Source organism: Arthrobacter sp. TJ-270 (assembly GCF_058269075.1).
In genome coordinates this window covers 115344-173014 of record NZ_JBZCNB010000007.1, presented here as the reverse complement: position 1 = coordinate 173014, position 57671 = coordinate 115344, and the positions used below count along the sequence as shown (strand labels likewise).

Below are 57671 nucleotides of genomic sequence, written 5' to 3'. Positions count from 1 at the left end.
GAGTCCTCAGCCGACTCGGTTATCTCGCCAGCGCCCCTGTAATGTCCTCAGCCGAGAGCCTGCGCTCGCCCACGTAGTAGAGAACTGAACCTGCGGGCAGCAACGTATCCCAACCGGGATTGATGACGGCCCCATTGTGCTGAACTGCGAGGACGGTAGTGGTGAACATCCGTCCCATAGCTTCCTGCACTGCTCCGAAACTCATGTTCGAGAGAGTTTCGGGCAGTGGCGTGCTATAGGTGTTCCTGCCGCCATGGCTCATCAGGTCGGCGTAGACAACCGCAATGCCCGGATCCTGCAGTTCTTCGATCGCAAGGCGCGGTGAATGCCACTGGACGCAGCGGACCCCGTCATCGACATAGGAGAAATTGTGGGCACGGTTCATGTCCCGCAGCGTGACGACGGTGTGGGCGGTGGGATTCACGTGCGTGGCGGCTACGGTCAGGGCGAGCGCTTCGTTGTCGTCACGGGCATCGATGAGGACACGTGACGCGCGGTGTATTCCGGCGCGTCTCAATACGCCTTCTTCTGCAAGGTCGCCGCGGACGAAACCCAGGTTGGGGTGCTCAGGCAGTGGATTCTCGGGAACGTCCTCCCACGCGCACAGGGCCACCGGAAGCGTGCTGTCGGCCATGATCTCATGCAGCAACCGCTCGGTGCGCGCAGGCGTATAGCCGACGATCACCAGGTGATCGGACATATTCAGGTCCACTTGGCCTTTCATGCGCCGTCCTTTTGTATTCTCGATCGCGGTAGCGATCCGGGTGAAGAGGGTAGTCAGCGTGACGATTCCGCCGACGATCACGTAGACGCCGACGAGGTGCCCACCGACGGTTGTCGGGAAGAAGTCTCCGTATCCCACAGTGGAGGCAGTGACCAGGAACCACCACCAGTAATTCTCGGGTGAAGTGATCGTGTTACTTGACGGTTCCGCCCACGCCATGAGTGGCCAGCTGGTGAGAAAGACCGTAAGTATGATGAGCGTCGGCGCGACCCACACACGGGCACGGCCAAGCCGGCGAATGAGGCGGGTGAGTACAAAGGGCAACCCGGCATTCCTTCGTGGTAGCGGGACGATACTGTTTGACCTTACGCTGTCGCTGAACGGGAGCCCTCCCTACCCGGGAGATTCGTTAAGCTCACTGGGCATGAGAAATTGGATGGGTGAATACAGTTCAGCAGAAGACGAAGCCTGCTCGCCCTCAATTTGTCTTCGACGTCCTGGCTACGTCATGGGTGACGCCGCACATGGTTCGCGTCACGCTGGGCGGACCGGCGTTCGATCAGTTCCAGCCGAAGGACGTAACCGACAATTACGTCAAGTTGCTTTTCGCCAAGCCGGAACTCGAACTCGAGCCGCCCTACGACCTCGCTGCGCTACGGGAGCACCTTCCGCCCGAGGATGTTCCGGTGACGCGCACCTACACCGTCCGGCGGATCAATTCCGCTGAGCGCACGATCGAGATCGATTTCGTCGTCCATGGCGACGAAGGACTGGCTGGCCCGTGGGCGGCTAACGCGCAGCCGGGGGACCGAATCGCCCTGATGGGTCCCAACGGCGCCTACTCTCCTGATCCGACCGCCGACTGGCATCTGTTCGCCGGTGATGAGTCGGCTCTGCCGGCCATCAGCGCCGCCCTCGAAGCCCTCCCGGCAGAAGCTCTCGGTGTTGCTTTCGTTGAATACGATGGCTCGGAAGATGTCATCGAGCTTGCGAAGCCATCCGGTGTTGACGTGGTGTGGGTTCGTCGGGAAGCGCGGGACGATACGACGAAGTCTCTGCTCGCCGCCGCCGTCGCAGCTTACCGCTGGCCGGGTGGTCGCGTGCAGGTATTCGCACACGGGGAGCGGGAGTCGATGAAGGCGCTGCGCGATGTTTTCCTGAAAGATCGCGGACTGACCAAGGGTCAGCTCTCCCTGTCGGGTTATTGGGCCGCAGGCCGGACCGAGGACAGGTTCCAGGCCGAGAAGCGTGAACCCATAGGGGTCGTCCTCCCAGCCTGACCAAACACTGCGGCGTGCCGCGCCGCGTGTGATTGTGGCCCTGAAGAGTATGTTGGACCCATGGCATCCGAGGCGACTGTTCTATCCGTTGATGGGCCGCACGGCACCCGGGAAGTTCGTATATCGAGTCCGAGCCGCGTCATGTGGCCTGCGCTCGGACTGACCAAGCTGGATCTGGCGAAGTACCTGATCGACGTGGGCGATGCCTTCATCGCAGCGAACGGTGACAGGCCTCTTGCACTGCAGCGCTTTGGTGACAACATCGACGGAGACCAGTTCTTCTCCAAGAATCCCCCGAAGGGTGCCCCGGAGTACATTCGCTCCGTGAAGGTCGAGTATCCGAGCGCGCGGTCCCATCCGCAGTTGGTGATCGACGAGCCGGCTGCAGCAGTGTGGGCGGCCCAGATGAACACGGTGGTTTTCCACCCCTGGCCATCACGTGCGGATAATTCGGACAACCCGGACCAGCTGCGGATAGACCTCGACCCTCAGCCCGGCACCGATTTCGACGACGCCATACCCGCTGCTATCGAGTTGCGGAAGGTGCTTGAGGAAGCTGGCCTTAATGCCTTCCTGAAGACTTCGGGCAACCGCGGCATCCATGTGTATGCACCGATTGAGCCGGTGCGCGAGTTCCTTGATGTGCGGCATGCCGTGATTGCTGCTGCGCGGGAGCTTGAGCGCCGCATGCCCGACAAGGTGACTACCTCCTGGTGGAAGGAGGAACGCGGGGAGCGGGTGTTTGTTGACTTCAACCAGGCGAATCGGGATCGAACGATTGCGGGTGCCTACAGTCCCAGGGCGTTGGCTCATGCGCCGGTTTCTTGTCCGATCACGTGGGAAGAGCTTGAGAAGGTCCAGCCGAAGGACTTCACGATCCTGACTGTGCCGGAGCGGCTCCGCACCGTGGGCGATCCTTGGGCCAACTTCCACGAGAAGCCCGGGACTATCGATACGTTGCTTGACTGGTGGCAGCGCGATCTGGATTCCGGTCTCGGGGAACTACCGTTCCCGCCCGACTATCCGAAGATGCCGGGGGAGCCGCCGAGGGTTCAGCCGAGCCGGGCGAAAAAGGATAAGTAGGGTTTACCTGCACCCCCAAGCATTCGGGTTATCGGTGCAGGTGCCGTCCACGAGCCGGTTGTCGGAACGCCAGATGCTGATGAGGTGCGGCTCTGACTGGACCGCGGCTTGTCCGGCGATAGGTATCCAAGGCCCGCTGTTGACGGAGTAGTCTCCGTTAAAGCGCGTGGTGAGGACTACGTTGTAGTCGCCGGTCGCAGCGTAGACGTGGCTGGTAGGAGTCTCCACCAGAAGCCAGTCACCCTCAGGGACGGCGTTTCCTGCGGTCTGTGTGGTCCTGGTGGTGCCGTCGCCGTAGTTCCAGTCGTACGCCACTGGCCAGGCCCGGATGCGTACCTCGTCCCCGAGGGTTTCGAAGGTGAACTCCTGCTCGGCGACGTCCGCCCAGAAGTTGTTGTGCCCGCCCAGGAGGCCGAAATTGTTCGGCTCCGACACTACGGTCGCGGCGACGATCGGCTGACTTTGGAAGTCCTCCAGCGTGATGACAACCGCGGGCTCCGCTGCTTCGCCGCCGTTCGGGGGTTCCGGCGCGGGCGAGCCAGGGTAGAGGCAGGACCTATCGCCTGTTGGTGTCTCAGTCGGCGGCGTGGTGGAACTGTCGATAGCGATCCACTCCACCATCTCGCCGTCTGGCTCAGCGTCGCAGGCCGCGTTGATACGAACGCAGTCCGCAGGATTCAGGAAGCTCCCCACTCCTTGCAGGCAAACGCGTTCGTAAGTGTATGAGAAAGAGGATGTCTCATTGGAGACGGTGCCCGCACTAGGAGGCGTCTTAACCGCATCTGGCTGTGCGGTAGAGCTTTCTGCGGGTCTCGGCTCCTTATTTATGATCTCTGCCCGGGAATCAACCAGAGATCCACCTGGTCCTTCGGCTGCCCAAACGGCGGTGGTGAATGTCGGAAGAAACAACATGAGACTGACTGCAACTGCTGCCTTGATCGGGGTGCGGTTCAAACGAATCACTCCGTCGTAAGAAGGCCAAAATAGAGCATCACCCAAGCGCCATCGGTCCACATAACAAACGTGCCGCTAGGTTCAGGGTCCGTGACTGCAGGTATCTCGTTGATCTCCTCACCCGCCGCGTTGTAGACCGTTATGGCTGTCTGCGTGTTGGTGACGTACGCGCTGATCGAGCCGGAAGTATTGACTTGAAACTCTGAACCAAATCCCTCTACGGCGACTTCGCCTCCGGCTTGCCATCCGCCTCCCGAGTAAACCTCCTGAATTGACGCCTCAATGTTGCTGCAGGTGACACAACCCCGGTCTGTGACTAACCACATGGGTTCGAAGTCGTTCGTAGCGATGCCATAGTTGACGAGTTGCACCCACCACTCCGTGAACGCCTCCAGCCCCTCTACGGTGTTCTCATCCGCCAGCGCGGGCTTCTCCGGGACGGGGATGTTCACCGCTGGTCCGGCCGCGGAAGCGGGGGACGGCGTCGGCGTAGGCGTAGGCGACGCAGAGGCGGAGTCCGATACCGACGGAGACTCCGACGGCGTCTGTGCCGAATCGGGGTCGCCGCCCTGGCACCCGGCAAGAACAAGAACAGAGAGGGCTGCACCAGCTAGGGTGCAAGCCACGCGAGACTGAGACATAGTTTCCCCGACGATGTGATTCCGTGTGAACTGCCAACCATCCTAACCAGAGTCAGTTACCAGCCCGGAGGTTATCCACAAGACGGGTGATGAACCTTAAGCCAGCACCTTGGTGAGATCGTAGGCCGCAGGAATCTCCAACTGCTCGAACGTGCAGGAGCGCGCCTCCCTGTCCGGCCGCCACCGCTCAAACTGCGCAGTGTGCCGGAACCGGTCACCCTCCATCTGGTCATAACGCACTTCGACCACCCGCCGGGGGTGCAGCCGGACATAGGATACGTCTTTGGCCGAAGCGAAACGGCTTCGATCCGTTTCGCCGCGAATGATCTCCCCGTCCTCGTCGCGCATCACATCAGGTTCCAGCTCATCGATCAGTTCCAGCCGCCGCTTGTCCGAGAACGCGGACGCACCGCCGACGTTCCGCAATTCACCGGCGTCATCGTAGAGGCCAAGAAGAAGTGAACCCACACCCTGGCCGCTCTTGTGTACCCGGTAACCGAGTACCACGGCGTCGGCGCTGCGGTGGTGCTTTACCTTGAGCATGCGCCGCTTGTTCGGCTCGTACGCTGCGGTCAGCGGCTTGGCCACCACGCCGTCCAGGCCGGCCCCCTCGAATTCAACCAGCCAGCGTCGGGCGAGTTCGTCGTCGTCCGTCACCTGCGAGAGATGCACCGGTTCCGAGAAAGATTCACCGATCCCCTCCAATGCCTTCCGCCGCTCCGCGAGGGGCACGTCGAGGAGGTTGTGGTCGTCGATCCCAAGTAAGTCAAAAGCGATGAACGACGCCGGTGTCTCCTTCGCGAGCAGGCGCACCCTGCTGTCGGCTGGGTGGATCCGCTGCGATAGCGCGTCCCAATCGAGGCGCTCAGCACCCGGTTCTCCGCGGCGGACCACAATCTCCCCGTCGATGACACACCGTTCCGGAAGGTTCTCAAGCAGCGCCTCGACGAGCTCCGGGAAGTAGCGGGTCAGCGTCTTCGACCCACGGCTCCCAATCTCGCACTTGCCGTCTTCAATATGGACGACGGCCCTGAAGCCGTCCCACTTGGGCTCATAGATCAGGCCGCCGGGAACACTGTCTGCGTCCGGCACTGCGTCCACGGCCTTGGCGAGCATGGGCTGAATCGGAAAGGGCAGGTCAGTCATAGGTCGATCCTGTCTTATGAGTACTTGAATTGCCATGGACGCCACGCGTATGAGGGGTCCTGTGGGCAGGTAATCGGCCGGGCGAGAAGGGTGACGCACCGCACGGACACTGTGCATATACTCGATCGTGAGGCCCCCGATCGAGAGAGAAGGGGCCGCCGCTTGTTCATCGCTTTCCAAGAATCAAATCCGTCCGGTGCCCACGAAAGGCCGACAATGAGCAACATTCCCGAAGACCTTTACTACACTGCCGAACACGAATGGGTCACCGCACCCGACAACAACGGAGTTGTCCGTGTCGGTATCACCGACTTCGCTCAGGACGCCCTTGGCGACGTTGTTTATGTCCAGATGCCCGAGGGCGGCTCCAAAGTGGGCGCTTCCGACGTGATCGGCGAAGTTGAATCCACCAAGAGCGTCAGCGATATTTATGCTCCGGTCAGCGGTGAGGTCACCAACCGTAACGAAGCGCTCGACGGCGACCCTGCCCTGATCAACTCAGATCCGTACGGCGATGGCTGGCTGCTGGAAATCAAGGTTGAGGACAGCTCGGTGGTTGAGGAGCTTCTCAGTTCGTCGGAATACTCGCAGCAGGTAGGCTAGAGTCACCGGCTGAGGCTAATAGTTTGTGGCCAGCCGGGAAACCGGTTGGCCACGTGTTTTGGGGAAGGATTTTTCAAATGGTAGGCGAGAACAACGCAGCCGGACAGGACGCTTCGGGATCGCATATGCCTTCGCCTGAGACAACCACCATCGGCTTGCCGCCCCAGTCGGCCGCGCCAACCGTTGAGCCGCGTCTGACCAATGAGGAACGAGCCGCGGTAGCAGCTCTTCCCGCCGGGTCGGCACTGCTCATCGCCCACACAGGCCCAAACGCCGGCGCGCGTTTCCTCCTGGATGAAGACGTCACTACCGCCGGGCGCCACCCGAACGCAGATATTTTCCTCGATGATGTGACGGTGTCCCGCAAGCATGCAGAGTTCCGTCGCGGACCTGAGGGCTTCCGCGTTGTCGATTCCCGGAGCCTCAACGGTACGTACGTGAATAATGATCGCGTTGACAGCGTTGTTCTGCGCAATGGTCATGAGGTACAGATCGGTAAGTTCCGCCTCACTTTCTACGCCGCCGGGAGCGTGCCGCAGTCTCAGGGTCAGGTCTAGGGACCTACATGCCCTCCTCCCAGCCGTCCCGGCGACCCGTGGGTATAGCCCCGGAGCGTGTCAGCGGGAACGTCCTGAATATCGGGGAGGTCCTCACCGAACTGGCCGGGGACTTCCCGCAGATCAGCGCCTCGAAGATCCGGTTCCTTGAAGAAAAAGGGCTCATTACCCCGCAACGCACCAGGGCGGGCTACCGGAAATACACTCCGGTCGACGTCGAACGCTTGCGGTTTGTTCTGGCCCTCCAGCGTGATCAGTACCTGCCGCTGAAAGTCATCAAGGATTATCTTGACGCGATCGATCGGGGAGAGCGGCCGGAGAACCTGCCCGGTGGCCTCACCCTTGCTCCGCGTATGGTCTCGGACCAGCTTGCACGTGAACTCGGATCCCACGCCCGCAGGCTCACCCGGGAGACACTCGCGGCCGAAGCCGGCGCCCGTCCCGAACTGATCCGCGACCTCATTGCTTTCGGCCTCATTGCGGAGGTTGACGGACGCTTCGACGAGCACGCCCTGAAGATCACCCGCTCTTGCGTACAGCTCGAAGCGCACGGGATCGAGCCTCGTCACCTGCGCCCCTTCCGTGCCGCGGCAGATCGTGAACTCGGTCTTGTTGAGAGCGTGGTTGCGCCGGTGGCCTCCCGGCGAGACGTCGCCTCCAAGGCCCGGGCGGCAGAAACCGCACGCGAGATCAGCGAGCTCTGCCTCAACCTCCACAGCGCCCTCGTCCAGGGGCAGATTGCACGGATGGAAAACTAGGAGGCAGACATGATCGAGATGGATGTAGTAGGTGTTCGTATCGAGCTACCGTCCAATCAGCCCCTTGTCCTTCTCAAGGAGGCGGCGGGCACCCGCCACATTCCCATCTGGATCGGCGCACCGGAAGCCAGCGCAATAGCGTTCGTCCAGCAAGGGATTGTGCCGCCGCGTCCCATGACCCATGATCTCCTCGTGAGTATCGTCGGGGCCCTCAACCACACAGTGACCGAGGTTCGGATTGTCCGGGTGGAGGACACCGTGTTCCACGCCGAGGTTGTGTTTGAGGACGGTACAACCGTCAACTCCCGGGCATCTGACGCCATCGCTATCGCTCTCCGCGTACCGTGTCCGATCTATTGCGCACCGCAGGTCATGGAGGACACGGGCGTGGAGATCGCAGAGGCGGATGATCAAGACAGCGACACCTCCTCCGCGGAAGGCCAGGCCAACGCCGAGCGTGAGTTGAAACAGTTCCGCGAGTTCCTGGCCGACGTCGAGCCTGAAGACTTTGAGAAGTAGCCACTGACGACACGCCCTGATCGTTATGTGCGGCATCTTTGACCTAGGGTATCCGGGGATCTAACGTCGAAGCATACAGTTCCCATTGCACTAGCTGTAAACTCAGGGCAGACATTCATTTAATCCCCCTGTGGACCTCGGCTTGTGCCACTTCCCCCCGGGAACCAGAACGAGGAGGCAACACGTGAGTCCGAAAGGCGACGCCGGTACGGGTTCCAACGCGGCCGCTACGGGTGCATCGATACCCGCCAGCGCGCAGGGCCTGCTCTTCACCGAAGACCTTCCTGTGCTTGATGAAGACGCGGGCTACCGCGGACCTACCGCCTGCAAAGCAGCGGGTATCACCTATCGTCAGCTCGACTACTGGGCGCGCACCGGCCTGGTCGAACCCGCAGTTCGCGGCGCCTCCGGGTCCGGCTCCCAGCGGCTCTACGGATTCCGGGACATCCTGGTGCTCAAGGTCGTCAAGCGGCTGCTCGACACCGGGGTTTCCCTTCAGCAGATCCGCAGCGCGGTGGAACACCTACGGGAACGCGGAGTCGAGGATCTCGCGCAGATCACCCTGATGAGCGATGGTGCCAGCGTCTACGAGTGCACCTCCGCTGATGAAGTAATCGACCTTGTCCAGGGCGGGCAGGGAGTCTTCGGTATCGCCGTTGGGCGCGTATGGCGGGAGGTCGAAGGAAGTCTTGCAGCGTTGCCGAGTGAGCACGCAGCCGATCAGGACTTTCCCGACGACGAACTGAGCAAGCGACGGGCAGCCCGCAAGATCAGCTGACCCCGGTACCATCATTGTGCCCCGCCAAGTGCGGGGCATTTTTGCGTTCGGTGGGCGCGCAGCGGCGTTAGCGGCGGGCGACGCGGTTGCGCATGCGCCCGGAGTCCAGCAGGGCGCGCAGCAGGTCGTCAAAGTACCCCGCTGCCTGCTTCGCTGATTCACCGGGCCAGTGGTGCACTGCATGCGCTGCACCCTGGATCTGCTGCCAGTTGGCCTGCTCCGTGATGGTGGGGCTGAGCAACAGATCACCGAACATCTGCTTCATTTCGCTCAGCCGGAAGGTGTGCTCGTTTGAACCGGTGCGTACCCGGTTCGCCACGATTCCGGCAGGCGCGAGATTCGGTGCGAACTCGTTCTTGAAAAGTTCAATGGCACGCATGGTGCGCTCTGTGCCGGCCACGGAGAACAGGCCGGGTTCGGCAACGAGCATGACCCTGTTGCTTGCAGTCCAGGCAATGCGGGTGAGCCCGTTCAGGGATGGGGGGCAGTCAATCAGCACAAGACGGTACCCCTCAACGCGACCCAGCAGCATGGAGAGCCGCCGCAGATCCCGCTTGCCGAGGTCGGGCCGGTCATAGATGCCCGAGTAGGCGGAACCCATCGCCACGTCGAGCACGGGCGTCACAGTGTTCGAGCTGCGCTTGAGAGCGTTATTGACCCAACCGCTCGGCACAACGTTGGCGGCGAGGTCCCCCCGACGGGCATTTTTCAGCAGGCGGCCGATATCAGTCTGCTCGTTTGCCTGAACCCCAAGACCGGTGGTGGCGTCCGCGTGCGGATCAAGGTCGACAACAAGTGTGGGAATCCCTGCGGACAATGCCGCGGATGCCAGTCCCAGGGTGACCGAGGTCTTGCCGACCCCACCTTTGAGGCTGCTGATGCTCACTACTTGCACTTGTTGAACCAATACCTAACGTTTGAGATGCTACAGATCGCAGGATCGTTCGTCCCCGCACACCTATTCATCATAGGTGGACCCATAGACCGCACGGACACGGCTCGGCGGACGGGCGCCAAGTCGAAGAATTACCGGCATATGACTACAAATTTCTGTGACCAGAAAGACCAAATGTAGGCTGGGCACGCTAAGTCGTCGTTCCATCGACCCGCAGGACGCAGGAGAGCAATGTTCTCGAAGATTTTGGTAGCTAACCGAGGCGAGATCGCCATTCGTGCGATGAGGGCGGGTTATGAAACCGGTGCCAAGACCGTCGCGGTATTTCCTCATGAGGACCGCAATTCGATTCACCGGCAGAAAGCGGACGAGGCCTACCTCATTGGGGAGGAAGGCCACCCGGTCCGTGCGTACCTTGATGTGGATGAGATCGTCCGGGTAGCCAAGGAAGCGGGGTGTGATGCCATTTATCCCGGCTACGGCTTCCTGTCCGAGAACCCGAATCTGGCACGCGCAGCCGCCGACGCCGGCATCACCTTCGTGGGCCCGCCGGCTGAGGTGCTGGAACTGGCCGGTAACAAGGTCCGCGCACTGGAAGCGGCGAAAAAGGCGGGCATCCCGGTCCTGAAGTCCTCCCAGCCGAGCTCGGATCTTGAGGAACTCGTTGCCGCAGCGGATGAGATCGGGTTCCCCATCTTCGCCAAGGCCGTAGCCGGAGGCGGTGGCCGGGGCATGCGCCGGGTAGACAACCGCAAAAACCTGCGTGAAGCCCTCGAGGCGGCCATGCGTGAGGCAGACTCCGCATTCGGCGATCCGACCATGTTCCTCGAACAGGCGGTGCTGCGTCCCCGTCACATCGAGGTTCAGATCCTCGCCGACGCCGAGGGCAATGTCATGCACCTCTTCGAGCGGGACTGCTCACTGCAGCGCCGCCACCAGAAGGTCATCGAGATCGCGCCGGCACCGAACCTGGACGAGGACATCCGGCAGGCCCTGTACCGTGACGCCGTCGCGTTCGCGAAGGCCCTGAACTACGTCAATGCCGGCACAGTCGAATTTCTCGTCGACACCGTCGGTGAGCGCGCAGGCCAGCATGTGTTCATCGAGATGAACCCGCGTATCCAGGTCGAGCACACCGTGACGGAAGAGGTCACCGACGTGGACCTGGTCCAGTCCCAGCTGCGCATCGCGGCGGGGGAGACGCTGGCGGACCTTGGCCTGTCGCAGGACTCCGTGCGGCTCAGGGGTGCTGCCCTGCAGTCGAGGATCACAACCGAGGACCCCGCCAATGGGTTCCGTCCCGACGTTGGCAAGATCACCGCGTACCGGTCCGCCGGCGGCGCGGGTGTTCGACTCGACGGCGGCACCGTGTATGCGGGCGCCGAGATCAGCCCCCACTTCGACTCCATGCTGGTCAAGCTCACCTGCCGTGGCCGGGATTATGAGTCCGCTGTGCGGCGTGCGCGCCGTGCGCTGGCGGAGTTCCGTGTGCGTGGCGTCTCCACCAACATCTCTTTCCTGCAGTCGGTCCTCGATGATCCGGCGTTCATTGCGGGGGACGTGGCAACGTCGTTCATTGACGAGCGGCCGGAGCTCCTGACCGCAAGGGTCCCGGCTGACCGTGGAACCAAGCTTTTGAACTGGCTCGCTGACGTCACGGTCAACAAGCCCAATGGTGAACTCACGGTTGAGCTTGATCCGGCGGAGAAGCTGCCCAAGGTCACTGGGACGGAGCTGCAGCCGGGATCGCGTCAGCGGCTTCAGGAGCTCGGTCCGGAGGGCTTCGCGGCCGAGCTGCGCGCCCAGACCGCGCTGGCGGTCACCGACACCACCTTCCGCGACGCGCACCAGTCCCTGCTGGCCACCCGTGTTCGCACCCGTGACCTCGTCGCGGCGGGCCGGGCGGTCTCAGTCAAGACCCCGGAACTGCTGTCAGTGGAAGCCTGGGGCGGGGCAACGTACGACGTCGCACTCCGCTTCCTGGGCGAGGACCCTTGGGAGCGTCTGGCTGCGCTGCGCCGGGAGATCCCGAATATCTGTCTGCAGATGCTGCTCCGCGGCCGCAACACCGTGGGCTACACACCGTACCCCGAGGCAGTCACCAAGGCATTCGTGGAGGAAGCAGCCGCCACGGGGATTGACATCTTCCGCATCTTCGATGCCCTCAATGATGTTTCGCAGATGGAGCCGGCCATCCGCGCTGTCCGTGACACGGGAACCGCCGTGGCTGAAGTGGTGCTGTGCTACACCTCGGACATGCTGGACCCCGAGGAAAAGCTTTACACCCTGGATTACTACCTTGACCTGGCACAGCGCATCGTTGACGCCGGAGCGCATATCCTTGCGATCAAGGACATGGCGGGCCTGCTGCGCCCGGCTGCGGCAGCGAAGCTTGTTACGGCCCTGCGCGAGCGGTTCGACCTCCCGGTCCACCTGCATACCCACGACACGGCCGGCGGCCAGCTGGCGACACTGCTGGCGGCCTCGAACGCAGGGGTCGACGCCGTCGACGTCGCCAGCGCCTCGCTCGCCGGTACCACCAGCCAGCCCTCCGCCTCGGCATTGGTCGCTGCTCTAGCTCACACCGAGCGCGACACCGGCATGTCGTTGGAGGATGTCAGCTCCCTCGAGCCGTATTGGGAAGCCGTGCGCCGAGTCTACGCACCGTTCGAGTCCGGCCTGCCGGGCCCCACGGGCCGCGTCTACCGGCACGAAATCCCCGGCGGCCAGCTCTCCAACCTCCGGCAGCAGGCCATCGCCCTCGGCTTGGGTGAGCGGTTCGAGGCCATCGAGGACATGTACACGGCTGCTGACCGGATGCTCGGCCGGCTCGTGAAGGTAACGCCGTCCTCGAAGGTCGTCGGCGACCTCGCCCTCCAGCTTGTCGGGTCCAACGTGGATCCTGCCTCGTTCGAGGAGAACCCGCAGAAGTACGACATTCCCGACTCCGTCATCGGCTTCCTCAGCGGTGAACTCGGGGACCCGCCCGGAGGCTGGCCGGAACCGTTCCGGACCAAAGCACTGGAGGGCCGCACCGTCAAGGTCCGCGACGCCGATCTGAGCGCCGAGGACCAGCAGGCGCTGGATGGGGACCCCGCAACCCGCCGCGCAACGCTGAACCGGCTCCTGTTCGCCGGGCCTACCAAGGACTTCCAGGCCACCCGCAACACCTTCGGTGACGTGTCGGTGCTGGACACCCGAGACTACCTGTACGGCCTGCAACAGGGTGGCGAGCACGTCATCCAGCTTGAAAAGGGCGTCCGTCTCATCGCCACGCTCGAAGCCGTCTCCGACGCCGACGAGAAGGGCATGCGCACCGTGATGTGCACGCTGAACGGGCAGATGCGTCCCGTCGTCGTGCGTGACCGCAGCATTCACACCGACGTCAAGGCCGCAGAGAAGGCTGATTCCACCCAGCCCGGCCATGTGGCCGCCCCGTTCGCCGGGGCTGTCAGCCTCGGCGTGGCTGAAGGGGACACCGTTCAGGCCGGTGACACAGTGGCAACCATCGAAGCAATGAAGATGGAAGCCGGTATCACCACCACCGTCGGCGGCACGGTCAAGCGGCTCGCGATCGGCGCCGTCGAACAGGTACAGGGCGGAGACCTTCTCCTGGTGATCGACCCCGCCTGAACCTGACTGCGTCCTCAGGGCGGAGCCTGCGCTAAGGTGATGCAGAATCCACCTGCAGCACCTGCTGCGGGCATTACCCGAGCGTGAGGAATCATGGCCAACGAGAAAGTGCCGGTAGGACAGTCCACGGAGCAGGGCACTGCTCCGCAGGAACCCGGCGAGACCGTGAATGACCAGGGCCACCCTGAAACCGGGACGGCCGGCGGTGAAGTGGAGACACAAGCCGACACGGAAGCGGCCGAGGAAGCCGCTGAGGAGTACACATTGAGCTCCGAGGACGACGACGCGGAGCCGGGTAGCGCTGGTACACCCGGTCCCGCTGTCCCTCAGGCTCCGGTACCGGACCGCTTGCCGCACATCGGAATCACTTCCGCCACGGAAGGGCAGTTCGAGGGACAGCACCCCACTGATCCTGCCGATCTCACCCTCGCCGACAGCGACATCAGGATTTCCGACGATGAGGAGGGGACCGGGTGGATGCCCTCGGGCGGGCCCGCCAACGAGGTGCCACCGGCACCCCAGGCGGTTACTCCGGCTGTTACTGATCGGAGCGCCCGCCGGGACAAGGGCGAAGGCCCTGAGCCGGCGTCGTCGCTGACCGCGGACCGGCTATTGACTTCACAGCGCCGCGCTCCTGTCGGTGGATGGCGTTTCTGGCTGTACAAAGCGACCTTCGGGTACCTGAACCTGGGCGACTCCGACGCAGTGCGGATCCGTCGTGCCCTCGAGCACCGGGTGAGCGTCCGGTTGGGGGAGCGGACCCGGTACGTTCCGGTACTCTCCCGCAAGGGCGGGGTCGGCAAGACCACTGTGACAACCCTCCTCGGGATGGCGTTGGCCGAGATCCGCGAGGACCGGATCATCGCCATGGATGCGAATCCCGACCGGGGAACGCTCTCGGACCGTTCGCCCGGCAAAGCGGAGTTCACCGCACGCCAGCTGGTGCAAAACCGGTTCATGGTGGATTCCTTCGCCCAACTGTCGAGCTATGTCGCCCGTGAGGGGTCTCGCCTGCACGTCCTCGCTTCCGATACTGATCCGACGGTTGCCCAGGCCTTCGACGACGCCGACTACCGCGCGGTCACCGACATCCTCGGCCGGTACTACTCCATCGTCCTTACTGACTCCGGCACCGGCATGGTCCACTCCGTGATGAAGGGCACCCTGGAGAAAGCCGACGCCGTCGTGCTCGTCTCCGGTGGGAGCGTTGACGAGGCGCGCCTGGCCTCCGAGACGCTTTCATGGCTCGAAGCGCATGGCCAGCATGAGCTGGTGGAGAAAGCGATCGTCGTGGTCAATATGTCGTCCGGGAACCGCACCGAAGTGAACGTCGAGGAGATCGAGGAACACTTCAGGTCCCGTGTCAGCACCGTGGTGCGCATTCCGTATGACCGACACCTCGCCGAAGGCTCCCGCGTGGAACTCTCCAAGCTGCAGCCCCGGACGCGGGACGCCGTGGTTGAGCTCGCAGCGCTCGTCGTGGATCAGCTGCACTGATTCGTGGTTCACTACGATCTGGCGATCATCGGTTCCGGCTCCGGAAACACGATCATCACGCCTGAGTGGGACAACAAGATGATAGCGGTCATTGAAGGCGGAACCTTCGGGGGAACCTGCCTGAACGTGGGATGCATCCCCACCAAGATGCTCGTCTACCCGGCGGACCTTGCGCGCGCCGCCGACGAGGCCGGCCGGCTTGGCGTCGACCTCCGGCACACCGCAACACGCTGGACAGACCTGCGGGACCGGATATTCACCCGCATCGACAGCATCTCCGAGGCTGGTCGGGTGTACAGGGCGGACGAACTGGACCACGTGGACCTCTTCGAGGAGGAAGTCCGTTTCACCGGTGAGCGCACTCTGGTCACCGGTTCCGGTGCGGTGATCACGGCCGATCAGGTGGTCATATCAGCCGGCTCCCGCCCGGTTGTACCGGGAATTCCGGGGCTTGACCTCCCGCAGGTCCACACCTCCGACACCGTCATGAGGCTGGCCGAACAGCCTGCGCGCATGCTCATCATCGGCGGCGGATACATCGCTGCCGAGTTCGCGCACATCTTCTCCTCCCTCGGTACCGAGGTGACCCTCGCCGTCCGGTCCGGCCGCATGCTGCGTTCCCTCGACGACACCCTCTCCGAACGTTTCACAGACCGTGCACGGTTGCAGTGGAATGTCCTGACCAGGCACCAGGTGAGTCGGGTGCACAGTAATGCCGACGGGTCGGTGACGGCTCTGCTGACCGATCCGGATGGCACGGAAGTGGCGGTGGAGGCCGACGTCGTACTGGTAGCGACCGGACGTACACCGAACAGCGACCGGGTGGGCGCTTCGGACGTCTGTTTCGATCGGACCGGTGACGGTCGGATCGCGGTTGATGCCTTCCAGCGGGTGCTGCGACGGGGCGAGCCCGTTCCTGGTGTGTGGGCGCTCGGAGACATCTCGAGCCCTTTCCAGCTCAAGCACGTAGCGAACCATGAGGCCCGTGTGGTCTCCCACAACCTGCTCCACCCGGACGCCCTGCACGCCAGCGACCACCGGTATGTCCCGGCAGCCGTGTTCACCCACCCGCAGATCGCAACGGTCGGTCTCACTGAGGAACAGGCACTGAAACGGGCGGAAAAGACCGGATCGCGCCTTGCGGTTGCAGTTCAGCAGTACGGATCAACGGCGTATGGCTGGGCAATGGAGGACGCGACCGGGATTGTGAAGGTCATTGCTGAGGAGGACACAGGCATCATCCTCGGAGCGCACATCATGGGCCATGAAGCCTCGAACCTCATCCAGCCGATTATCCAGGCGATGCACTTCGGCCTGGATGCGTTCACCATGGCCCGGGGCCAGTACTGGATACACCCGGCGCTGAGCGAGGTGGTGGAGAACGCCCTGCTTTCGCTGCGGGCGCCCTCCACCTGAGGTTGGTTATCCCGCCGGCTGCGTGCGGGGCTGCGAGTAGATCTCATCGACCACCGAGGAGTAGTCCTTGAGCACCTGCGCGCGCTTGATCTTCATCGAGGGCGTGAGGTGGCCGCTCGCCTCGGTGAAGTCCTGCTCAACGACACGGAAGACCTTGATGGCTTCCGCTTGCGAAACCGACTCGTTGGCGGAATCCACGAGAGCCTGAATTTCCGCCTCGACCGCGGGGTGACGGGCCGCTTCAGCCATGGTGGTTTCAGCCGGAAGGTCGTGCCGCTCGAGCCACCCGGGCAGAGCTTCCTCATCGAGGGTGATCAGCGCTGAGATGTATGGCCGCTGGTCTCCGACTACAACGCACTGGGACACGAGCGCGTTGGCACGGATTGTGTCCTCAAGCTGTGCCGGGATGACGTTTTTCCCGCCGGCGGTCACAATGATTTCCTTCTTGCGGCCGGTGATGCTCAGGAAACCGTCCTCATCGAGCTGCCCGATGTCGCCGGTGTGGAACCAACCGTCGGTGAAGGCTTCCTCCGTGAGGTCGGGCCGCTTGAAGTAGCCCTTCAGAACCGAGACTCCCTTGGCGAGAATTTCGCCGTCGTCCGCGATCTTGACCGCATTGCCGGGCAAGGGAGCGCCGACGCTGCCGATCTTGATCTTCTGCGGTGTGTTCACCGAAATCGGAGCGGTGGTCTCGGTCAGTCCGTAGCCCTCGAGCACCATCAGGCCAATGCCGTGGAAGAAGTGGCCCAGGCGGTCGCCCAGCGGTGCACCACCGGACACGGCGTGCTGCACCCTGCCGCCCATCGCGGTTCTGATCTTGCCGTAGAGCAGCTTGTCGAAGACGGCGTGCTTGATCTTCAGTCCGAGACCTACCTTGCCGGCCTGGTCCGCCTTGGACCAGGCGATCGCAACGTCGGCAGCGGCGTGGAAGATCTTGCCCTTGCCGCTGTCCTCGGCCTTGAGCATCGAGTTGTTGTAGACCTTCTCGAACACGCGCGGGACGGCCAGGATGAAGCTCGGCTTGTAGCTCTGCAGGTCGGGGAGCAGGTTCTTCACGTCAGGCGTGTGCGCAACCGTGGCGCCTGCTGCGACGCACAGTACGGAGATGAACCGGGCGAAGACGTGAGCCAGGGGGAGGAACATGATGGTCTGCGCGCCCTCGTGGGCGACCTCGGGCAGCGACGCGGCGGCGTTTTCGGACAGTTCCACAAAGTTGCCGTGCGTAAGTTCGCAACCCTTCGGCTTTCCGGTGGTCCCCGAGGTGTAGATGATGGTCGCGATATCGTCCAGGTCCGCGATCAGGCGGCGCTCCTCAAGCGCTGCATCGTCGATGCCGGTTCCTGCTGCCCGAAGAGTGTCCAACCCGCCGCCGTCGAACTGCCAGACCTCCCGGAAGGCATCCAGGTTCTCGGAAGCGACCGCCTGGCGGACGACGTTCTCGTGCCGGCCGGATTCAACGAAGGCGGCGAGGGCGCCCGAGTCACCGAGGATCCAGGCAACCTGCGACGGAGAGGAAGTTTCATACACAGGCACGGACACGGCGCCCGCGAACCAGATGGCGAAATCCACCAGCGCCCACTCGTACCGGGTGCGCGCCATGATGGCCACTCGATCGCCAGGTCCCACACCGTTCGCCATCAGACCTTTGGCGATTGCGCGAACATCGGAAAGGAATTCCGTGGCGCGGATATCGGACCATTGCCCGGAGGCATCCTTGGTGGCAAACAGGGCAGGATTACTGGCTTTCTCGGCCTGCTTCACCACCAGATGAGTGGTGTTACTGTCCCGAGGGACCTGCACTTTGACCGGAACGCTGATTTCGCGCACGGGAATCTCCTTTGATATTCGTCACATCCTGCGAGATTTTTCTAGCCTATAGCTTTTCCGGTCGCTCTTACTCTCCAGTAATGTACGAAACGGTAACGGTGAACCGTTGCATTCGGCGCGGCACAGTCCCAGAACGACGGCGGGAGGCCGGCATCCATGCAGATGGAACCAGATGAGGGCGCCACAGCGGGCGGATTCCGCCGCGGCGCCGGGAACCGTCGGCCACTCCGCGCGCCGCAAGCGGCGAGCTCCCGATACGCTGCCCGGCCCCTTCGTGCACGTGGCCTCGCGATCGGCATAGATATCGGCGGAACGAAGGTGGCGGCCGGCGTCGTCGACCCCGACGGTACGATCGTCGCCTCGGCCCGGCGGGAGACACCCGGCCAGAATGCGCGCGCAGTGGAATCGGTCATCGTTGACCTCGTGCGCGAGCTCGGGCGCGGTCGCCGTATCCGTTCGGTGGGAATCGGTGCGGCTGGATGGATGGACCTGGACAATGGGACCGTGCTGTTCAGCCCTCACCTCGCGTGGCGCAACGAACCCCTGAGGGCCAACCTCGAGCAAGCCCTGCGCCGGCGCGTTACCGTACTCAACGATGCCGACGCCGCTGCCTGGGCTGAATGGCGTTTCGGCGCAGGCCGCGGCGAGCCGCGGCTCGTGCTCATCACGCTGGGCACCGGAATAGGTGGCGCCATGATCATGGACGGCGTGCTCGAACGCGGACGCCATGGCGTGGCAGGGGAATTCGGTCACCAGATCATCGTCCCCAACGGGCATCGTTGCGAGTGCGGCAACCGCGGATGCTGGGAGCAGTACGCCTCAGGCAACGCGCTCGGACGTGAAGCCCGGGAGTTGGCCACAGCGAACTCGCCGGTTGCACAGACCCTGCTGCACGAAGTGGGCGGCGACGTTGACGCCATCACCGGCGCGGTGGTCACCCGGCTGGCTCTTGAGGGCGACCCGGTGTGCCGGGAACTGATTGACGACGTCGGGCAGTGGCTCGGACTCGGCCTCGCGAACCTTGGAGCCGCACTGGACCCCGGGACCTTCGTCATTGGTGGCGGACTCGGGGCGGCCGGACAACTCCTGATCGACCCGGCGCGGCGTGCCTTTGAACGGAACCTGACCGGGCGCGGCTTCCGACCCGCGGCGAAAATCACCTCGGCTGCCCTGGGCCCGGACGCAGGGCTCGTCGGCGCTGCGGACCTATCCCGCATCCGGTATCGACCGCTATTGGGCAGGCCGTACGGCACCCTGTCGTCAAGCCGCTTCAGCGAACGGCGCTGAGCCGCCGGCAGGTAGTCAGACTTCCGCGCCGTCGTCGTCGTAATCGCGTGTCTTCGGGAGACGGAAAATCAGGAAGGTCACGCTCGCAATGAAGATGGCGACGATGCCCAGCATCACCGTGGTGGACGCCGACCGCCAGAACATCGCGATCAGCAGCAGCGTAACGGGACCGCCCACCGCGCCCAGCCAGGCAAGCACCACGAGGGGATCACCCACCCCCAGCGGGGGAGGCTCGGGGGGCTGGTAGGAGCCGTCATCGTCCTCCTCGGGTGCGGAGTAATCCCGTGGGCCGGCGGGAACCTGTGCCGGTTGGCCCTCGAAGATCGCCCGCACACGTTCCTCGTCCGAGGATGCAGGGTCGGATGACTGCCGCTCGGGCAGTTCGCTGCTGGGCGTTTCCTCCAGACGTGCGACGAGGTCCTGCCAAACGGCGTCGTCAGTGGACTCGTTGGGGTCCTGTGCTCGGGGACTCATGCGGTAGTTCCTGCCGTCACATGCTCGATGAATGCTGCGGAGCGCTCGAAGATGAGCTCCTGGTCGTGGTCCATGGTGGCCACGTGATAACTGTTCTCCAACCGTATTATCTCCAAGTCTGCACTCCCTATGCGCCGCTGCAGAACTTCGAGGCTGCTCTCCGGGACAATCCGGTCGGTATTTGACCGGAACACCAGCGTGGGCGCCGTGACTTCGGGGAGACGGTCGGTGGTGTCACGGAAGAGCCGCACAAGCTGATGAACGGACGCAACCGGCGTGCGGGCATAGGCCCGCTCGTCCACGCCTTCCTTGCGGATGTCGTTGCCGATCGCCGGGACGGATTTGAGCAGATACTTCAATACGCCCACATAGCGTGCGCGCGGATCGGCCATGGTGAGGCCGGGATTGACGAGGACGACGCCGGCCACCGGTTCGAGCGCCGCCAGCCGAAGAGCAAGCGCACCGCCCATCGACAACCCCGCCACTACAACCGAGTCTGTCTCAACCGCGAGCTCCTGGTAAGCAGCTTCGACTCCCTTGTACCAGTGCTGCCACGGCGTTCTGGCGAGCTCCTGCCACGTGGTGCCGTGACCTGCAAGCAAGGGCAGCCGCACCGCGAAGCCCTGGTCCGCAAGGTACCGCGCCCATTCGATCATGCTCGCAGGCGAGCCGGTGAAGCCATGACTGAGAACCACGCCAACCCGTGCGCGGCTGCCCGAACCGTTGGAGGAGAACGCTGCAAGAGCGGGATCAGCCGTCATAGTTTCAATGGTGTCACCGCGGTCGGCACACTGCCAGTGAGATCCCGCACACCGTCCGCCCTTAGAGTAGTGTTCCAAGAAGCCCGTTAGCGGAACGCATGGTATTTGCCTGTTTCCAGATAATCGGAACATCCACGCAGGAAGGCTGGCAGAGTGTTCTACTGGATCATGAAGCGGATCTTTATCGGTCCCCTTGTGAATCTCTTGTTCAGGCCGTGGGTCAAGGGCCTGGACAACATTCCGGCAACGGGTGCAGCTGTGATCGTGAGCAACCACCTGTCCTTCTCGGATTCCATATTCCTCCCCCTCGCGGTGCCGCGTCCCGTGGTTTTCCTTGCCAAATCGGAGTACTTCACCGGTAAGGGCCTGAAGGGAAAACTGACCGCAACATTCTTCAGGCTCTCCAACCAGTTGCCGATGGACCGCTCCGGCGGTGCAGCATCGGCGACCTCGCTCTCCGCGGGTGAAGCGGTGCTGAACTCCGGTGGTGTGCTGGGCATCTACCCCGAGGGGACGCGAAGCCCGGACGGCCGGCTGTACCGCGGCAAAACCGGCGTGGCAAAACTGATTCTCGCAACCGGAGTGCCGGTCATACCGGTAGCCATGATCGGCACCGACAAGGTGCAGCCCATCGGCCGGCGGATCCCGAATATCCGACGCGTGGGCATCATCGTCGGTGAACCGATGGATTTCAGTCGCTACGCCGGAATGGCCGACGACCGCTTCGTCCAGCGTTCCGTTACCGACGAGATCATGTACGCGCTGATGAGGCTCTCCGGCCAGGAGTACGTTGATGTCTATGCCAGCAGCGTCAAGGAACGTCTGGCCGGTGCCAAGACGGCGGGCAAGAAGACCGGGAATAAGACCGAGCGGCCCGCTGATCCGACGCGTCAGGCTGCCGTTCGGCTGGAAGGCTCCAGGCCGGCGAACGCTGTGCCGCCGTCGTCGGACACCTCCCTGCCCCCAAGCGTTGACAGTCCCTTGCCGGGCGAAGTCCGCACGGTCGGGCGTGAGCCGGCCGAAGCCGACGACGATGGACATTCTCGTGCCCATCCTAAAAAGACCAGGGTAAAGCGTGACGGCGATCCCAGCAGCCGTGCTGTGTGACGCAACGGGCCGCTGAATGACAGCAGGGTCCGTCGTCGTCCTGTGGAGCCATTACGCTTAAGTAGTGACCGAAACAACCTTGACCTCCGCTCCCCATTCAGCAGTACCCGAACAGGGGCTGGACAATTGGCGGGAGTTGGCAATCTCGCAGCAGCCCAGCTGGCAGGATGCCGCGGTGCATCGGTCTGCCATGGCGGAGCTTTCGATGCTCCCGCCGTTGGTATTCGCGGGCGAGGTGGATGTGCTCCGCGAAAGGCTTGCTGCCGCTGCGCAGGGCAAAGCATTCCTCCTCCAGGGAGGCGACTGCGCGGAAACGTTCGACGGCGCCACTGCTGACAAGATCAGCGCCCGCGTGAAGACCATCCTGCAGATGGCGGTAGTGCTCACCTACGGTGCTTCCCTTCCCGTGATCAAGATGGGCCGCATGGCCGGCCAGTTCGCCAAGCCGCGTTCATCGAATGACGAAACCCGTGAAGGCGTGACGCTGCCCGCCTACCGCGGTGACATGGTGAACGGATATGAATTCACTCCGGAGAGCCGTGGACACGACGCATCCCGGATGGTGCGCGCCTATCACACCTCCGCATCCACGCTGAACCTCATCCGGGCGTTCACCCAGGGCGGCTTCGCGGATCTGCGCCTCGTTCATCACTGGAACAAGGGTTTCACGGCCAACCCGGCCCACTCGCGCTACGAATCGCTTGCACGCGAGATCGACCGCGCTGTCCGTTTCATGGAAGCGTGCGGAGCCGACTTCGACGCCCTGACGCGCGTCGAGTTCTTCGCCAGCCATGAGGCGCTGCTGCTCGAGTACGAGCGTGCGCTGACGCGCACTGACTCACGGACGGGCCTGCCTTATGACACCTCCGCCCACTTCCTGTGGATCGGCGAGCGTACCCGTGACATCGATGGCGCCCACATCGATTTTCTTTCACGCCTCCGGAACCCCATCGGCGTCAAGCTCGGTCCGGGCACCTCACCGGATGATGCGCTGGCCCTGATCGACAAGCTCGATCCCAACCGGGAGCCGGGGCGCCTGACGTTCATCACGCGCATGGGTGCCAAGAACATCCGTGAGAAGCTGCCAAACCTCGTATCGCGGGTGACCGACTCCGGTGCGCAGGTCCTCTGGGTGACCGACCCGATGCACGGAAACACCGTCACTTCCCCGAACGGGTACAAGACCCGCAATTTCGACGACGTCATGGACGAAGTGCGCGGATTCTTCGAGGTGCACAATGAGCTGGGCACGTTCCCCGGTGGGCTTCACGTCGAAATGACCGGTGACGACGTCGCCGAGTGTCTCGGCGGAGCAGACCCGATCGATCAGGAAGCCTTCCTCGACCGGTATGAGTCAGTATGTGACCCCCGTCTGAACCACATGCAGTCCCTGGAGATGGCCTTCCTCGTGGCAGGCGCGCTGTCGCGGCGCTGACCGTGACACCCACCGAAGGCGGACGAACCGGCCGCCTTCGGTGACTTTCAGGTCACCGTGATGGTGACCGTTGACCCCTCGGGATGTTCGCCTGTCAGGTCCTGTCCGGCGACCAGTCCCAGCACCGGACGCCCGAATGCGTAGTCCACTTCAACAGTGAATCCGGCCGCTTCCAGCTCGGCGATGGCCTCTGTTTCCGGATCGGAGAATACGTCCGGTACCGGAAGGATGCGGGGTCCGGCGGACAGTGTCAGCGTGACCGCCCCGCCGGGCCGCAGTTGCCCGTCCGCAGGGCTCTGCGCGAGGACGGACCCGGCTGGCACCTCGACGTCATTGACCGGCTCGGGAGCCGTAACGGCTGCGAGCCCGGCACGCTCCACAGCGCTGACAGCTTCATCCTCGGGAAGTCCTACGACCGAGGGCACAGCGACCGGCTCAGGACCCTGTGAAACCACCAAAACCACGGGTGTCCCTGCTGCGACCGGTTCACCCGCCGCAGGCGCAGTCGCGATGACTTCGCCTTCGGCGACAGAGTCGCTGAACTGGCGCGTCACCTCTTCCACGTCGAAACCGGCCGCAACGAGGGTGGCGGCCGCTGTTGCCTCGGCAAGCCCGGCAACCGCGGGCACCGGGGAAAGTTCAGGACCCAGGGAAACGAGCAATTGTATCTCCTCCCACGGCCGAACGGGAGTGGAGGCGTCCGGGTCACTGGCGATGACAAGTCCCTCTGCGACGGTATCGGAGTGAACCTGCTCTGCGCTCGACGCCAGTCCGACCTCCGTGAGCAGTGCTTCCGCCGAACTCACCGATCTGCTGGAGACATCCGGAACGGCCACGAGCGCACCGGGTCCGACACCGAAGAACCAGCCGGCTGCAGCGGCCAGAAGCGCAAGAAGGGACAGAAGGATGATGAGGAGAGCATTCCGGCGGCGCCCGCTGCCTGACCGCAGAGACTTCTCCGGCCGCTGGGCAGCCTTTGCCTGCTCTTTCCGGTAGGTCTTGAAATCCCGGGCCGCAAGCTTCTCGCGTGCGGCGGCGTCCATTTGCCGCTCGGGCATGGATCCGGCAACCGGGGTGGAGCGAAGAACTGCGGTGGGATTGGAGCCGATGCCGACCGCGGTTGTGGGGGAGCCATGGTCACCGATGACCTCGGTTGGGTGCGGGTGCGATCCCACCGCCTCAGTGTCAGGGAAGGGGACGGCAATCACTTCTGTGTGGCCGCCGTCGTCGTCGGATAAGTCTGACGGTGTATTGCGGGCAGTCGGGGCGAGCTGGTGTTCACTGCCGAAGTCGAGTTCGGCGTCACTCAGCGTTGTCCGGATATGGCGCACCTCACCGAGAAGGGCGTTCCCATCGATGGGGCGTTCCTCCGGATCGACGGCGGTGCACCAGAGCACCAGTTCATCGAGATCTTCCGCCAATCCCGGTACGAGGGTGGAGGGCGCCGGAACCCGGGAGTTCACGTGCTGGAACGCAATCTGTATGGGAGCGTCGCCGTGGTACGGCTGCTTACCCGTGAGGAGCTCGAACAGCATGATGCCGACCGAGTAGATATCGCTGCGGGCGTCCGCCGCATTACCCGTCACCAGTTCAGGGGGCAGATACGCGGCCGTACCCACCAGCGTGCCGGTGTTGGTACCCGCGGAGATTGCGCGCGCGAGCCCGAAATCGGCAATCTTGATACCGCCTCGTTCGGCGAGCAGCACATTTTCAGGCTTTACGTCCCGGTGGATAAGCCCCGCGTCATGCGCCGCACCCAATCCCTCAATCACCGGATCAAGCATGGCGAGTGCCTGACGCGGTGTCAGGCGCCCGCGTTCCCCCAGGAGATCCCGGAGTGTCCTGCCCGGTACATACTCCATGACCAGGTAGGCGACTCCGTGGTCGGGTCCGTCCTCGATGCCCTGATCCAACACTCCTACGACATGGGGGTGGGAGAGCCTTGCTGCGGACTTGGCCTCCCGCTCGAACCGTTCCAGGAAGTGCTGGTCCTCAGCAAGGTGCGGGTAGAGCACCTTGAGCGCCACATCCCGCTCGAGGCGCTGATCGGTTGCCAGATAGACGGTCGACATGCCGCCGCGCGCCAGCCGCGAACGAACGTGGTAACGCCCGTCCACGACGGTGTCCACCAGTGAGTCTTTCGGCCGCTCGCGCACCCTTCGATACTAAGTGAAACAGCGACCGACCCCCGCACCAACACAGGTTGGTGGGGCATCGGCCGCTGTTCGGGCGCAGCAGGAATTGTGTGTTTAACGGAAGTTCTTCTGGTGGGCTTTGATAGCTGCCACGTAGTTCTTGGTATCAGCGAACATGCCGTGCGTCTTCACCGAGTACTGACCCTGGTAGTAGGACGCGATGGCGGTGTCCAGGTTGGGGCTCGACTGGATGAGCGCCTTGATGATCGCGACCCCTGCTGTTGCATTGTCATAGGGGTCAAGCAGGTTCAGTTTCCGGCCCACGAGCTCGGAGGCCCACTGACCGGACATTGGAATGACCTGCATGGCTCCGATCGCATTGGCAGGCGAGACCGCCCGCTGGTTGAATCCCGACTCCTGGTAGGAGAACGCGAGCGCCAGGCTTGGGTCAACTCCCATCCTGCGCGCAGTGTCCGCGACGATCGCCTTCATCTGCGCCTGCGAGGGTGCCGGCAGGCTGTTCAGGGTGTGCTTGTTCTTGTTGGCTTCTGCCACCAATGCGTCCGGGTAGGTGTAGTGGAGGAAGGTCGATGGGACGAGGTCAGCGGGCTTCTTCTCCGACGTCGCCTTTGACCCGCCGGGAATGGTGAGCTTCTTGCCGGGATGGATGATCGTGCTTGCGGTGAGTTTGTTGGCGGAAAGCAGCGCATTGAGGCTGACGCCGTGCCTGGCCGCGATTGCGCCGAGGGTGTCGCCGGCCTTGATGGTGTACGTGCCGCCGACCGACGGTGTGGACGGCTTCGGCGCTGCGGGCTTTTGGACGGCTGTACTTGAGCCGCCGCTCAGCTTGAGCTTCTGGCCAGGGTAGATGACCGAGGTCATCGAGAGCCCGTTCGCCGAGAGGATGGACCCAAGACTTACCTTGTGGCGCGCAGCGATTGCGCCCAGGGTGTCGCCGGGCTTGACGACATACGCGGCCGCGGAGGACGAGGTGGATGGTTTGGGTGCTGCGGGCTTGGGAGCTGCGGCCTTCGGGGCCGGTGCTGCCGAGGAACCCGAGAGCTTGATCTTCTGGCCGGGATGGATGACGGAAGTCATCGATAGTCCGTTGGCCTTCAGCACTGCTGAGAGGCTGATTCCATGGCGGGCTGCGATCGCGCCGAGCGTGTCGCCGGACTTCACCGTGTACGTGGCGGACGGTTTCTGCTTCGCGGGAGCGGCCTGCTTGGCCGGCGCCGGGACGGACGCGGAACCGGAGAGCTTGATCTTCTGGCCGGGGTAAATGACCGTACTTGCCTTCAGACCATTCGCTTTCAGGACCGCCTGCATGGCCAGCCCGTGGCGTGCGGCGATGCCGCTGATGGTGTCACCTGCACGGACAACATATGTTGCGGGGGAGCTCTGCATGGGCACAACGCGGGGCACCTGGGTCGCAACCAGGGCGGCGGGGATGACGGTTGGGGTTGAAGCAGCGGCACCCGGGATGGTCTTCATAGGCTGGTAAGCGATGTGGCTTGAGGCCGGAGCTGCGGCGGCGGGAGATGCCAGGGCAACCGAAGAGAGTACGACGGCGGGGATTGCGGCAGAAGAAACCGCGATACCTATTCCGCGGTTCCTGAATGGGGCTATACGGGTGGCTGGCACGTTCAGCGGCGATGACGGGCGCTGGGCGGTCATTGTCTGTCCTCAATCTGTGTTGGCGGGCGTTCCCCGCATGGCAGGGCAAGGAGCGCAGCAGATGCCGCCGTTATCCCCGAGACCCATGGTGCAGTTGATACACAAGTTGTTAGTGTTACCTGTGTGACTCATGTGAATCTACACCATGAGTCGCTTACCATACAGTTCAGAAATGCTCAGTATTTGCGCAGTATTGGCGTGTCGAAGATGAGTAGGTTGGGACAGCCGCTGAGTGGAGTTGGGGCCGGTAGGCGTGGCACCCTTAAGGCGTGAATACACTGGAGAATCTCGTGGGCGATTGGCTCACCCTTCCCGACGTCGCGGAAGCGCTCGATCTGTCCATTACCAAGGTCCATGGGCTGATCAATGAGCGTTCGCTGGTGTCGGTGCGCGTAACCGATCGCGGGATCCGATCGGTGCCCGCCGAATTCATCACCGATGGTCACGTTCTCGAAAGCCTCAAAGGAACAGTTGCTGTCCTTGGTGACTCAGGTTTTTCGGATGAAGAGATCATCCGCTGGCTCTTCACTGAAGACGAGTCCCTTCCCGGCCGGCCCATTGACGCGCTGAAGGAAGGGCGCAAGACCGAGATCCGCCGTCGGGCCCAGGCTATGGCGTGGTAGCTGTTCCGTCAGGCAACCCGGGTGACCGCGGCATCGGCAAGGGAAGAGAGCGCGTCCCTGCAGTGTGAATCCAGGGGGAGCGTTTCCAGGGCTTCATAGCTTGCGCGGGCACGTTTCGCGATGAGGTCTTCGACTTCATCGCGCGCACCCGTTGCGTCGATGATGCTTCGCAGGTGCAGGACTTCGTCCTCGCTCAGTCCGGCACGACCGAGCCCCTCATTCAGGTTGCTTTTCTGGCTTGAAGTTCCGACCTCGAGAGCCTTCGCAATCAGAACTGTGCGTTTGCCCTCCCGTAGATCGTCACCGGCCGGCTTCCCCGTGAGCGCCGGATCACCGTAGACGCCCAGTAGATCGTCCCTCAGTTGGAAAGCTTCTCCCAGGGGAAGCGCGAAGGATGAATAGCCGGCAAGTATCGACGGCGAGGCCCCGGCGAGCGCGCCGCCGATGCACAGTGGATGCTCAGTGGAGTACTTGGCGGACTTGAACCGCACAATGCTGAGCGCGCGCTGCGCAGCATCACGGGGCGCGCGATCCGGCCCTACCGCTTCTTCCAGCAGGTCAAGATACTGGCCGGCCATGACTTCGGTGCGCATCCGATTGAAGATGGCTCGTGCGCTGCCGATCCTCTCCGCTCTCCCGGGAATGGAAGCAAATGCCTCTTCGCTGAGTGACAGGCACAGGTCACCGGCCAGAATCGCTGCGCCTGCCCCGAAGCGTTCCGCATCGAGATGCCAACTGCCTTCGTCATGGCGGCGCTCAAACTGTTTGTGCACGCTGGGGGCGCCGCGCCTGAGATCGGAGCGGTCAATGATGTCGTCATGCATCAGAGCGGCGGCCTGGAAGAGCTCCAGTGACATGCCGGCAGTCACGACGCCGGCATCGTCCGCTGCTCCGCCCGCTCCCCGCCAGCCCCAATAGCACAGCAGGGGGCGCATCTTTTTGCCCCCGGCTGCCAGTCGTTCTACTGCATCAACGAGCACTGCGCTGTCCGCGGACACGCTCTCTAGAACGGTGCGCTGAGCGGAAAGGAAGCTCCGGGTAGCCTCTGAGAGGGACTCACGGAAGCGGTCCTGCTCATCCTGTACGTGGGTGGAAGGAGCAGCGGTACCGTCAGTCATAGGCCCAGTCTAGGCGTTCGCAACCGGTCCCTTCCGGAGTCACGCTCTACAGGCCGGCCGCCGGTATTGACGGTGCCCGACGCTAGAATGAGGAACATGTCCGTCCGTTCCGACCTCGCGGGTATCGAGGATGCGGACTGCACAATTCTTCACGTGGACATGGACGCCTTCTATGTATCGGTGGAGTTGCTGTCCCGGCCGGACCTTCGCGGCAAAGCGGTAATCGCCGGGTCGCCGTCGGGCCGATCGGTTGTACTGTCGGCCTCCTACGAGGCACGGCGGTTTGGAGTCCGGTCCGCAATGCCCATGGCCACCGCTATGCGGCTCTGTCCCCACGCAGTGATCCTCGAACCGCATCATGACCGGTATGCCGAGGTGTCAGCCTCGGTCATGCAGATATTCGGCACGATCACCCCGCTGGTAGAACAGCTGAGCGTGGATGAAGCGTTCCTCGACGTCGCAGGGTCTCTGCGCCGACTTGGATCACCCAGGGCTATCGGCGAGCTGATTCGAACGACAATTCACCGAGAGCTCGGAATAACGGCCAGCGTGGGTATTGCCTCCACCAAATTCGTGGCCAAGATCGCCTCTACGCGCGCCAAACCGGACGGGCTGTTACTGATCCCGGCCGCACGAACTGTCGAGTACCTGCACACGCTCCCCGTTTCGGCACTGTGGGGAGTGGGTGCCAAGACCCAGGAAGTCCTCGCGCGGTTGGGTATACGGACCGTTGAGGATGTTGCCCGTACGCCCGTGACCGCGCTGCAGCGGACACTGGGTGCAAGCGGAGCCCACGTCCACCGGCTCGCCTGGGGAAAGGACCCCCGTCCGGTCACGGTGAACAGGCAGGAGAAGAGCATCGGTGCCGAGGAGACTTTCGCATCCGATATCGCTGACGACGACACACTTCACGCGGAGCTGCTACGCCTCGCGCACCGAACGGCATTCCGACTGCGGTCAGGGCAACTGCGCGCCGCTGGGGTATCGCTGAAGCTTCGCTACGCGGACTTCTCCACGCTGACACGCTCGCGCCGTCTGCCGGAGCCGGCTGACAGCGCCCATGCGCTGTACACTGCGGCGTGCCAGCTCCTCGAATCGGTCGGAGAGCGCCCGCTCAGCGTGCGCCTCATCGGAATCCGCGCGGAGCGGCTTGAGGGCGCGGCAGGCAGTTCCCATCAACTGACGATCGACCGTCAGGACGACAACTGGCGCCTGGCGGAGCAGGCCCTCGATCAGGTGAACGTCAAATTTGGAGCGTCAATGGTCATGCCTGCCCGGTTGCTGAAACCCCCGTCCGCCACGAGGGACGGACACCAGCCGGATCACGCGGCGGAGGAGTGATTTGGTGTGCGTGGCGGCGGCTTCGTTGCCTTACTGTGGCTTTCCCTCGGACTCAATGCAAACTATCCTTATTAGTAGGGATTCGACCATGTGTTGACCCGCCCAAATCAGCAAGCTGCAGCGAATCCGCGGCGGCGGCAGCCGGGAACTTGTTCCCGGCTGAGTTCGTTGTTGGATTTACGGGATTCGGTATCAGTAGCAAGGAGGCAGTGATGGCACTCTCGGAGCACGAGCAGCGACTGCTTGATCAATTGGAACAGCAACTTCATGCCGACGATCCCAAGTTTGCACACTCTATGGCGTCGAGCAGCAACCGCTCAATGTCCACGCGTCGCATTGTGATCGGATCGCTCGTAACTATTGCGGGTCTCGCGGTACTGCTTTTGGGAATCTGGAACCAGTTCATTCCTCTTGGAGTTCTGGGCTTCCTCGTCATGGGCGCCGGTGTGTACTACGCCACCAGCAAAACAAAGCTTGAAGGATCGACGCCGGGTTCAGGTAAAGCGACCAAGGCGTCCAGTCCTCCGCGCGGTGGTTTCCTCAGCACTCTCGAAGAAAAGTGGGACGAGCGTAAACGGGGTCAACCCTAGCCCCCAACTTCCTCCACTTTCTCCCACGGGGCCCGCCGAAAGGCGGGCCCCGTGACATTTAACGAGCGCCCTCGCGCTCGTCGAGCTGCCGGCGGTTCCGGAGTGTTGAATATCGCTCCACTTCCCTCCACGCTCCTCATTCCGCATCAGTGAGCCACTCCCGGCTGAGAAAAAGGGAGCGACGGGGGCGGTAGTGCATTGACGGGGGAGGATTGTGGAGTAAAGTGGGGGACATAAGAGCGTGGTGGTTGCGCTTGGCCCTCCCGGACGGACAGGCGGTGGCAGATGTTCCTCGGAACACACTCGCCACGGCTGGATGAGAAGGGGCGGTTGATCCTTCCCGCTAAGTTCCGCGACGAGCTGAGTGAGGGTTTGGTTCTGACCAGGGGGCAGGAGCGCTGCATCTACGTTTTTAGTCAGCGGGAGTTCGAGAAGGTCCATGAGCAGATGCGTGAGGCGCCAATCTCATCGCGTCAGGCGCGGGACTACATTCGCGTTTTCCTGTCCGGCGCTTCAGATGAGGTGCCGGACAAGCAGGGAAGGGTGACCATTCCGCCGGCGCTGCGCACCTACGCGGGGCTGGACCGGGAGCTCGCAGTAATCGGAGCGGGAAGCCGCGCTGAGATCTGGGACGCGACCGCCTGGAATGACTATCTCGAAGAGAAGGAAACTGCCTTCTCCGAAACTGACGAGGACGCATTGCCGGGAATCATCTGACAGTGATTGCCAGCCACGAACTACAACACAGCGTTACTGAGTTGCCGGAGGATCTTGGATGAGACCTCCAGCCGCCCAGCGGACGGCTACCTGACTCACCTTCCCCGGAGTCAGGCAGACGGAGGCCAGGTGCGGATGGGGATCTGATCGAAGAACCAACACAACGTTCACACACAGGTGCAGCCTGAACGAGTCAGCAGGAAGGAGCGGGCGTATGGGGGAGGAGCGTCCCACCCAGGAACGGCACGTTCCCGTTCTGCTGGGTCGGTGCATCAACCTCCTCGCTCCCGCCGTCGAAGCTGCCGGCGAGGATGCCGTCGTCGTCGATGCCACCCTGGGCATGGGCGGGCATTCCGAAGCGCTGCTGCAACGGTTCAGTGGACTGCACCTCGTTGGGATAGACCGGGACCGGCAGGCGCTGCGACTCGCCGGCGAGCGACTCGCTCCATATCAAAGCCGCACAGACCTTGTGCACGCCGTCTACGACGAAATCCCCTCGGTGCTCGAGGACCTCGGCATCGACCGGGTGCACGGCGTGCTGTTCGACCTCGGCGTTTCCTCTATGCAGCTTGATGAGCGTGAGCGCGGCTTCGCATATTCCTACGATGCGCCCCTCGACATGAGGATGGACACCAGCACGGGGCAGAGCGCCGCGGATGTCGTGAACACCTATTCCGAGGACGAGCTCCGACGGATTATCCGGACCTGGGGCGAGGAGAAGTTCGCAGGACGTATCGCGTCAGCAGTCTTCGCGGCGCGGCAGGACAAACCGTTCACTACCACCGGCGAACTCGTCGACGTGATTCGCTCGGTAGTCCCCGCTGGTGCCGCCAGAACGGGGGGACACCCGGCAAAGCGCACTTTTCAGGCGCTCCGTATCGAGGTCAACGAGGAACTGTCCGTACTTACCCGCGCAATCCCGGCCGCAATCGACGCGATCGGCGTTCACGGGAGAGTGGTCGTGATGTCCTACCACTCACTCGAGGACAAGATTGTGAAAGCGGCCTTTACGGCTGGAACTCGATCATCTGCACCGGTCGGATTCCCGGTGGAGCTCGAAGAGCACAAGCCGTATCTCAAGACCCTCACCAAGGGCACCGAAGCTCCCACCGATCAGGAGATTGCCGACAACCCACGGGCCGCGTCGGCCAAGCTCAGGGCCGTGGAACGTACTAGAACCAGCACGACAGACAGGAACGCAAGATGAGCCAATCAGTGCAGCAGAGGCCATCTGTGCATCACAGCGCTTCCGCAGCGGGGGGCGCAGTAGCCGGAAATACGGCTCGGGCCCTTCAGCATCCGGCAGTGTCGCATCCTGTCGTGCAGCCAGGGCGGGAGCGACGCCGCACCCCCCTCTCTGTGGTTCCCGCTGCGCCCACGCGCGGCCGGGTCCCTTTCGCCGTGTTCTCGATGGCTGCTTTGATTGCCGCGCTGATCGTTGTCCTCATGCTCAACATCTCGGTATCGAGCAGCCAGTACAAGCTGGTTTCGATGCGCGGAGAGGAAGTAGCCCTCGCTGAGAAGAATCAGGCCCTGACGCAAAAGCTTGAGAACCTCAGGGCGCCGCAAAACCTCGCGGCGGCGGCGCATGAACTCGACATGGTTGCATCCCCGACTTTCGGGACCATTGATGTAGATTCGTTGGCAGTCACCGGAAGCCCGGAACCAGCCAAGGAGTCCGATGCACCGCCAGTTCTTGTACCGGCACCCGCTGTGAACGTGCCGAGCCAAGCTGCTGCCCCTGCCGCCCCGGAGCCGGTAGAGTCCGCCGCGGAATCCGCGGCTGACCTGCCTGAAGCCGCCGCAGCGCCTGCACCTGCAGAGCTCCCGGACGGCGGAACAATTCCGGCACCCACGCAAGCCGCTCCCGGACAGTAAGAGACCCGCACCAAACCGACCCAGCAAGGAACCACGGTGGCACCAGCCGACAACCCCCAGCAGGAAACACGACGGGTCGCGCTCGGGACCGCCAGGCTCAGGGTCGGGCTGGCATTCGTACTGATTCTGCTGATGGTCCTTGGCGTCCGCCTTTTTCAGGTTCAGGGACTGGACTTTGACGGAATGGCCCAGGCGGGCCTGAACAAGCGCCTGGTGACCCAGCAGGTGCCGGCCCTGCGCGGGAGCATCCTGGATGACGAGGGCAATGAGCTGGCGCATACGGTGCAGCGCTTCGACATTGTGGTGGACCAGAGGCTCAGCGGCGGCGAAACCTTTGATCGCTACGATCCGGCGACGGACAAGCGGGTTCAGGACGTCCCTATCGAGCAAGGCTTCCAGGAGCTCTCGGCGATCCTGGGACAGGATGTTCAGGCGCTCAAATCTTCGATCCTGGGCGACGCGTCGTTCGCCTTCGTTGCACGCTCCGTGACTCCTGATGTCCGAAACCAGGTCCTTGCTGTGGGAATGCCCGGCGTATATGCGGATCCCACTACCCTGCGCACCTACCCCTCAGGAGCGGTCGCGGGCTCCATCCTCGGCTTCATGAGCGGTGACGGACGCGCTCTGGGCGGTATCGAGCTCACCCAGGACGAAAAGCTCACCGGAACGCCGGGCAGCCGTACCTTCGAGATCGGCGGCGACGGCATTCGGATACCGTACGCCACCAACGAAGACGTGCCGGCGCAGGACGGCCAGTCAGTGCGGCTCACCATCGATCAGGACCTGCAGTTCTTCGCGCAGCAGACCATTGCCGCGCAGGTGGAGGATTACAACGCGGAATGGGGCAACATTGTCGTTGTTGAGGCGCGCACCGGCGCCATCAAGGCGATGGCTGAATCCACTTCGCCGGATCCGAACGACTATGCCGCCACGGATCCCGTGTTCTGGAAACCACTCTCCGTTACGTCGTCCTTCGAACCTGGCTCGACGACGAAGCTGATCACCATGGCTGCGGGGCTGGAGGAGGGGATTATCGAACCGACCAGCAGGTTCAAGATCCCGCCCACCTACACGATCGACGGACAGACCTTCAAGGATGCGTTCGAGCATGGGACGGAAAAGCGGACAGCGGCGGGAGTCTTCGCCAAGTCGATGAACACCGGAACCGTTATGATCGGCGAGCAGCTGACCAAACAGCAGCGGTATGACTGGTTGCGCAAGTTCGGTATCGGTGAACCCCTCAACGTGGGGCTCAATGGAGAAACGGCAGGCATTCTGCCAACCCCGGACGTCTGGGACGAACGCCAGCAATACACCGTGCTTTTCGGCCAAGGACTGGCGCAGACCGCGCTGCACACGGCCATGGTGTACCAGGCGGTCGCCAACGACGGCGTCCGGCTGCAGCCGCGGCTCATTGATGCCTACATGGACGCGGACGGCACAGAACACAAGGTTCCCCAGGCTGAGGGCACACGGGTCGTTTCCGAGGACACCGCCAAGGAGCTCCACACCTTGCTGGAGACCGTCACGGTGGAAGGATCCGGCGCGTCCGGTGCCCTCGAGGAGTACCGTGTGGGATCGAAGACGGGTACAGCCGAAGCGCCCGGCGCGCAGGGCGGCTACGACGGATATACGTTGTCCTACGCCGGCATGGCGCCTATGGAGGACCCGCAGTACGTCGTGGTCGTGACACTGCAGCGGCCTCAGGGAGACCTGTACTATCTGGTTCCGGGGGAATCCTTCCAGAAGGTCATGAAGTACGTTCTGAACTCGAACAACGTCCCGCCCTCAACCGGTAAGCCCAAAACTTATCCGGTTGTGTACTGATCTCGCAGAGCAGGCCCCACGTGTCCACAAATGAACAGTCCGTTTCCGCTGCGCCCATGCGGCCGGACGTCGTCGTACCGCGAACCATGGATGAGGTTCTTGCCGCGCTCCCACAGGACCTCGCGCCTGTGGAGCGCGTAGCCACAGGGCACGACGACGCCACCCGCGCTACGATCACCGGCGTCACGATCGACTCACGCCAGGTCCGCCCCGGCGACCTGTACATCGCTGTCCCCGGCACGGGCCGGCATGGAGCCGACTTCACGGAACAGGCGGTAGTAGCCGGAGCAGCAGCGGTGCTCACTGACGACGCCGGCACGGCCGCCGCGACGTCGGCTCTGGGCGGTTCCGGGATTCCCCTGTACCGGGCAGCTCCGGTGCGCGACTACGTGGGTCCGCTTTCCGCGGTCGTCTTCGACAGCCAGCCCGCATCCGGCCGCCCTGTCCTCTATGGCGTGACCGGCACCAACGGAAAAACGACCACCACATACTTCCTGAATGCGCTCGGGTCGGCGCTGGGCAAGAGCACCGGCCTGATCGGGACGATTGAGATTCGGGCAGGCGAGACCGTCATTCCTTCTATCCTGACTACCCCGGAATCTCCCCAGGTTCACGGTCTGCTAGCGCTCATGCGCGAGCGCGGCATCGACGCCGCCGCCATGGAGGTCTCCTCGCACGCCATCGAGTACCGACGGGTTGATGGGGTCCGCTTCGATGTCGCTGGTTTTACCAACCTGACCCAGGATCATCTGGATCTCCACGGAAGCATGGAGGAGTACTTCGCCGCGAAGGCGGCCCTTTTCCGGCCGGAACGCGCGGCCCGCGCTGTTGTCCTGGTCGACGACTCGTGGGGCCGCCGCATCGCCGATGAAGCAGGAGTAGACACAGTCACGGTGTCCGTCACGGGAACCGCGGAGGCAGACTGGACCGTCTCGCAGGTGCAGCGGACGGGCCTTGGGCACGCTTTCACGCTCGTCGGTCCGGGGGACGCGCAGCTGCGGCTTCGCTGCGGGCTTCCCGGGAATTTCAACGTGGCGAACGCCGCTCTGGCCGCAGTGATGGTCCTGGCCTCGGGCGTCGGGGTTGCGGAACTGCAGCGCGCAGCGGACCAGCACGATCCATTCACCACCCAGGTGCCGGGGCGCATGCAGCTGATCAGTGAGAATCCCGCAGCGATCGTTGATTTCGCGCACAATCCCGATGCCCTGGCCCTGACGCTGGATTCGGTTCGGGTGCCTGACGCAGACTCCCGTGTGCTGGTTGTCTTCGGGGCGACGGGACAGCGGGACGTGTCCAAGCGCCCCATCATGGGCGCCACGGCGGCGCGCCGGGCAGACGTGGTGATCGTCACTGACGACGACCCTCACGACGAAGAGGAGGCGGGCATCCGGGCAGGTGTGCTCGAGGGCGCCCGTGCTGCCCGCCAATCCGAGCACCTGAACTGCGAGATCGTCGAGGTTTTCCCGCGCTCGGAGGCTATTGACCACGCGGTGTCACTTGCTCGTCCCGGCGACGTGATTCTTGTCGCCGGACGTGGACACGAGGTATGGCAGGAGGTCAAGGGAGTGAATCTTCCGCTCGACGACCGCGTGGAACTGGCGGCCGCTTTGACACGGCATGGATTCTCTGTGCTTTCCGGCAACAGGATAGAGTCCTAGATCGTCATGATTGAATTCAACGCAGCCGACATCGCGGCAGTCACAGGCGGCACGCTCTCGGAGTCGGCTCAAAAGGCTCCCTCCGTCGTCGTCCGTTCGGCCACCACGGACTCACGGGAGAGCCGCCCGGACGGCCTCTTCATCGCCAAGCCGGGTGATTCCACCGATGGCCACAACTTCATAGGCAGCGCCTTTTCCAACGGTGCTGTGCTCGCGCTCGTGGAGCGGGTAGTCAGCGACGACGACGGCACGGACTTTCCGGCCGTGGTGGTACCTGACGTGGTCGAAGCGATGGGCAAGCTGGCTTCCGAAGTGGTGCGCCGTCTCCGCGCGCACTCACCGCTGACGGTCATAGGTATCACGGGTTCGGCCGGCAAGACCACTACCAAGGATGTCCTGGCTCAGCTCCTGCGGCAGGAAGGTCCGACTGTTGCTCCGATCGGTTCGTACAACGGTGAGATCGGTGTTCCATTAACCGTGTTCTCGGCCGATTACGGCACCCGCTACCTGGTTATCGAAATGGGAGCGACCGGCGTCGGACACATTGAGTACCTCGCCTCCATGGTGGCGCCCGACATCGGAATCGTGCTCTGTGTCGGCTCCGCCCATGCGGGGGAATTCGGCGGAGTGGAAATGATTGCGCGGGCCAAGGGCGAACTGCCCCGGTCACTGGGCGCCCACGGTGTGGCGATTCTCAACGGCGATGACGCACGAGTGAGTGCAATGGCCGACGAGACACAGGCACAAACAGTTTTCTTTTCTGAGGATCCGACGTTCGACCGACCAGGCAGCAGCGCCGTCCGGGCGGAGAACGTGCAGCTGTCCGCCGAGGGCAATCCCTGCTTCACGCTGGTCCTTCCGGACGGGGATCGCCAGGAGGTGCGGCCGCTGCTGATCGGGCGGCATCACGTGGCAAACCTTCTCGCGGCTGCCTCCGCTGCCCATGTCCTGGGGATCCCGGGGGAGCGGATCGCCTCCGGGCTCAGCGGGGCTCGGGCGGTCAGCCGCTGGCGCATGGAGCGTACTGATCGGCCGGACGGCGTGACTGTCATCAACGACGCCTACAACGCCAATCCCGAGTCGATGCGGGCGGCGCTTGCAACGCTCGCTGAGCTCGGCCGCGGCCGGCGTACCTGGGCTGTGCTCGGAGAAATGCTCGAGCTGGGGGAGGACTCCGTTCTTGCCCATGACGCGTTGGGCAGGGTGGCTGTCCGGTTGAACATTTCGAAGCTGCTGGTCGTCGGAGAAGGAGCGAAGGCACTTCACACCGGGGCAGTGCTCGAAGGGTCGTGGGGAGACGAAGCGATCTTCGTGCGCGATGTCTCCGAGGCTGAGGAGATCCTGGACAGCGAACTGGAGCCCGGTGACCTGGTACTGGTGAAGTCCTCCAACGGTGCCGGTCTGCGCCATCTAGGGGATCGGCTAGCATTAGCGTCAGACAAATCGACGGCGGTGCCCGAAGCTGACCCGGGGCCACAAGCTGATTCGAACGGACCCGGTCCAATGAACCAGGGGGGCCCCTCGCTGTGATTGCGCTGCTGATTGCCTCAGCGTCCGCCCTTGTTCTTGCGTTGGTCGGAACACCCCTGTTCATCAGGCTCCTCGTTAGCAAAAGCTATGGACAGTTCATCCGAGATGATGGACCCACGGCTCACCACACGAAACGCGGTACCCCCACCATGGGTGGCGCCGTCATTGTGGGATCGGTTGTCCTCGCGTACTTCGCGACCCACCTGATCATGATGACTGCGGATAATTCAGACGGTCCGACAGTGTCCGGGCTTCTGTTGCTGATGGTTACTGTCGGCATGGGCATAGTGGGTTTCTTCGATGACTACATCAAGATCTCCAAGCAGCGCAGCCTCGGGCTCAGTGCACCGGCGAAGATTATCGGGCAGACGATGGTGGGCATTGTGTTTGCCATCCTCGCACTGAACTTTCCTGACGAGAACGGGCGCACACCGGCGTCGACCGCTATCTCGTTTGTGAGGGACACCGCTTTCGACCTGGCGTTCGCCGGTTCGGTCATCGGCGCCATCCTGTTTGTCCTCTGGTCAAATCTCATCATCACCGCAGCCACGAATGGTGTTAATCTCGCTGATGGCCTCGACGGTCTGGCCACCGGCGCGTCTGTCTTCGTTTTTGGTGCCTACATGCTGATGGGTATCTGGCAGTTCAACCAGCGTTGTGCCTCTCCGGACGTGCCCACGAACATCTGTTACGAGGTTCGCGATCCGCTGGATCTTGCCCTGATCGCGGGTGCGATGTGCGGTGCCCTGGTTGGTTTCCTCTGGTGGAACACCTCGCCGGCCAAGATCTTCATGGGCGACACCGGATCACTGGCGATCGGTGGAGCAATCGCCGGCTTTGCGATCCTCTCCCGCACGCAGCTCCTCCTCGTCATCATGGCGGGACTGTTCGTGATGATCACGCTGTCCGTGATCATTCAGGTGGGTTTCTTCAAGTTGTCCGGAGGCAAGCGGGTCTTCAAGATGGCACCCCTGCAGCATCACTTCGAGCTGAAGGGTTGGCAGGAGGTCACGGTGGTTGTCCGCTTCTGGGTCCTTGCCGGTCTGTTCGTAGCCGTCGCGCTCGGCATCTTCTACGCTGAATGGGTTGTACTTCTGTGAGCAATGCCGATGCACAAGACCAGCCCGGCCGCCTTGAGCATCTGACGTCGTGGGACGCCGACTGGGCAGGACTGCGTGTAGTGGTGACGGGGATCGGGCTGTCCGGATTCTCCGCGGCTGACACACTGATCGAACTCGGCGCGCGGGTTGTGGTGGTTGACGCTACAGACTCCGAAGAGAACAGGGCGAAGGCCGACACCCTCCGCATCGTCGGAGCGGTGGATGTCCTGCTCGGGCCCGAAGCGGCCGCTGCGCTCCCACTGGTTGATGGTGAAGCGCCCGAACTGGTGGTGACCTCTCCGGGCTGGCGCCCAACCCAGCCGTTGCTTGCCGCCGCGGATACTCATGGAATTCCGATCTGGGGCGATGTCGAACTGGCCTGGCGTGTACGCGTCCGTAAGGGGCGCCCTACCGCCGAATGGCTGACGATCACCGGAACCAACGGCAAGACCACAACCGTCACACTCGCGGAATCGATGCTCCGCGCAGCGGGCCTTCGCGCCATCGCCGCCGGGAACGTCGGAACGCCGCTGCTTGATGCCATCCGGGATCCGCAGGGATACGACGTTATCGCCGTCGAGCTTTCCAGTTTCCAGCTGCACTGGAGTTCCAGCCTCGCTCCTCTAGCGAGCGTCTGCCTCAATCTCGCGGAAGATCACGTGGACTGGCACGGCGGGTTCGACGCCTACCGTGCGGACAAGGCGAAGATCTACGAGAACACCCGTATTGCGTGCGTCTACAACGCTGAGGCCCCGGCCACTGAGCGGATGGTGGAGGAGGCAGACGTTCAGGAAGGCTGCCGGGCGATTGGTTTCACCACCGATACCCCTGCCATCAGCATGCTCGGAGTCGTGGATGGCCTGCTGGTGGACCGGGCGTACATCGAAGAGCGCAAGGATTCCGCCGCCGAGCTGGCGTCCGTGACGGATCTCGGGGAAGTGGTTCCCCGCCATCTCGTCGCGAACGCCCTCGCCGCCGCTGCGCTGGTGCGGGCAGCAGGGGTTTCTGCGGCTGCCGTGCGCGAGGGAATCCGCAATTATCAGCCCTCCGGACACCGTATCGAGCTGGTGGCTGCCCGGGACGGTGTCCTCTGGATCAACGACTCCAAAGCGACCAACCCGCATGCTGCACACGCTGCCCTGTCGTCCTTCCACAGCGTTGTCTGGATTGCCGGCGGGCTGTCCAAGGGTGTGGACTACAACGATCTGGTCCGAGATAACGCAGGCCGCTTCAAAGCAGCCGTTCTCATCGGCCGTGACAGCTCCGATCTCGCTTCCGCTCTCCGCCGACACGCGCCGGATGTTCCGGTGATAGACCTGGCAGCGGGTCACACTGGTAAGGACGTGTTGCCTTCCCAGCACGTGGGTTCAGACGGCGTCCAGGCCATGCGCGCGGCGGTTACAGAAGCGTTGCGCATCGCCGCGGACGGCGACACTGTTCTCATGGCGCCGGCAGCAGCGTCGATGGACCAGTTTCCTTCCTACGCTCACCGGGGCGCCGCTTTCATCGAGGCGGTTCGCGGGATTGTGGAGGGGCAGGGATTCACCGCTAAGGAGTTGTAATGGTCAGCACGCCCACCCGGCATTCGCGCCGGAAGCCGGCGGTGCGGCAGCACTCCAGCTCCAGCACACCCGAGCCGCGGCCTCCGTCGGGATCCTCCGTTGCCGGGACAGCAGCGATGTCCAAACGTCAACGGATCCTCGGATCGTTCGCTCGCATGTGGCGCTTCCTCGAAGGCTCTGACAGGCAGACCAGCGGCTCAAGCTACTACATGATTCTCGGCACGACGCTCGCGCTGACCGCCATCGGGCTCATGATGGTGCTGTCGGCGTCATCGGTCGAGTCGATCGCCAACGCAGCGTCAACGGTTGAACCCACAGACGAGGGCGCGATTGTCTTCGACTTCTTCTTCAAACAGAGCGTGTATGCGGTGCTGGGCGTGGTGCTTATGCTCATCCTGTCCAGGCTCGGCCCGCGGATCTTCAAGATGCTCGCCTGGCCGGGCCTCGGCGTAGCCATTGTGCTGCTGGTGCTGGTGCTCCTGATCGGCGAGAACATCAACGGCAACCAGAACTGGATCCGGATCGGAAACCAGTCACTGCAGCCCTCGGAACCGGCGAAGCTCGCCCTGGCGCTGTGGTGCGCCACCGTGCTGGAGCGCAAACGCGGCTTGATCAGGAACTGGAAGCACGCGCTCGTACCCGTTGCGCCGCTCGGCGGTATCATCCTCCTGCTCGTGATGCTGGGTGGTGACCTCGGTACGGCGATCATCCTCGGCATGATCATGGCAGCCGCGCTCTTCTTCGCGGGCGCACCCATGAAAATGTTCAGCATCGCCGGGCTTGTGGGAATCGCCCTGGCATTCGGTGCCATCCTGCTGAACAGCACCCGAAGCACCCGTATCGAAGCCTGGCTGCGCCTGAACTGCGACTCGGCGTCGGATCCCTGTTTCCAGTCCAACCAGGGCCTGTTTGCTCTGGCCTCGGGCGGCTGGTGGGGCGTCGGGATCGGGCAGAGCCGGCAGAAGTGGAACTGGATCCCTGAAGCCCACAACGACTTCATCTTCGCCATCATCGGCGAAGAGTTCGGGCTGATCGGCACCCTCGTGGTCATCGCGCTGTTCGGCATCCTGGCCGTCGCGACGCTCCGTGTGGCCCGCCGTTACACCGACCCCTTCGTCCGCATCCTCATGGGATCTATCCTCGTGTGGCTGATCGGCCAGGCTTTCGTGAACATCGGCATGGTTACGGGCGTGCTGCCGGTGATCGGCGTGCCGTTGCCGTTCATCTCCTACGGTGGCTCGGCTCTCACCTTCACGCTCGCTGCCGTCGGTGTTCTTCTTGCCTTCGCGCGGCGCATGCCCCCCGCAGCGGCGGGCACCGTGGCCGCTGATAACGCCGAGACTGCTCCCTCGAAATCCAAGTGAAAGATCAAGAGAACCCATTGACTGAAACTGCTGCCCTGTCGGTTGTCCTCGCCGGCGGGGGGACGGCCGGGCACATCAGCCCGCTCCTCGCCATTGCCCGCGCCCTCGTCGAGGCACGCCCGGACGCCCGTGTGCTTGCCGTCGGCACAGCAGCGGGGATGGAGACCCGTCTGGTGCCCGCGGCCGGCTTCCGGCTTGAAACCATAGAGCGCGTTCCTTTGCCCCGCCGGCCGTCAGTCGACCTGTTCAAGCTGCCCGTCCGCCTCGTCCGTGCCGTGCGGCAGGCGCTGAAGATTGTCGACGCGGCGCAGGCCGACGTCGTCGTGGGTGTCGGCGGCTATGTGTCGACGCCGCTCTACCTTGCGGCGTGGATCCGCCGCGTCCCAGTGGTCATTCACGAAGCAAACGCCCGGCCGGGACTTGCCAACCGGTTGGGAGCCCGCATCGCACGGGCGGTAGCGGTGGCATTCAACGGCACCGGCCTGCCGGCGGAGCAGTGGGTGGGTATGCCGATGCGCCGGGAAATCTCCACCCTGGACAGGGACGCGGACCGCCGTGAAGCGCGTGCGGATCTGGGGCTTGACCCGTCCCTGCCAACTCTCATCGTCACCGGCGGATCCTCCGGTGCCGCGAGTATCAATCGGGCGTTGGCTGCAGCAGCACTGAAGTTGGCCGACGGCAACGCGGGCGGCAACCCTGGGCTGCAGGTCCTTCACATCACCGGACGGGGAAAGCAGGTGACGGGGCCCGACGGCGCACTGCTCGCCGCGGAGGGCTACCGTCAGGTCGAGTATGTGGACGGCATGGAGAAGGTGTATGCGGCGGCCGACCTCTTGATCGCGCGGGCGGGCGCGGCGACTGTCTGTGAAGTTGCGGCGGTTGGGTTGCCGGCCGTCTTTGTTCCGCTGCCCCACGGGAACGGGGAGCAGCGGCGTAACGCCGCGGAGCTGGTTGAGGTCGGCGGAGCCCTCATGATTGACAACGACCGGTTTACCGTCGACTGGCTGCTCACCGAAGCCCTTCCGCTCGTGCAGGACACCGAACGGCTCGGCAAGATGTCTATGGCTGCGGCGCCTCTCGGCGTGCGGGACGCGGACGTGCGCATGGCAAACCTGATTATCGATGCTGCCGGAGGCCGCTGATGAGTACCGTCGTTGAAAGTCTGGGAAAGGTCCATTTCATTGGGCTTGGGGGAGCGGGAATGTCCGCCGTGGCGCGCGTCCTTCTCGGCCGCGCAGTAGCGGTTTCCGGTTCTGATGCCGCCGACTCCCGCGGCCTGCAGGCTCTCGCCGCCCTCGGTGCGCAGGTACACATCGGCCACGACGGCGCCAACCTGGGAGCCGCGGACACCGTTGTTGTGTCCACGGCCATCCGGGAATCCAACCCCGAACTCGTTGAAGCGAAGGCACGCGGACTGCGCATCCTGCACCGGTCCGAGGCGTTGGCCGCCGCCATGGACGGACGCGAGGTGGTCGCTGTTGCCGGCACCCACGGCAAGACCACAACGACGGCGATGATCACCGTCATGCTGCAGGCTTCGGGAGCCAGTCCGTCATTCGCGATCGGTGGTGATGTGGCTGCGCTGGGCGTCAACGCCGAATGGGCTGACGGCGAGGTCTTCGTGGCCGAAGCCGACGAGTCCGACGGATCCTTCCTCAACTACCGCGCCCGTATCGGCGTTGTCACCAATGTCGAAGCTGACCACCTGGACCACTACGGATCCGCCGAGGCTGTGTTTGAATCCTTCGACCGGTTCGCCGCGCTGCTGCCCGCCGGGGACGGTGTGCTGGTCGCGTGCCATGACGACGGCGGCGCTGCTTCCCTCGCGGAGCGGACCGCCGGATCCCGCCGGGTGCGGACCTACGGCTACAACCCGGGCGCAGATGTCCGGATCAGCAGCACCCGTGCACTCGGCAGCACCTCGAACAGCATCCTCTCCTTTTCGGTTGACGGGCTGGAGAGCCAGCAGGAGCTCCAACTCGGGGTCCCCGGCCGACACAATGTCCTCAACGCGGCGGCCGCGTTTGCCGTAGGCCTTGAGCTTGGCGTTGATCCGGCTGCCGCTGCGGCCGGCCTCGCATCGTTCTCCGGTGCCGCCCGCCGCTTCGAGGCGAAGGGGGAGGCCCTCGGTGTGCGCGTATTCGACGACTACGCCCATCACCCCACAGAGGTCGCGGCCGCACTCAGCGCTGCCCGCACTGTTGCGGGTGACCATCGGGTGCATGTCCTGTTCCAGCCTCACTTGTTCTCACGCACGGAGGAATTCGCGGAGGAGTTCGCAGCTGCTTTGTCGCTGGCCGACTCCGTGCGGGTCCTCGACATCTATGCCGCACGGGAAGACCCGGTGGAGGGCGTAACGAGCCGGCTGATCACCGATCGGCTTACGGTTCCCGGAGGCTACGCCCCCAACCCGGAGGAAGCGATGCAGGGAATTGTTGATTCTGCACGCAGCGGCGACATCATCCTGACAGTCGGAGCGGGTGACGTTACCCGCTTCGGTCCGCTGTTGGTCGACCTCCTCGCTGGGCAGGGGAATTCCCGGTGACCTCCCGGCCTCCACGCAAGCCTCGAAGTGTAGGAAGGTCCTCCAGCGGACCGACCGTCAGCGAGACCATCACCGCCGAGAAGCCTGTCCCGGCGCCGGCACCCGACACCGCACGCCCGGAACGCATCTCGGCGTCGAAGGAAGCTCCGGTCGCGTTGCTGGACCGAGATAAGGACTCCGGCACGGTGATAGCGTTTCCGGAGCCTCCCCGACGGCGGCGCAGGAGGTGGTGGCTGACGGGGATCATTTCCGTCGTGGTGCTCCTCGCGGGTCTGATCGCCTACCTCCTTTTTTCGCCCGCCCTGGCGGTGCGCACGCTCGATGTGCAGGGTAACAGCCTGGTGGCGGAAGACGAGGTCACCGCCGCTCTGGCACCGTTGGTAGGCACGTCGCTTACGCGGATAGGCGACGACGATGTCCGCGCGCTGCTTGAGGGATTCGCGCCGATTGAGGATGTTTCCGTAGCGGCGGCTCCGCCGTCGACCCTCAGCGTAACCGTGATCGAGCGCACCCCTGTGGCGATTCTGGAGAACAAGGGGAGGTTCGTCCTGATTGACGCCGAGGGTCGGCAGCTCACAACTGTGGCCGACCGGAAATCCGTTGCGCTGCCGCTTATTGACGGCGGGGCTAATGCAGTCAACAGTGCCGTGTTCTCTTCGATCGCCGATGTGCTCGCCGCCCTGCCTGCGGATATCAGGGAGAGGCTGGTTCACGCTTCCGCCAAGTCAATTGACTCGGTGCAGTTGAAGCTGACCGACGGCAAGACCATCTTCTGGGGCAGCGCCGAGGAAAACGTCGCAAAAGCACGGGTTGTCGAGGCTCTGCTGACTCTCGAGGACCAGGATCCGCCCGTGAAGGTCTATGACGTGAGTACGCCTTCGCGCCCAGTAACTCGGTAAGTTTGCCGACACGCGGGAGGTGGTCATTGCATGCCGGTGACCATGCACCTAGCGTCTCAATAAGAAGTTACTTGACATAACATTAACTTTCAACCTGAAGGTGAATGTTAGTCGGGTAGAAGGTTGGAACCTCCAGCCCACAAAGACCCCACCAGCGCACAGATCGAACAAGGGACACAGGACGTGGCAGCACCGCAGAATTACTTGGCCGTCATCAAGGTCGTCGGCATCGGCGGCGGTGGCGTGAACGCCGTCAATCGAATGATCGAGGTTGGCCTGCGCGGCGTTGAGTTCATCGCCATCAACACAGACGCGCAGGCACTGCTCATGAGCGACGCCGATGTAAAGCTCGACGTCGGCCGTGAGCTTACCCGCGGCCTGGGCGCCGGCGCAGACCCGGAAGTTGGGCGCAGGGCCGCCGAAGACCACGCAGAGGAGATCGAGGAAGTCCTCCGCGGGGCAGACATGGTCTTCGTAACGGCCGGTGAAGGCGGTGGCACAGGCACCGGCGGAGCGCCCGTGGTAGCGCGAATCGCCCGCTCGCTCGGCGCGTTGACCATCGGCGTTGTAACCCGGCCGTTCACCTTCGAGGGCCGCCGCCGTTCCAACCAGGCGGAGACCGGCATCGACACACTTCGCGATGAAGTCGACACGCTCATCGTGATCCCGAATGATCGCCTCCTGTCCATCAGCGACCGCAACGTTTCCATGCTCGACGCGTTCCGTTCGGCGGACCAGGTGCTCCTGTCGGGTGTACAGGGCATCACCGACCTCATCACCACCCCGGGTCTGATCAACCTCGACTTCGCTGACGTGAAGTCGGTCATGCAGGGCGCAGGCTCGGCCCTGATGGGTATCGGATCGGCCCGTGGCGAGGACCGCGCGGTCAAGGCAGCCGAGTTGGCCATCGCCTCGCCGCTTCTCGAAGCGTCCATCGACGGTGCTCACGGCGTTCTGCTCTCCATCCAGGGTGGTTCCGATCTCGGACTGTTCGAGATCAACGAGGCCGCCCGCTTGGTCCAGGAGGTTGCGCACCCCGAGGCGAACATCATCTTCGGCGCCGTGATCGACGATGCACTGGGAGATGAGGCCCGGGTCACGGTCATCGCAGCGGGTTTTGACCAGGTGGATGCGACCTCGCAGCCGGCAGCGCCGGCTGCCAAGCCCGCATCCGCGCCGGCTATCGGTCGGGAACATGCTCAGGCACCGCAGGCGGTTGCCGCCGGAGCCGGTTACGGGTCGTGGTCGCAGCACTCGTCGAACGGCCGGGGTAACGACGTTCCCGGTGACGCCGGATTCGACGTTGACCTCCCCGCGGTGGTCGAGCCCGATTACTCGACCGGACGCTCCGATGATCTGGACGTTCCTGATTTCCTGAAGTAAGCGGTGTTTTTCTGGGCATCGCCTGCAGCGCCCGGCATCCGGGTCGCCTTTACCGACCGTGGCGCGGGGAACCTCGCACCACGGGTCGGAGGCGACCCGGGTGCCGTCGCTCGTTCCAGGCAAGCACTGGAGGGGGAACTGGGAATCGAAACAGGTGCGCTCCATTTCATGAACCAGACCCACTCGACGGTTGTCGCTGAAGTGCGGTCCGGCCATGTGCCGCAGGCTGATGCGCTTGTCAGCCCTACCGGCAATGAGGCACTTGCCGTCCTTGTGGCGGACTGCGTTCCGGTAGTGCTGGTCGGTTCGACTGCGCGCGGTGGATCCGTCACAGCGGTGGTTCACGCCGGACGCAAAGGAGTTGAGGGCAATATCGCGGGACGGACAGTCGATGAACTGCGGCAACGCGGAGCTGGGCTGATCTCAGCCTGGATAGGTCCGTCGGTGTGCGGCAGGTGCTATGAAGTACCTGAACAAATGCGCGAGGAGTTCGCTCGTGCTGTGCCGTCGACCTCCAGCAGTACGCGATGGGGAACCCCTGCCCTCAACCTTCCGGCGGGCGTCCGTGGACAGCTCGAATCGGTGGGCGTGGACGTTCAGGATCTTGGGACGGACAGCACGCTGTGCACCCTTGAGAACGAAAGCCTGTTTTCGCATCGGGCTGTCGGGCAGGGCCGCCCGGTAGGGCGTCTGGCAGGGTTGGTGTGGCGCCGTGGCTGAGGACAGACGGTCTGAACTCGAGTCGAATCTGCGTCAGGTCAACGAGCGCATCGATCGCGCGATGGCGGCATGCGGCCGCACCGACCGACCGGCCCTCATTGTGGTGACGAAGTACTTTCCGCCATCGGATGTGGTGTTGCTGTCCGGGCTGGGCGTGCGGGACATCGGGGAGAACCGGGACCAGGAAGCCGCTGCCAAAGCGGAGGAGGTCTCCGACCCAGGATTGCGCTGGCACTTCATCGGCCAACTCCAGACCAACAAGGCACGATCGGTTGCCGGTTACGCGCACTCGGTCCACTCCGTCGACCGCACGTCACTGGTGAATGCGCTCCAGAAGGCGATGGTGCGGCGTGCCCAGGGCTCCGGGTCGTCGGGGGAGGAGGGCGCGGTGGTCCATCCGGTCCCGCTGGATTGCTATGTGCAGGTGAACCTGTCGGTCGACGAGCCCGGCCGGGGAGGAGCCCATCCTTCGGATGTGCACGAGGTGGCTGCAAGGATTGACGACGCCGGCCTTCTGCGGTTGGCGGGAGTGATGGCCGTGGCGCCGCTCGGCGGTGACCCCCGCGAGGCGTTCAGCCGTCTGGCTGACATTTCGGCCGGCGTCGTTGCCCGCTACCCCGGTGCCACGGGTATCTCCGCGGGGATGAGCAGTGATCTTGAACACGCCATCGAGGCAGGTGCGACACACCTGCGCGTCGGTTCAGATGTTCTCGGTGCTCGCCCTCCTGTGGGGTAGCGTCGACGCTGTAACCGCGGGCAATCCAGGACGTGCCTGGGCGATCGTGCATGACGAAGGAATGACAGGAGCTACCATGGCTGGCGCACTGCGCAAGACAATGATCTACCTTGGGCTCGCCGACGGTGATGAGCACTACGAGCCTGAACCCAAGACATCTCACAGCAGGAATGAGGACTACTCCGTGGACTACGACCGTGACGAGCGCCATGTCGAGGCTCCGCCGGTGGTGAAGGCGGCTCCCGAGGAGTACCGCGCCCCGGTTACCCCCATCAAGCGCGCCCAGTCCACGCGTGAAGACGCTTCATCGCTCCGCCAGATCACCACGGTGCACCCGCGCTCCTACAATGACGCGAAGATCATCGGAGAAAGCTTTCGCGACGGCATTCCAGTCATCATGAACGTCACAGACATGGGCGAGTCTGACGCGAAGCGGCTCGTCGATTTTTCCGCAGGACTCGTCTTCGGCCTCCATGGTTCGATCGAGCGTGTTACCAACAAGGTGTTCCTGTTGTCCCCCTCCTACATCGAGGTTCTCGGCGAAGATCAGAAGGCCAGCGATGAGCAGGCGAGTTTCTTCAATCAAAGCTGACGCGCTTTACTGGTACTGGTAACTATTCCGTTCATGCCAGAGGACTGTGACTGACACGTGAGCTTGGTCTTCGCCCTGCTTTACCTGGTGCTGATGCTGTTCCAGCTCGCGCTGATCATCCGTATCGTCTATGACGCCGTCCAGATGTTTGCCCGCAACTGGCGTCCCCGCAGGCTTGCACTTGTTCTTGCCTCCATGGTGTACGCGGTGACGGATCCGCCCATCCGGTTGTTCCGTCGGCTGATTCCGCCTCTCCGGCTGGGCGGCGTGTCACTCGACATGGCGTTCATCGTGGTGTTTCTTGGGGCCACGATTCTCAAGACCATCGCCGGCTCGTTGGCAGTGGCCTGATCCGGTTAGTTTTCGAGATCTAAAAGATATACGCTGACTCACATATTGTGTGAAGCAGGAGGGTCAGCCTCCACGAGCTCGTCCACAATTTTCAGTACCGTTGTCAGGTCTGCTCTACAGGCGGCTTCGACTAATCCACTATGAGGTGACCAGATGGCCCTGACGCCAGAAGATGTTGTCAACAAGCGGTTTCAGCCCACCAAGTTCCGTGAGGGCTACGACCAGGACGAGGTAGACGATTTCCTCGACGAGATCGTCGTCGAACTGCGTCGCCTGAACCAGGAGAACGACGACCTTCGCCGCCAGCTTTCGGAAGTTTCCACGGGCACGGCGCAGAACGCTGCGGTCCCGGCTCCCGTCGCCGCCAGCACCAAGACCGAAGAGGTCCGCGAGGAAGAGAAGCCCGAGGAGCCCAAGGCTGAAGCGCCGAAGGCAGAAGATCGTCCTGCTCCCCAGCCGGCTGCTGCAGCCGCTCCCGTTCAGCAGACCGCCACCGCTGAATCGGCTGCCGGCGTTCTCGCCATGGCACAGAAGCTTCACGATGAGTATGTCAATGCGGGTGTTGAGCAGCGCGACAAGATCATCGCCGAGGCACAGATTGAAGCCAGCGGCCTCGTCAATGATGCCCAGGATAAGAGCCGCAAGATTCTCGGTGCACTCGAGCAGCAGAAGTCCGTTCTCGAGCGCAAGGTGGAGCAGCTCCGCAGCTTCGAGCGCGACTACCGCTCCCGCCTCAAGGCATACATCGAGGGACAGCTGCGCGACCTCGATTCCCGTGGTTCCGTCGCAACAGAAACGGCTGACGTCTAAACAGCAGCCAAGGTTCCATTGAGGCCAGTCGCCGGTTTATCCGGCGGCTGGCCTCTGCCGTACTCTGGATGTGAGCCCGCGTCCATCGCCGCCTCCGGCGCGTACAACTGAAAGCATCATGACCGAGCATCCTCCCGCCTCAGGCCCCGATTCAGGCCGTACGCACCGCAAGCATGGCAAACGCATCGGAGCAAGATACGCACTGCTCCTGATTGCTTTCGCGCTCGTCGCTTACATCATCGATCAGCTCACCAAGATCTGGGTTGTCTCCACCATGGTGGAGGGCCAGGTCACCGAGGTGCTGCCACCCGTTCTGAGCTGGCACTTCATCCGCAACTCGGGCGCGGCGTTCTCCATCGGCACCGAGATCACCTGGGTATTCACCATAATTCAGGCCCTTGTCTCGATCGCCATCATCAGCCAGATTGGCAAGGTCGCCTCGAAAGGCTGGGCGATCGCGCTCGGGCTTGTTCTGGGTGGCGCCCTCGGTAACCTCACCGACAGGCTGTTCCGCGAACCCTCCTTCGGCCAGGGGCATGTCGTCGACTTCATAGCCCTGCCTAACTTCGCAATCTTCAACATCGCTGACACCGCCGTCGTGAGCGGTGTCATTCTTATCTGTCTGCTTACCCTTCGCGGCATCGGTCTGGACGGACGGCGCAGCAATGAAGAGCAGGAGCAGGCAAACGGTACCGAGGTGGTCGATGACGAACGCGCCTAGCACCTATGACATTCCAGAGTCGGCAGCAGGCCAGCGCGTAGATGCCGTCCTGGCAGAGTTGATGGGAACCTCCCGCTCGGCAGTTGCGGCGTGGTGCAGTGCCGGTTACGTCACCATGGACGGTGCGGCCGTGCAGAAGTCGGTCCGCGCGGTGCCGGGGAGCCGGCTCACCGTCGTCGTACCGGATGAACCGGACCCGCTGCAGATCGTGGCCGAGCCTGTTGAGGGGATGGGGATACTTCTTGATGAGGATGACTTCGTAGTCATCGACAAGCCGGTGGGCGTTGCCGCCCACCCCTCGCCGGGTTGGGTTGGCCCAACTGTTGTTGGAGCTCTTGCTGCTGCCGGTTATCGGATTTCCACCTCCGGTGCCCCTGAGCGTGTGGGCATCGTTCACAGGCTCGACGTCGGCACCTCCGGTGCGATGGTGGTTGCGAAGAGTGAGCACGCCTATACCGCTCTCAAACAGGCTTTCCGGGACCGTACCGTCGACAAGCAGTATCACGCCCTGGTTCAGGGCCTGCCAGACCCCCTCGAGGGAACAATAGAGGCACCCATCGGGCGTCATCCGGCGCACGACTGGAAATTCGCCGTGATGGAGGACGGCCGCCCCTCGGTCACCCATTATGCGGTGGAGGAAGCATTCGGCAAGGCGAGCCTGGTCAAGGTGCGGCTGGAAACCGGCCGGACCCACCAGATCCGCGTGCACTTCTCCGCACTCAGGCATCCCTGCGCCGGTGACCTGACCTACGGCGCCGATCCGCGGCTCGCCGCCGAGCTGGGACTTACCCGGCAGTGGCTGCACGCCAGCATGCTCTCCTTCGAGCACCCACGCAGCGGGGAGCGGGTTGTCGTTGAGAGCGGATTCCCCATGGATCTGCAGTATGCCCTCGACGCGCTGGCCAGCGGGACGGTCTGAGAACCGACACCCGCCCGGCGTGCCCGGAACCGTCACCGGTGCTCGCTAGAATGAGCTGGTGGTTTCCTCAGCTCCGTCCTCCTCCTTCGTCCACCTTCACAACCACACCGAGTATTCGATGCTCGATGGTGCCGCCCGTCTGAACGATCTGTTCAGTCATACAACCGAACTCGGCATGAATGCGCTGGCTACCACCGACCACGGGTTCGTGTTCGGCGCTTTCGACTTCTGGAACAAGGCGCGCAACGCGGGCGTCAAACCGATCGTCGGCGTCGAGGCTTACCTCACGCCGGGGACCGCACGCGCGGACAAGACGCGCGTCCAATGGGGCGGTGGCGGACGCGACGACGTCTCGGGCGCCGGTGCTTACACCCACATGACTCTGTGGTCCGAGACCACGGAGGGAATGCACAACCTTTTCCGAATGTCCTCCCTGGCCTCTCTGGAGGGCTACCTCTACAAGCCGCGTATGGACCGCGACCTGCTGCAGACCTACGGGAAGGGTCTGATCGGAACCACAGGCTGCCCCTCGGGTGAGGTTCAGACAAAGCTGCGGCTCGGCCTCTACCGGGAGGCAGTCCAGGCAGCGTCGGATTTCCGTGACATTTTCGGCCGGGACAACTTCTTCTGCGAGCTCATGGACCACGGGCTCGACATCGAACGGAACGTCCAGGCCGACCTCATTAAGCTGGCCCGTGAGCTTGGCCTGCCCCTCGTTGCAACCAATGACCTGCACTACACCCATGCGGAGGACGCCAAAGCCCACGCGGCGCTGCTGTGCGTGCAGTCCGGTTCCACCATGGCGGATCCCAAGCGGTTCAAGTTCGACGCGGACGAGTTCTACCTGAAGTCGCCAGCGGAGATGCGGGCGATCTTCCGCGACTACCCGGATGCCTGTGACAACACTCTTCTCATCGCCGAGCGGTGTGAGGTCGAATTCAACACCAACGCCAACTACATGCCGAGGTTCCCCGTTCCCGCAGGGGAGAACGAGCAGTCCTGGTTCGTCAAGGAAGTGGAGAAGGGCCTCCATTACCGTTACCCCGAGGGAATCCCGGACGATGTCCGCAAGCAGGCGGACTACGAGGTCGGGGTCATCTCGCAGATGGGCTTCCCCGGGTACTTCCTGGTGGTCGCCGACTTCATCAACTGGGCCAAGAACAACGGAATCCGGGTTGGTCCCGGCCGTGGTTCGGGCGCCGGTTCCATGGCTGCGTACGCCATGCGCATCACGGACCTCGATCCGTTGCGCCACGGGCTGATCTTCGAACGCTTCCTCAACCCTGACCGCGTCTCCATGCCCGACTTCGACGTCGACTTCGATGATCGCCGCCGTGCGGAAGTAATCCGGTACGTGACGGAGAAGTACGGCGACGAACGTGTGGCCATGATCGTCACCTACGGAACGATCAAAGCCAAGCAGGCGCTGAAGGATTCATCGCGCGTCATGGGTTATCCGTTCTCCATGGGGGAGCGGCTCACCAAGGCAATGCCGCCGGATGTCATGGGCAAGGGCATCCAGTTGGCCGATGTCCACAACAAGGAAGCCAAGCGCTACTCGGAAGCCGAGGAGCTACGGGAACTGCTTAAGGCCGACGCCGACGCGCAGAAGGTCTTCGAGACCGCCCTGGGGCTTGAGGGCCTGAAACGGCAGTGGGGCGTCCACGCCGCCGGCGTCATCATGTCCTCGGAGCCCCTGATCGACATCATCCCGATCATGCGCCGGGATCAGGACGGCCAGATCATCACGCAGTTCGACTACCCGACCTGTGAGGGCCTCGGCCTGATCAAGATGGACTTCCTCGGGCTGCGAAACCTGACGATCATGACCGACGCGCTTGAGAACATCAAGCTCAACCGTGACTTCGAGCTTGACCTCGAGACACTGCCGCTCGAGGACAAGGAGTCCTACGAACTGCTAGCCCGCGGTGACACGCTGGGTGTTTTCCAGCTCGACGGCGGGCCCATGCGTTCGCTGCTCAAGTTGATGCGTCCTGACAACTTCGAGGACATCTCGGCTGTTATTGCGCTCTACCGGCCGGGCCCCATGGGAGCCAATTCGCACACGAACTACGCGCTGCGGAAGACCGGAGTCCAGGAAATCACTCCGATTCATCCGGAGCTCGAGGAACCGCTCGCCGAGATCCTGAACACCACGTACGGCCTGATCGTGTATCAGGAGCAGGTTATGGCCATCGCGCAGAAGGTCGCCGGATACTCGCTGGGTCAGGCAGATATCCTCCGCCGCGCCATGGGCAAGAAGAAGAAAGAGGAGCTGGACAAGCAGTTCGCCGGATTCTCCCAGGGCATGAAGGACAGCGGCTATTCCGATGCCGCGGTCAAGACCCTCTGGGACATCCTCCTGCCCTTCTCGGACTACGCGTTCAACAAGGCGCACTCCGCCGCCTACGGTGTGGTGGCGTACTGGACCGCCTACCTCAAGGCCCACTATCCCTCCGAGTACATGGCGGCCCTGCTCACCAGCGTGGGAGATGACAAGGACAAGCTTGCGCTCTACCTCAACGAGTGCCGTCGTATGGGCATCACGGTGCTGCCGCCCGACGTCAACGAGTCCAGCGTGAACTTCACCCCTGTCGGCACGGATATCCGCTTCGGCATGGGCGCAATTCGAAACGTCGGCGCCAACGTGGTGGCGGCCATGGTGGGTGCCCGCGAGGAGAAGGGCGCATTCAGTTCCTTCTCGGACTTCCTGCAGAAGGTTCCCTCGGTAGTCTGCAACAAGCGGACCATTGAGTCGCTCATCAAGGCCGGCGCCTTCGACTCGCTGGGACATCCTCGCCGCGCGCTGGCGATGATCCATGAGGAAGCGGTGGATTCCGTCGTCGTACTGAAACGGAACGAGGCCGCCAACCAGTTCGATCTTTTCAGTGCCTTCGACGATCCGGGCGCCGGGACCGGCCTTTCGGTTGAGGTACCCGATCTGCCGGAGTGGGCCAAGAAGGACAAGCTCGCTTTCGAACGCGACATGCTTGGACTGTATGTTTCCGACCACCCGCTGCAGGGTCTTGAGGGGCTCCTTAGCCAGCATGCCGACTCGGCAATCACTTCGATCATCGGGGAAGACGGCCCGGCCGACGGCGCCTCGGTGACCATCGCCGGCATGATCACCTCTCTGCAGCGCCGGATCGCCAAAAACAGCGGCAATGCGTACGCCAGGGCAGAGATCGAGGACCTCGGCGGGTCGATGGAGGTCATGTTCTTCGGTCAGGTGTACGGGCCCATCGCCTCGGTGCTGGAGGAGGACCTGATCGTGGTGGTCCGCGGACGCCTGCAGCGGCGCGACGACGGTACTGTCACGCTGAATGCGCAGGAGCTCTCTGTTCCGGACCTGACCGAGGGCCACTCCGGGCCGGTGGTCATCTCCATGCTCCACCACAGGGCTACCGAGCCGGTGATCCATGAGCTCGGGTCCGTGTTGAGGCAGCACCGCGGGAACTCCGAGGTGCGGCTGCACGTGCGCAAGGAACGGCAGTTGGCGGTGCTCTCGCTGCCGGTCGACCTTCGGGTCAATCCCACGCCGGCGCTGTTCGGAGACCTCAAAGTACTGCTCGGGCCAACGTGTCTCGATGCGTGATCCGCACAGTTCTGCACGGTTAGAGTAAACAGATGCAGGAGTCAGCCGCGGAGCCCGGTACTTATCCGCCACCGGTGTATGCCGGTCCGGCCACCCAGACGCCGGTACCCCCGTCGTCGCTGCTCTGGTGGGCCGCGGCAATGACACTGCTGGGCCCTGTCCTTGGCGTGATCTGGTGGGTCGCTGCACCTGGGGGCGCACTTTACGGTGACCGCGCGACGGCCGAGACGTGGCTGGTCCGCGATCTGGTGCTGGGCGGTCTGGAACTTGTGGCCGGCGTCGTCGTCGGGTGGCTGCTGGCCAACCGCGTGGACCTACCGGGGGCGTGGCAACGCGTGTGCGCCGCTGTTGCAGGAAGCATATTGGGTTCCGTCCTGGCCGTCGCGGTAGGGCAGGGGCTCGGGTTCCTGTTCCCGGGCGGAGATACCGAGTTCCCCTTTGTCCTGCGCTCCCTAGGGGTGGCAATGATCTGGCCCGCAGCGGCGGCCCTGGTGGTCTTCCTGTCCTCGCTGCTCGCGCTGCTGCTCGTTCGGCAGAAGGGGTAACGGTTCAGGAAGCGGAAGTGGCAGGAGCAAAGTCAGCCGCCGGTAGAATTGCGCCTGTGACTGCTCAGACCGCATCAATTTCCTATGACGCCTTCCGCACGATTGACCTGCGCGGAACCCATCTGTCCGCAGCCGAGCTGAGGGCCGCCATGCCGCGGAGCACCACGGCGTCTTTTGATTCTGTCGCCTCGCGCGTCGAAGGCATCATCGCCGACGTCCGCACTCGCGGGTTCGATGCCCTCAGTGAGCTGGCGCAGCGGTTCGATGATGTTGACCAGGTCCACCCCCGGGTTCCGGCCGAAGCTCTGCGTGAAGCTCTCCGATCACTCGCGCCCGATGTGCGCGCGGCACTGGAGGAGTCCATCGCCCGCGCTCGAACCTTCGCACTGGCACAGAAGCCGGAGGACATCGTCGTCGACATCCGCCCCGGCGCAACACTTACCCAACGCTGGGTGCCGGTGGGAAGGGTGGGGCTCTACGTCCCCGGCGGGCTGGCAGTGCTGGCGTCGTCGGTCATCATGAATGTGGTGCCCGCGCAGGCTGCCGGCGTGGAATCCATCGCACTGGCATCGCCGCCGCACAAAAACTTCGGAGGATTGCCCCACCCGGTGATCCTGGCGGCTGCGGAGCTGCTGGGCGTCGATGAGGTGTACGGAATCGGCGGCGCTCAGGCGATTGCTTCCTTTGCCTACGGAGTGCCTGGTGACGACGGCCGCGAGGCGGTCGAGCCGGTGGACGTTGTCACCGGTCCGGGGAACATCTACGTCGCTACAGCGAAGCGGCTGGTCAAGGGAGTCGTTGGTATCGACGCCGAAGCCGGCACCACGGAGATCGCTGTGCTGGCGGATGGCACGGCTCAGCCCCGGCTTGTCGCTGCTGATCTCATCAGCCAGGCCGAACACGATCCCAACGCCGCCTCGGTGCTGATCACACCCTCGGCTGAGCTAGCGGCCGCGGTGCGTGCGGAGCTGTCGGTCCAGGTTGAGTCCACCCGGCACCGCGAGCGGGTAGAGACAGCACTGGCCGGACCCCAGTCCGGCACCATCCTGGTGGACGACGTCGATCACGGCATCGCGGTATGTGACGCGTACGCTGCGGAACACCTCGAGATCCACACGGCAGCGGCATCAACGGTTGCTGCTCGCATCCGTAATGCCGGGGCCGTGTTCGTGGGTGACTACAGCCCGGTGAGTCTCGGCGACTATTGTGCCGGCTCCAACCACGTCCTGCCTACTGCCGGGACAGCGGCGTTTGCTTCGGGGCTGAGCGTGTTTACCTTCCTGCGTGCCATGCAGGTCATTGACTACAGTGCCGACGCACTGCGAGAGGTCAGCGAACACGTCATCCAGCTTGCGCAGGC

The 57671-nt window shown here is 63.4% G+C and carries 50 protein-coding genes (1 of these 50 only partly in view); 39 read left to right on the top strand and 11 right to left on the bottom strand.

Annotation, left to right across the window (positions count from 1 at the left end; genetic code table 11):
• Positions 1-19: 19 nt before the first annotated feature.
• Entirely contained in the window at positions 20-1048 is a 1029-nt protein-coding gene (locus AC4D2M_RS13725; RefSeq protein ID WP_490892449.1) for an ion channel, read from the bottom strand.
• A 116-nt stretch (positions 1049-1164) separates the two neighbouring features.
• Here AC4D2M_RS13725 and AC4D2M_RS13720 point away from each other — a divergent pair, with 116 nt between their 5' ends.
• Both AC4D2M_RS13720 and ligD read left to right on the top strand, forming a co-directional pair.
• Positions 1165-2004, top strand: a complete 840-nt coding sequence (locus AC4D2M_RS13720; protein ID WP_490892448.1) for a siderophore-interacting protein — start codon at positions 1165-1167, stop codon at positions 2002-2004.
• Between the two features lie 60 nt (positions 2005-2064).
• Complete coding sequence (gene ligD / locus AC4D2M_RS13715) at positions 2065-3087, top strand: non-homologous end-joining DNA ligase (protein WP_490892447.1); 1023 nt, start codon at positions 2065-2067, stop codon at positions 3085-3087.
• Between the two features lie 3 nt (positions 3088-3090).
• On the opposite strand, the gene AC4D2M_RS13710 is transcribed toward ligD, so the two are convergent.
• The 3 genes from AC4D2M_RS13710 to AC4D2M_RS13700 all read right to left on the bottom strand — a co-directional run bounded on the left by AC4D2M_RS13710 (position 3091) and on the right by AC4D2M_RS13700 (position 5828).
• Positions 3091-3780, bottom strand: coding sequence for a PKD domain-containing protein (locus tag AC4D2M_RS13710; RefSeq protein WP_490892446.1), 690 nt, complete (start codon positions 3778-3780; stop codon positions 3091-3093).
• A 266-nt stretch (positions 3781-4046) separates the two neighbouring features.
• Positions 4047-4682, bottom strand: coding sequence for a DUF6318 family protein (locus AC4D2M_RS13705; RefSeq protein WP_490892445.1), 636 nt, complete (start codon positions 4680-4682; stop codon positions 4047-4049).
• Positions 4683-4778: 96 nt separating this feature from the next.
• The gene (locus tag AC4D2M_RS13700) at positions 4779-5828 is read right to left on the bottom strand and encodes an ATP-dependent DNA ligase (protein ID WP_490892444.1); all 1050 of its coding nucleotides are present in this window, start codon (positions 5826-5828) and stop codon (positions 4779-4781) included.
• Positions 5829-6044: 216 nt separating this feature from the next.
• On the opposite strand from AC4D2M_RS13700, the gene gcvH reads away from it, so the two are divergent.
• The 5 genes from gcvH to AC4D2M_RS13675 all read left to right on the top strand — a co-directional run bounded on the left by gcvH (position 6045) and on the right by AC4D2M_RS13675 (position 9043).
• Positions 6045-6431 (top strand): glycine cleavage system protein GcvH, encoded by a 387-nt coding sequence (gcvH, locus tag AC4D2M_RS13695; RefSeq protein ID WP_490892443.1) that lies wholly within the window; start codon positions 6045-6047, stop codon positions 6429-6431.
• A gap of 77 nt (positions 6432-6508) precedes the next feature.
• Positions 6509-6988, top strand: a complete 480-nt coding sequence (locus AC4D2M_RS13690; protein WP_490892442.1) for an FHA domain-containing protein — start codon at positions 6509-6511, stop codon at positions 6986-6988.
• A gap of 8 nt (positions 6989-6996) precedes the next feature.
• Complete coding sequence (gene ftsR, locus AC4D2M_RS13685; RefSeq protein WP_490892441.1) at positions 6997-7746, top strand: transcriptional regulator FtsR; 750 nt, start codon at positions 6997-6999, stop codon at positions 7744-7746.
• Positions 7747-7755: 9 nt separating this feature from the next.
• Entirely contained in the window at positions 7756-8265 is a 510-nt protein-coding gene (locus AC4D2M_RS13680) for a bifunctional nuclease family protein (protein WP_490892440.1), read from the top strand.
• 184 nt (positions 8266-8449) lie between these two features.
• The gene (locus tag AC4D2M_RS13675) at positions 8450-9043 is read left to right on the top strand and encodes a MerR family transcriptional regulator (protein ID WP_400587543.1); all 594 of its coding nucleotides are present in this window, start codon (positions 8450-8452) and stop codon (positions 9041-9043) included.
• Positions 9044-9110: 67 nt separating this feature from the next.
• On the opposite strand, the gene AC4D2M_RS13670 is transcribed toward AC4D2M_RS13675, so the two are convergent.
• A complete protein-coding gene (locus AC4D2M_RS13670) occupies positions 9111-9938 on the bottom strand; it encodes a ParA family protein (protein ID WP_490892439.1) in 828 nt (275 codons plus the stop codon).
• 231 nt (positions 9939-10169) lie between these two features.
• Between AC4D2M_RS13670 and AC4D2M_RS13665 the strand changes: the two genes are divergently transcribed.
• The 3 genes from AC4D2M_RS13665 (at position 10170) to AC4D2M_RS13655 (ending at position 16484) form a co-directional block, all read left to right on the top strand.
• Positions 10170-13571, top strand: a complete 3402-nt coding sequence (locus AC4D2M_RS13665; RefSeq protein WP_490892438.1) for a pyruvate carboxylase — start codon at positions 10170-10172, stop codon at positions 13569-13571.
• A 93-nt stretch (positions 13572-13664) separates the two neighbouring features.
• Entirely contained in the window at positions 13665-15068 is a 1404-nt protein-coding gene (locus tag AC4D2M_RS13660; RefSeq protein WP_490892437.1) for a MinD/ParA family ATP-binding protein, read from the top strand.
• Between the two features lie 3 nt (positions 15069-15071).
• A complete protein-coding gene (locus AC4D2M_RS13655; protein ID WP_490892436.1) occupies positions 15072-16484 on the top strand; it encodes a mycothione reductase in 1413 nt (470 codons plus the stop codon).
• A 6-nt stretch (positions 16485-16490) separates the two neighbouring features.
• Here AC4D2M_RS13655 and AC4D2M_RS13650 read toward each other — a convergent pair whose 3' ends face one another.
• Complete coding sequence (locus tag AC4D2M_RS13650; RefSeq protein ID WP_490892435.1) at positions 16491-18311, bottom strand: AMP-dependent synthetase/ligase; 1821 nt, start codon at positions 18309-18311, stop codon at positions 16491-16493.
• Positions 18312-18467: 156 nt separating this feature from the next.
• Between AC4D2M_RS13650 and AC4D2M_RS13645 the strand changes: the two genes are divergently transcribed.
• Positions 18468-19598, top strand: coding sequence for an ROK family glucokinase (locus AC4D2M_RS13645; RefSeq protein WP_490892434.1), 1131 nt, complete (start codon positions 18468-18470; stop codon positions 19596-19598).
• A gap of 15 nt (positions 19599-19613) precedes the next feature.
• On the opposite strand, the gene AC4D2M_RS13640 is transcribed toward AC4D2M_RS13645, so the two are convergent.
• Together AC4D2M_RS13640 and AC4D2M_RS13635 are read right to left on the bottom strand one after the other, a co-directional pair.
• Positions 19614-20072 (bottom strand): hypothetical protein, encoded by a 459-nt coding sequence (locus AC4D2M_RS13640; protein ID WP_490892433.1) that lies wholly within the window; start codon positions 20070-20072, stop codon positions 19614-19616.
• On the bottom strand, positions 20069-20833 hold the full coding sequence (locus AC4D2M_RS13635; protein WP_490892432.1) for an alpha/beta hydrolase: 765 nt from the start codon (positions 20831-20833) through the stop codon (positions 20069-20071). Before AC4D2M_RS13635 ends, AC4D2M_RS13640 begins: the two co-directional genes overlap by 4 nt.
• A gap of 168 nt (positions 20834-21001) precedes the next feature.
• Here AC4D2M_RS13635 and AC4D2M_RS13630 point away from each other — a divergent pair, with 168 nt between their 5' ends.
• Complete coding sequence (locus AC4D2M_RS13630; protein ID WP_490892431.1) at positions 21002-21940, top strand: lysophospholipid acyltransferase family protein; 939 nt, start codon at positions 21002-21004, stop codon at positions 21938-21940.
• A gap of 64 nt (positions 21941-22004) precedes the next feature.
• Positions 22005-23375: a class II 3-deoxy-7-phosphoheptulonate synthase gene (locus AC4D2M_RS13625; protein ID WP_490892430.1), complete on the top strand. Its 1371-nt coding sequence runs from the start codon at positions 22005-22007 to the stop codon at positions 23373-23375.
• 47 nt (positions 23376-23422) lie between these two features.
• On the opposite strand, the gene AC4D2M_RS13620 is transcribed toward AC4D2M_RS13625, so the two are convergent.
• Positions 23423-25531: a Stk1 family PASTA domain-containing Ser/Thr kinase gene (locus AC4D2M_RS13620; protein WP_490892429.1), complete on the bottom strand. Its 2109-nt coding sequence runs from the start codon at positions 25529-25531 to the stop codon at positions 23423-23425.
• Between the two features lie 93 nt (positions 25532-25624).
• The gene (locus tag AC4D2M_RS13615) at positions 25625-27187 is read right to left on the bottom strand and encodes a LysM peptidoglycan-binding domain-containing protein (protein WP_490892428.1); all 1563 of its coding nucleotides are present in this window, start codon (positions 27185-27187) and stop codon (positions 25625-25627) included.
• A gap of 269 nt (positions 27188-27456) precedes the next feature.
• Here AC4D2M_RS13615 and AC4D2M_RS13610 point away from each other — a divergent pair, with 269 nt between their 5' ends.
• A complete protein-coding gene (locus AC4D2M_RS13610) occupies positions 27457-27810 on the top strand; it encodes an Rv2175c family DNA-binding protein (RefSeq protein WP_490892427.1) in 354 nt (117 codons plus the stop codon).
• 8 nt (positions 27811-27818) lie between these two features.
• On the opposite strand, the gene AC4D2M_RS13605 is transcribed toward AC4D2M_RS13610, so the two are convergent.
• Positions 27819-28928, bottom strand: coding sequence for a polyprenyl synthetase family protein (locus tag AC4D2M_RS13605; RefSeq protein WP_490892426.1), 1110 nt, complete (start codon positions 28926-28928; stop codon positions 27819-27821).
• Positions 28929-29024: 96 nt separating this feature from the next.
• Here AC4D2M_RS13605 and dinB point away from each other — a divergent pair, with 96 nt between their 5' ends.
• The 25 genes from dinB to hisD all read left to right on the top strand — a co-directional run.
• Entirely contained in the window at positions 29025-30269 is a 1245-nt protein-coding gene (gene dinB / locus AC4D2M_RS13600) for a DNA polymerase IV (RefSeq protein ID WP_490892425.1), read from the top strand.
• Between the two features lie 212 nt (positions 30270-30481).
• Positions 30482-30859 carry an SCO2097 family morphological protein gene (locus AC4D2M_RS13595; protein ID WP_490892424.1) on the top strand — a complete coding sequence of 126 codons (378 nt, stop codon included), beginning with the start codon at positions 30482-30484 and terminating at the stop codon, positions 30857-30859.
• 285 nt (positions 30860-31144) lie between these two features.
• Entirely contained in the window at positions 31145-31576 is a 432-nt protein-coding gene (gene mraZ, locus AC4D2M_RS13590) for a division/cell wall cluster transcriptional repressor MraZ (protein ID WP_490892423.1), read from the top strand.
• A gap of 214 nt (positions 31577-31790) precedes the next feature.
• Positions 31791-32783, top strand: coding sequence for a 16S rRNA (cytosine(1402)-N(4))-methyltransferase RsmH (gene rsmH, locus AC4D2M_RS13585; protein WP_490892422.1), 993 nt, complete (start codon positions 31791-31793; stop codon positions 32781-32783).
• 98 nt (positions 32784-32881) lie between these two features.
• The gene (gene ftsL, locus AC4D2M_RS13580) at positions 32882-33454 is read left to right on the top strand and encodes a cell division protein FtsL (RefSeq protein WP_490892421.1); all 573 of its coding nucleotides are present in this window, start codon (positions 32882-32884) and stop codon (positions 33452-33454) included.
• 36 nt (positions 33455-33490) lie between these two features.
• Complete coding sequence (locus tag AC4D2M_RS13575; protein WP_490892420.1) at positions 33491-35281, top strand: peptidoglycan D,D-transpeptidase FtsI family protein; 1791 nt, start codon at positions 33491-33493, stop codon at positions 35279-35281.
• Positions 35282-35337: 56 nt separating this feature from the next.
• Positions 35338-36939, top strand: coding sequence for a UDP-N-acetylmuramoyl-L-alanyl-D-glutamate--2,6-diaminopimelate ligase (locus AC4D2M_RS13570; RefSeq protein ID WP_490892481.1), 1602 nt, complete (start codon positions 35338-35340; stop codon positions 36937-36939).
• Between the two features lie 6 nt (positions 36940-36945).
• Entirely contained in the window at positions 36946-38469 is a 1524-nt protein-coding gene (locus tag AC4D2M_RS13565; protein WP_490892419.1) for a UDP-N-acetylmuramoyl-tripeptide--D-alanyl-D-alanine ligase, read from the top strand.
• Positions 38466-39569 carry a phospho-N-acetylmuramoyl-pentapeptide-transferase gene (gene mraY, locus AC4D2M_RS13560; protein ID WP_490892418.1) on the top strand — a complete coding sequence of 368 codons (1104 nt, stop codon included), beginning with the start codon at positions 38466-38468 and terminating at the stop codon, positions 39567-39569. Before AC4D2M_RS13565 ends, mraY begins: the two co-directional genes overlap by 4 nt.
• Positions 39551-41131 (top strand): UDP-N-acetylmuramoyl-L-alanine--D-glutamate ligase, encoded by a 1581-nt coding sequence (gene murD / locus AC4D2M_RS13555; protein WP_490892417.1) that lies wholly within the window; start codon positions 39551-39553, stop codon positions 41129-41131. Before mraY ends, murD begins: the two co-directional genes overlap by 19 nt.
• Complete coding sequence (gene ftsW, locus AC4D2M_RS13550) at positions 41131-42495, top strand: putative lipid II flippase FtsW (RefSeq protein ID WP_490892416.1); 1365 nt, start codon at positions 41131-41133, stop codon at positions 42493-42495. The genes murD and ftsW overlap by 1 nt, the downstream gene beginning before the upstream one ends.
• Positions 42496-42512: 17 nt before the next feature.
• On the top strand, positions 42513-43637 hold the full coding sequence (murG, locus tag AC4D2M_RS13545) for an undecaprenyldiphospho-muramoylpentapeptide beta-N-acetylglucosaminyltransferase (RefSeq protein WP_490892415.1): 1125 nt from the start codon (positions 42513-42515) through the stop codon (positions 43635-43637).
• Positions 43637-45040 carry a UDP-N-acetylmuramate--L-alanine ligase gene (murC, locus tag AC4D2M_RS13540; RefSeq protein ID WP_490892414.1) on the top strand — a complete coding sequence of 468 codons (1404 nt, stop codon included), beginning with the start codon at positions 43637-43639 and terminating at the stop codon, positions 45038-45040. Before murG ends, murC begins: the two co-directional genes overlap by 1 nt.
• Positions 45037-45939, top strand: coding sequence for a cell division protein FtsQ/DivIB (locus AC4D2M_RS13535; RefSeq protein ID WP_490892413.1), 903 nt, complete (start codon positions 45037-45039; stop codon positions 45937-45939). Before murC ends, AC4D2M_RS13535 begins: the two co-directional genes overlap by 4 nt.
• 183 nt (positions 45940-46122) lie before the next feature.
• The gene (gene ftsZ / locus AC4D2M_RS13530) at positions 46123-47322 is read left to right on the top strand and encodes a cell division protein FtsZ (protein WP_490892412.1); all 1200 of its coding nucleotides are present in this window, start codon (positions 46123-46125) and stop codon (positions 47320-47322) included.
• A 3-nt stretch (positions 47323-47325) separates the two neighbouring features.
• The gene (locus AC4D2M_RS13525; RefSeq protein WP_490892411.1) at positions 47326-48042 is read left to right on the top strand and encodes a purine nucleoside phosphorylase YfiH/LACC1 family protein; all 717 of its coding nucleotides are present in this window, start codon (positions 47326-47328) and stop codon (positions 48040-48042) included.
• On the top strand, positions 48035-48778 hold the full coding sequence (locus AC4D2M_RS13520; RefSeq protein ID WP_490892410.1) for a YggS family pyridoxal phosphate-dependent enzyme: 744 nt from the start codon (positions 48035-48037) through the stop codon (positions 48776-48778). The genes AC4D2M_RS13525 and AC4D2M_RS13520 overlap by 8 nt, the downstream gene beginning before the upstream one ends.
• 76 nt (positions 48779-48854) lie before the next feature.
• Positions 48855-49370, top strand: coding sequence for a cell division protein SepF (locus AC4D2M_RS13515; protein ID WP_490892409.1), 516 nt, complete (start codon positions 48855-48857; stop codon positions 49368-49370).
• Between the two features lie 57 nt (positions 49371-49427).
• Positions 49428-49721, top strand: coding sequence for a YggT family protein (locus tag AC4D2M_RS13510; protein ID WP_490892408.1), 294 nt, complete (start codon positions 49428-49430; stop codon positions 49719-49721).
• Positions 49722-49874: 153 nt separating this feature from the next.
• Complete coding sequence (locus tag AC4D2M_RS13505; protein ID WP_490892407.1) at positions 49875-50531, top strand: DivIVA domain-containing protein; 657 nt, start codon at positions 49875-49877, stop codon at positions 50529-50531.
• Between the two features lie 118 nt (positions 50532-50649).
• Entirely contained in the window at positions 50650-51252 is a 603-nt protein-coding gene (gene lspA / locus AC4D2M_RS13500; RefSeq protein WP_490892406.1) for a signal peptidase II, read from the top strand.
• Positions 51236-52171 carry an RluA family pseudouridine synthase gene (locus AC4D2M_RS13495; protein WP_490892405.1) on the top strand — a complete coding sequence of 312 codons (936 nt, stop codon included), beginning with the start codon at positions 51236-51238 and terminating at the stop codon, positions 52169-52171. The genes lspA and AC4D2M_RS13495 overlap by 17 nt, the downstream gene beginning before the upstream one ends.
• Positions 52172-52229: 58 nt before the next feature.
• Positions 52230-55766 (top strand): DNA polymerase III subunit alpha, encoded by a 3537-nt coding sequence (gene dnaE / locus AC4D2M_RS13490; RefSeq protein WP_490892404.1) that lies wholly within the window; start codon positions 52230-52232, stop codon positions 55764-55766.
• 32 nt (positions 55767-55798) lie between these two features.
• Positions 55799-56311, top strand: a complete 513-nt coding sequence (locus AC4D2M_RS13485; protein ID WP_490892403.1) for a hypothetical protein — start codon at positions 55799-55801, stop codon at positions 56309-56311.
• A gap of 56 nt (positions 56312-56367) precedes the next feature.
• Positions 56368-57671, top strand: the 5' portion of a protein-coding gene (gene hisD, locus AC4D2M_RS13480; protein ID WP_490892402.1) for a histidinol dehydrogenase. It continues 58 nt past the right edge of the window; the window shows 1304 of its 1362 coding nt (coding positions 1-1304); the start codon lies at positions 56368-56370; its stop codon lies off the right edge, out of view.

Bases quoted from the DNA above. Each gene is read 5' to 3' on its own strand.
- ligD (WP_490892447.1), top strand. From the start codon at position 2,065: ATGGCATCCGAGGCGACTGTTCTATCCGTTGATGGGCCGCACGGCACC.
- AC4D2M_RS13705 (WP_490892445.1), bottom strand. From the start codon at position 4,682: ATGTCTCAGTCTCGCGTGGCTTGCACCCTAGCTGGTGCAGCCCTCTCT.
- AC4D2M_RS13700 (WP_490892444.1), bottom strand. From the start codon at position 5,828: ATGACTGACCTGCCCTTTCCGATTCAGCCCATGCTCGCCAAGGCCGTG.
- gcvH (WP_490892443.1), top strand. From the start codon at position 6,045: ATGAGCAACATTCCCGAAGACCTTTACTACACTGCCGAACACGAATGG.
- AC4D2M_RS13690 (WP_490892442.1), top strand. From the start codon at position 6,509: ATGGTAGGCGAGAACAACGCAGCCGGACAGGACGCTTCGGGATCGCAT.
- ftsR (WP_490892441.1), top strand. From the start codon at position 6,997: ATGCCCTCCTCCCAGCCGTCCCGGCGACCCGTGGGTATAGCCCCGGAG.
- AC4D2M_RS13680 (WP_490892440.1), top strand. From the start codon at position 7,756: ATGATCGAGATGGATGTAGTAGGTGTTCGTATCGAGCTACCGTCCAAT.
- AC4D2M_RS13665 (WP_490892438.1), top strand. From the start codon at position 10,170: ATGTTCTCGAAGATTTTGGTAGCTAACCGAGGCGAGATCGCCATTCGT.
- AC4D2M_RS13660 (WP_490892437.1), top strand. From the start codon at position 13,665: ATGGCCAACGAGAAAGTGCCGGTAGGACAGTCCACGGAGCAGGGCACT.
- AC4D2M_RS13645 (WP_490892434.1), top strand. From the start codon at position 18,468: ATGCAGATGGAACCAGATGAGGGCGCCACAGCGGGCGGATTCCGCCGC.
- AC4D2M_RS13640 (WP_490892433.1), bottom strand. From the start codon at position 20,072: ATGAGTCCCCGAGCACAGGACCCCAACGAGTCCACTGACGACGCCGTT.
- AC4D2M_RS13635 (WP_490892432.1), bottom strand. From the start codon at position 20,833: ATGACGGCTGATCCCGCTCTTGCAGCGTTCTCCTCCAACGGTTCGGGC.
- AC4D2M_RS13630 (WP_490892431.1), top strand. From the start codon at position 21,002: ATGAAGCGGATCTTTATCGGTCCCCTTGTGAATCTCTTGTTCAGGCCG.
- AC4D2M_RS13615 (WP_490892428.1), bottom strand. From the start codon at position 27,187: ATGACCGCCCAGCGCCCGTCATCGCCGCTGAACGTGCCAGCCACCCGT.
- AC4D2M_RS13605 (WP_490892426.1), bottom strand. From the start codon at position 28,928: ATGACTGACGGTACCGCTGCTCCTTCCACCCACGTACAGGATGAGCAG.
- dinB (WP_490892425.1), top strand. From the start codon at position 29,025: ATGTCCGTCCGTTCCGACCTCGCGGGTATCGAGGATGCGGACTGCACA.
- AC4D2M_RS13595 (WP_490892424.1), top strand. From the start codon at position 30,482: ATGGCACTCTCGGAGCACGAGCAGCGACTGCTTGATCAATTGGAACAG.
- mraZ (WP_490892423.1), top strand. From the start codon at position 31,145: ATGTTCCTCGGAACACACTCGCCACGGCTGGATGAGAAGGGGCGGTTG.
- rsmH (WP_490892422.1), top strand. From the start codon at position 31,791: ATGGGGGAGGAGCGTCCCACCCAGGAACGGCACGTTCCCGTTCTGCTG.
- AC4D2M_RS13570 (WP_490892481.1), top strand. From the start codon at position 35,338: ATGCGGCCGGACGTCGTCGTACCGCGAACCATGGATGAGGTTCTTGCC.
- AC4D2M_RS13565 (WP_490892419.1), top strand. From the start codon at position 36,946: ATGATTGAATTCAACGCAGCCGACATCGCGGCAGTCACAGGCGGCACG.
- murD (WP_490892417.1), top strand. From the start codon at position 39,551: ATGGGTTGTACTTCTGTGAGCAATGCCGATGCACAAGACCAGCCCGGC.
- ftsW (WP_490892416.1), top strand. From the start codon at position 41,131: ATGGTCAGCACGCCCACCCGGCATTCGCGCCGGAAGCCGGCGGTGCGG.
- murC (WP_490892414.1), top strand. From the start codon at position 43,637: ATGAGTACCGTCGTTGAAAGTCTGGGAAAGGTCCATTTCATTGGGCTT.
- AC4D2M_RS13515 (WP_490892409.1), top strand. From the start codon at position 48,855: ATGGCTGGCGCACTGCGCAAGACAATGATCTACCTTGGGCTCGCCGAC.
- AC4D2M_RS13505 (WP_490892407.1), top strand. From the start codon at position 49,875: ATGGCCCTGACGCCAGAAGATGTTGTCAACAAGCGGTTTCAGCCCACC.
- lspA (WP_490892406.1), top strand. From the start codon at position 50,650: ATGACCGAGCATCCTCCCGCCTCAGGCCCCGATTCAGGCCGTACGCAC.
- AC4D2M_RS13495 (WP_490892405.1), top strand. From the start codon at position 51,236: ATGACGAACGCGCCTAGCACCTATGACATTCCAGAGTCGGCAGCAGGC.
- AC4D2M_RS13485 (WP_490892403.1), top strand. From the start codon at position 55,799: ATGCAGGAGTCAGCCGCGGAGCCCGGTACTTATCCGCCACCGGTGTAT.